The sequence below is a fragment of the Komagataeibacter xylinus NBRC 15237 genome (assembly GCF_001571345.1).
Lineage (GTDB): Bacteria > Pseudomonadota > Alphaproteobacteria > Acetobacterales > Acetobacteraceae > Komagataeibacter > Komagataeibacter xylinus.
Window position 1 is genome coordinate 113,657 of record NZ_BCTP01000002.1, and the last position, 56,602, is coordinate 170,258.

Consider the following 56,602-nt stretch of genomic DNA (forward strand, 5'->3'; position numbering starts at 1 on the left):
GGACATGGCCCGGGCCGATGCGCTGATCCGTTACCCGCTCAACCCCGCCTTCATGTCGCTCAACCTCGCGCAGGCGGTGATGATCATGGCCTATGAGTGGTGGATGGCGAAGGATGACACCCCGCCGCGCACGCTCATGACCAACGAGACGCATGTGGCCACCCGGGGCGAACTCGACAACTTCATGCGCCACCTGATTGGCGACCTTGATGAATGCGGCTTCCTGCGCAACGAGCAGAAGCGGGCAGGCATGGTGCGTAACCTGCGGCACTTCTTCCTGCGTGGCGAAGTCACGGAGCAGGAACTGCGCACGCTGCATGGCGTGGTGACCGAGCTTTCACGCGGGCGCAAGGCGCGGCAGGACAAGAAATAACAAAAGCTTTCGGGTGCCGCCTTTTTTCAAAAAAGCGGTGTTCTTTGAAGCTTTTTGAAAAAAGCTTCACCAAAAACTTTCATTCACAAAAAAGCCCGGTTTTCATACCGGGCCTTTTTCGTATCAGCGTGCGGCGATCTGGAGCCGGTCAGCCACGCGGGCGCGGCCCATCAGCGGCAGCAGGTCGCGCATTTCCGGCCCGCTGTCGTCACCCGTCAGCGCCAGGCGCAGGGGGTGGAACAGGCCCCGCCCCGTGCGGCCCGTGCTCTCTTTCACTGCGGCGGTCCATGTTTTCCACGTGGTTTCATCCCACGGCTCCACAGGCAGCGACTCGAGTGCATGCAGCAGGAAGGGGCGGTCCGCCTCCTCGATCACGGGCGGCACGATGTCGCCTGCCACCACATCCCACCAGTGGCGCAGTTCGCCTGCCATATCCACATTGCCGCGCACGGCCAGCCAGAAGGCTTCGGTCGCCCCTTCGGGCAGGCGGCTGCGGATTTCCTCAAACGGCATGGCGTGCATGATGCGCCGGTTCAGCCCCAGCAACTGCCGCATGTCGAACCGCGCCGCTGAACGGGAAACACGTCCGAGGTCATAGGTCTTGGCCAGTTCATCAAATGACAGCGGGGCCGGGTCATCCGCGCTGCCCAGGCGGGCAAGGTAGGAGACGATGGCCGAAGGCTCGACCCCATCCTGCCGCAATGCGCGAATCGACAGCCCGTCGAACCGCTTGGACAGCTTGCCCCCGCCCTCATCGAGCAGAAGCGGCAGATGCGCGAAGGTGAAGCGGTTGCGCTTGGCCCCCAGCGCCTCGGCAATGTCGATCTGCACGCCGGTATTGGTCACATGGTCCTCACCACGGATGATGTGGGTAATGCCCAGTTCCAGGTCATCCACCACCGAGGCCAGCGTATACAGCACCGTGCCATCGGCCCGCACCAGAACAGGGTCGGAAATGGCGGGCAGCTTGACCCGGCATGACCCCATGACAAGGTCATTCCATTCCACCGTGCGGTGATCGGACAGTTTGAAGCGCCAGTATGGCACCTTGCCATTGGCCTCGGCCTGGGCGCGCTGCGCGGGGGTCATGCGCAGCATGGCGCGGTCATAGACTGGCGGCTTGCGCATGCGGATGCGCGCCTCGCGCTTTGAGGCCAGTTCCTGCTCGCTCTCGAAGCACGGGTAGAGCCGCCCGCTGGCCTTGAGCGCCTCGATGGCCAGCGCGTAGCGGTCCAGCCGGTCGGACTGGCGCACGAATTCATCCCACTCCATGCCCAGCCAGCGCAGGTCGTCCTGCAGGGCCTGCACGTATTCCTCCTTGGAGCGGGCACGATCGGTATCGTCAATCCGCAGCAGGAAGCGGGCCTTGTGGCGGCGGGCGAACAGGGCATTGGCAATGGCCTGACGCGCATTGCCAACATGGATCAGCCCGGTCGGGCTAGGCGCAAAACGGAGTTTCATGCCCCTTATATGCGGCGATTACGCCCCGAACGCCAGAGAACACATGCATGAAACAGGTGCTGTCTTTTTTCAAAAAGGCGGCGTTCCCCGAAGCTTTTTGAAAAAAGCTTCGCCAGAAATTTTTCTCTGCCCCGCAGGGCTTTTACGCTTCGTCCCCATCATCGCCCCGGCGGGGGTCGAAGGCACGCCAGTCACGCTCCATGGGCGTTGCGGCATGGGCTGCGAAATCATCGAGTTCATTGGCCGAGCGCCAGCCCTGATCGCCCGCTTCAAGCACCTCCGCGTCCTCGCCAAACGCGAACCAGGCCTTGAGGATGTCGGCTGCCGAAAGCCCCGCCATGCGGCAACGCTCGATGCTGTCGCGCACATAGGCGCGCGCAAAGGCATTGGCCTGGATCAGGTCGGGAAAGCCGCCCACCTCCTCGACGATATTGTCCTCGGCGCCGCCTGACAGGTCGATGATGCGCACGCGCCAGCCGCCCTCGGGGGCAAAGATGTTTTCTGACAAAGATGAAGCCTTTCGTTATTCCGGGTCGTGTGGCGTGCGGCGCAGCAGGAACTCGCGCCCCGCCTTGACCCGTGGCACGTCGTCATACGCCACGATATCCGCCGTGGCATAAGTCTCGGACCAGCGGTCAGGGATGAACGAGCCCGTGCCGATCACATCCACCGGGGCATGGGCATCGGCCATGCTCAGGCATTTTTCCACGCTGAAGCCCGATGAGGCGATAATACGCACATGCGGGAATCCCGCCTCGTCCAGCACCTCGCGCATGCGCCAGATGGCCGCGGCCGAAACCCCGGTGCCCACAAGGTGGCTGAGTTCCTTGTCCGAGCGGTAGCGCCGGATGGTGCCCGGCGTGTGCCGCTCCAGCACGTCATAGGAGGCCTGAGGGTCCAGCCCTTCAAGGAAGCGGCCGCCATGCGTGTCGAGCCGCACGGCCAGCCGCCCCTGCGCGGCAAGTTCGGGAAAGTGCCGGCACACTTCCAGCGCGTCCGTCACCTCGCGGCCAAAATAGTCAACCAGCACCACGAGGTCCATTGCAGGATAGACCTCATGGAACATCTCGGCTGCCCGCAGGGTGGAGCCCGCATAGCCTACCAGTGCGTGCGGCATGGTGCCCAGCCCATGCGTGGTGCCAAAATAATGGGCCGTGGCGTCATTCGCGCCGCCAATGAAGCCATGCGCCCCTTCCTTCTGGGCGGCATGGCTGCCAACGGAGGCGGCATAGGCCATCTGCTCCTGCATGCCAAAGCCCGCGCAATGGCGGGCCTCCATGGCCAGAAAGCGCACATGGGGCAGCGCCATGGCCATCTGGTAGGCATTATGGGCCGCGACGCAGGCCGGGCCGAGGCGCTGGAGCACCAGTGTCTCGAGCGGGGCAAGGGCTTCAAACGAGCCGGATATGTAAGCCAGCGGCTCGCCCGCCCCCACCCATGTGCCCTCGGGGTAAAGGAGCGTCGTGTCAATGGCGATGCCACGCGCGCTGCCGACCGCGCGCAGCCACTCGGTCATGAGCCGGGGGGCGGAAATGACGGGGCGGCGCAGGAAGATGGCATAGGTCACCTTCCTGTCGCCAAAATGCGCCACGATGGCGCGGGTGCGGTTGAAATACGCATCCGTGCGGGCTGCGATCATGTCATCCGCCGCACTGGCAAGCCTGTCACGGCATGCCGGTTCACCCTGGGTCATGTGCGCTCCCTTTCCGCTTTCCGGCGGCGGGGTCAGCGTGCCCCGCCAGCCATCCGGTGCATTCGCGTCTTCAGTTCCTCGGCCAGACGGAATGCCATCTCCAGCGACTGTTCCGCATTCAGGCGCGGATCGCAAAAGGTTTCATACCGCTCGCCCAGATCATCCTCCGTCAGCCGGTGGGCGCCACCGATGCATTCGGTCACGTTCTGACCCGTCATTTCAAAATGTACGCCACCGGGGCTGGCGCCCGCGGCCTCGAACACATCAAAGAAACCATGGATCTCGGACAGGATGGCATCGAACGAGCGGGTCTTCACACCCGTCGAGGTCGAACTCGTATTGCCATGCATGGGGTCGCACAGCCATGTGACCGTGCGGCCCGTGGCCATCACTTTTTCGAGCAGCGGCGGCAGGTGGTCGCGCACCTTGCCCGCCCCCATGCGCGAGATAAGCGAAATGCGCCCGGCTTCATCGGTGGGGTTGAGAATGTCGAGCAGTTGCTCGAGGTCCTCGATGGTGGTGGAGGGGCCGACCTTGATGCCGATGGGGTTGCGCACCCCGCGCAGGAACTCGACATGCGCGCCATCGGGCTGGCGGGTACGATCGCCGATCCACACGAAATGGGCCGAGCAGTCATACCATTCGCCCGATGTCGAATCGATGCGGGTCAGCGCCTGCTCGTAGGGCAGCAGCAGGGCCTCGTGCGAGGTGTAGAACTCGGTCTCGTCAATCTGGGGCGTGGTGGTGGCGTTCAGGCCGCATGCCGCCATGAAGTCCAGCGTCTCGCCAATGCGCCCGGCGAGTTCGCCATAACGCTGTGCCAGCGGCGAGCGCTCGACAAAGCCCAGGTTCCAGCGATGCACCTCATGCAGGTTGGCATAACCGCCGCTGGCGAAGGCGCGCAGCAGGTTCATGGTGCCAACCGACTGGAAGTAGCCGGTTTCCATGCGCCTGGGGTCGGGAATGCGCGCGGCCTCGGTGAAGTCGGAGCCGTTGATGATGTCGCCGCGATAGGACGGCAGGGTCACGCCGTCCTTGGTCTCGGTGTCTGATGAGCGCGGCTTGGCGTACTGGCCCGCCATGCGCCCGATCTTGATGACCGGCACCTTGGCGCCAAAGGTCAGCACCACCGCCATCTGCAACAGCACGCGGAAGGTGTCGCGCACGATGTCGGCGGTGAATTCACTGAAGCTCTCGGCACATGCGCCGCCCTGCAGCACGAAGGCCTGCCCCGTGGCGGCCTTGGCCAGGTGGGCGCGCAGGCGGCGGGCCTCACCGGCAAAGACCAGCGGCGGGTAGCGGCGCAGGCGGGCTTCGACGCCGCTCAGGGCTGTCTCGTCGGGGTATCGCGGCATCTGCCGCGCGGGAAACGACCGCCAGCTCTCCGGCGTCCAGGCCTGCCGGGAAGAACTGTTGTGGCTGTGCGTCGCACTCATGGGTCGGATCCTAATTCCTCTTGATACAAGACAGTCCTTTCCGCCCACGGGCGGAAGGGTCGCCTTTATGTCGAAAAAACCGGCATATGGCAAAGCCTGTTCGCGGCGCGCTGTGATATGGGTGGCAGGATGGGGCGCATAAATGTTGCATGGCGGCCACAACACAGGCTGCCCGCCGCCCCTTGGGGTCGTATTGCGCCACGGGGCCGCCCATATGTAAAAGAGGTATGGTTGGCCTGCCAGGGCACCGCTTCCCTTAGCCAAAAAGCCTTGGCATGCTGCTCTCTCAGGTAAAAGGATTACGGATCATGGCCACGTCACGTGGGAAACTCATAACCGCCCTCTCGGCCGGGCTGTGCCTGTTGAGCGTGACGGCCATGGCCGCCCCGGCCAGCCAGGACGACACCAGCAGCTCCGATCAGGACCGGATGACCGTTCATGGCCAGCGCGGCCATCTGCCGCCCGGCTATGAGGAAGCGCCGTCGATGGAACTCAACCACGGCCCCGACCCCGACCATCTGGAGCATGTGCACCGTGACTCGGTCACGGGCACGGACCTGTCGCGCTTCGGCTCGGCCTACCAGAGCAGCGGCATCAACGGTGATGGCCAGTTGGGCGATTCCACCGGCAATGGCTGGGTGGCCCCGCGCTAACCGGAATACAGATAAAAGGTTTTGGTGAAGCTTTTTTCAAAAAGCTTCAGTAGACGCCGCCTTTTTGAAAAAAGGCGGCACCTAAAAACTTTTACTATTTTTTGACTTTACCCTTCAGCCCGCGCTGCGCGGCGTTACCCGCGTACGGGTGCGCATGGTCACGAATTCCTCCGCTGCCGTGGGGTGAATGCCGATCGTGCGGTCCCAGTCGGTTTTTTTCAGCTTGGCCGTCACGGCCACGGCCAGCCCCTGCATGATCTCGGGCGCGTCATCGCCCAGCATGTGGGCACCGACCACCACCTGGCTGGCCTGATCGACCACCAGCTTCATCAACGTGCGCTGCGCGCGCCCGCTCAGCGTGTTGCGCATGGGGCGGAAGCGGCTGACATACACATCCACATCCCCTTCCTTCGCGGCCTCCGCCTCGGTCAAGCCAACGCTGGACAGCGTGGGGGTGAAGAACACCGCCTTGGGCGTGGTGGCGTAGCACCACTGCCGCGGCGGTGCCTTGCCAAACAGGCGGTCGGCCAGGTTATGGCCCTCGGCAATGGCCACGGGGGTCAGGTTGAGGCGGTTGGTCACGTCGCCTATGGCGTAAATGCCGGGCACCGTCGTCTCGCTGCCGTCATCAACGATGATGCGCCCGTTCTCCTCCATCGCCACGCCAAGCTGCGTCAGCCCCAACCCGGTGATCTTGGGGTGGCGGCCGGTAGCGAAGAACACGCAGTCGGTCTCGATCCGGGTGCCGTTATCAAGATTGACGACAAAGCTGCCATCCGCCTGTTTTTCAATGGCGGTGGGCGAGGCGGCCACGTGCTGGCGGATGCCACGCAGGTCGATCGCATCATGCAGGGCGTGGCGCAGGTCGGCATCAAAACCGCGCAGCGGCAGGTTCTGGCGGTAGACCAGGTCCACCGATGAGCCAAGCCCACGGAAGATACCGGCGAACTCCACGCCAATATAACCACCCCCCACCAGGCACACGCGGGCGGGGCGCGCTTCAAGGTGAAACGCCTGGTCGGACGAGATGGCATATTCCACGCCTGGCAGCTTCGGCAGGGTGGGGGTGGAGCCGACCGCAATGACGATGCGCGCGGCGGTCACGCGGCGCGGGGCTTCATGCGGGGCGAGTGGGGAGGGGTCGATGCGCAGGGTGTGCGCGTCCTCGATGGTGGCATGGCCGGTAAACAGGGCCACGTCGGCCTTTTCCAGCATCGAGACATAGATGCCGTTCAGCCGGGCGATCTCGCGGTCCTTGGCAGCGATCAGGGCGCCCCAGTCATTGTGGCCGCGCTGCGTGTTCCAGCCAAAGCCGTGGCTGTCATCCACCCAGTCGCCATAGTCGCTGGCCTGCACCATCAGTTTCTTGGGCACGCAGCCCAGATTGACGCAGGTACCACCCCAGTGGCGGCTTTCGGCTACGGCAACCCGTGCCCCGTGGCTGGCGGCAACGCGCGCGCAACGCACCCCGCCCGAACCCGCGCCAATGACGAACAGATCAAAATCATAACTCATGCCGGTTGTGCATCCTGTCTCGGCCGGACGGGACACAGCACGCCGCCTTCCGGCAATAACCCGCCCTGCTGGCGGCGGGGGCTATAAAAAAACCCCGGCCATGACGAAATGGCCGGGGGTGTGGGCGGGATCAGCGCTCGGCGAACGCCTTTTCCACCACGTAGGCGCCGGGGTGGGAGTTGTTGCCCTCGTCGAAGCCACGCTCCTGGAGCATCTTCTCGGTATCGGCCAGCATCTCGGGCGAACCGCAGATCATCACGCGGTCATGCTCGGGGTCGAGTGCGGGGATGTTGAGATCGGTGAAGATCCTGCCCGTCTCGATCAGCTTGGTGATGCGGTCGGTTACGGCAAATTCCTCACGGGTCACGGCCGGGTAGTACAGCAGCTTGCCCTTCACGTCCTCGCCGAGGAATTCATGCTCGGGCAGTTCGTGGCGGATGTGGTTGGAATAGGCCAGCTCACCCGAGATGCGCACCGTGTGGCTCAGGATCACGTGCTCGTAACGCTCGTAGCATTCCGGGTCCTTGATCAGGCTCATGAAGGGCGCAAGCCCCGTGCCGGTGGACAGGAAATACAGGTTGCGGCCCGGGCGCAGGTTATCAAGCAGCAGCGTGCCCACGGGCTTGCGGCCGATCAGCACCTTGTCGCCCACCTTGACGTGGCGCAGGCGCGAGGTCAGCGGGCCATCAGGCACGGCAATGGACAGGAATTCGAGGTTGTCCTCGTAATTCGCGCTGGCAATGCTGTAGGCGCGCAGCAGCGGCTTGCCCTCGACCTCGATGCCGATCATCGTGAACTGGCCGTTCTCGAAACGCAGCGCGGGGTCGCGCGTGGTGGTGAAGGTGAACAGCCGGTCGGTCCAGTGATGCACGGACAGCACGGTCTCGGCATTCAGGTGGCCGTATTCCTTGGTGGGTTCGGCAAGGTGGAACACGCCGGGCTGCCCCTCGACCGGGGCGAGGCCGGTGAGCATGGTCTCACTGGTTGGCATAATCAACGTATCGGACATCTGGTTATCACTCTCCCGGCTGGATATGACGCAGACACAGGATTTCCTGAAACATGCGCCACCCACAACAATATGGCTAAGGCGGGCATGTTTAGGCCATCCACAACGTGGATTTCCAGCACAAAACAAACATATCACGCACCATGGGCGGTCAAACCTGCCGCATAAGGCCCGTTCCGGGGCGCGTCTGGCACGTCAGACACGTACGATGGGGGCCTCTATTCAATGATTTCCCACGTCGATGCAAGCCGGAGTCCATTGTCCCCGCCGCATGGATGACGCACATAGGAAGCATGAGTTCAGAATTCTCCGATCGCGACGCGCCCACCGCCGCCCCTGCCGCGCTGGCGCTTGATGCGGCCATCGCCGCCACCGGCCTGCATGTTGAAACCCGCGAGCGCCCCAAGCTCGAGCGCGTGATCGCCCGCAAGCTGGCCCCCGGCGCGGAGCGGGTGGATGACGCCACCTTCCGCGCAGCATTGTGCACCGTGCGCCGCAAGCCGTGGGGCTCGCGCCTGATGGACCTGACCCGCCGGGCAGGCCAGGTCTGGGTCACCCGCGCGGATACGGAGGCCGCCGCCAGAACGGTCGAGACCCCCGAACCCGATGACGCCACCCTGCTCGCAGCCCTCACCCCCGTGCTGCACGAAAAACTGCGCGCCCAGGGCGACACGCCCCCCACAGCGGTGGAGAACATCCGCTCCGACCTGTTCGATGGCACGGGGCGCATGCTCTCGCCCGGCGAGTTGCACACCCTGGCGCTGGCCGTGGCCGATGCGTTCGCCCTGCCCGACCCAGCCGCCTTTGCCGCGGGCCTTGATGCGGCGGAAAGCAGCCGCAAGGACCGCGATGCCCGCATAGAGGACACCGCGCGCGCACGCCGGCGCGAGGAAGTGCAGCGCCTGCGGGAGTGGGAAAAGAGCCTCGTGCCCTTCAGCGACGTGCCCGGCCTGCTGCGCTGCTCGCAGCGCGAGGCCCTGCGCTGGATTGCCGAGAACCGCCTGCCCGTCGCCCGCCGCGTGCCGCAGGCGGGCGGGCAGGAACGCTGGGAGTTCGACCCCACCGAACTCATGGCCCTGCGCCAGAACCTGCCTGACTGGCGGCGCGAGGGACCGGAAAGCGATAAACGTGCCCCCCTCGCCCCCGACCTTGGCAACAGGCGCGTGGGCAATGCCGTGATTGCGCAGGTGGCGGCCCTCGACCGCTACGCCGCCCACTTCCGCACCGCGCGCGCTCAACCGGCGCATCACGCTGGTTACGGGGCCGACCAATAGCGGCAAGTCGCACACGGCGCTTGATGCGCTGGCCCGCGCCGAGAGCGGGCTGGCACTCGCACCGCTACGGCTGCTGGCCCATGAGTTTCGCGAGTCGCTGACCGCGCGCGGCGTGCCGACCTCGCTCGCCACGGGCGAGGAACGCATCGACGTGCCCGGCAGCCGCCATCTTGCCGCCACCGTGGAGATGTGCCCGCTGAACAACCCGGTCGATGTCGCCATCATCGACGAAGCCCAGATGCTGACTGACCCCGACCGGGGCGCTGCATGGACGGCGGCCATCATGGGCGCCCCCGCGCGGCACCTGTTCATTCTCGGCGCGCCAGACTGCATTCCCATGGTCCGGCGCATTGCGGAGCTGTGCGGCGACCCGGTGGATGAAATCCGCCTTGAGCGCAAAAGCCCGCTGGTCGCTGCCGAGCGCGCAGTCAGCCTGCCTGAATTGCAGAAGCATGATGCGCTGATCGCCTTCTCACGCCGCGAGGTGCTCGACCTGCGCGCCCTGCTGCTGGCCCACGGCAAGCGGGTGGCGGTGGTGTATGGCGCACTCAGCCCCGAGGTGCGCCGGGCGGAGGCGCAGCGCTTCAATAATGGCGATGCGGACATCCTGATCGCGACTGACGCCATCGGCATGGGGCTCAACCTGACCATCCGCCGCGTGGTGTTTGCAGCCCTGCGCAAATATGACGGCAGCCAGACCCGCGACCTCAACCCGCAGGAGGTCAAGCAGATTGGCGGCCGCGCCGGGCGCTTTGGCAAGCATGAGCAGGGAATCGTGGCCGTGCTGGAGGGCGTGGGCAGCCCGTCCTTCATCCACGCCATGCTGGCAGCCCCCCCCCAGCCGATCGAGGACATGCGCCCGCAGGTGCAGCCCGATGCCGATATCGTGCAGGCCGTTGCCGCCGAGATCGGGTCGGACAGCCTGTTCGGCGTGCTGGTGCGCATCCGCCGCGCGGTGCTGCGGCGTGATGACCCCAATTACCGCCTGGCCAACATGGAGCAGGCCTTTGCCATCGCCACCGCCCTTGAAGGCGTGCCTGACCTGACGCTGGCCCAGCGCTGGGTCTACGCCATGTGCCCGGTTGATGACCGTGACAACGGCATCCAGCGCCTCGTGCACTGGGCGGCGGACCATGCGGCGGGCAACAGCGTGCCACCACCGGGCACGGGCCACCTGCCCCCTGCCGAACGCGCCGAGCGCACGGAGCTTGAACGCGCCGAAAAGCGCCACAAGCGGCTGGTGGCATGGCGGTGGCTCGCACTTCGCTTCCCCGAAGCCTACGTCAACCGCGAGGATGCGGAGGAAACCACATCACGCCTCAATGACTGGATCGAGGACGTGCTGCGCCAGCAGAGCGTGCGCGCGCGGGCCACGTCCGCCTCCCCCTTCCGCCCTGACAGCCGCGCCAACCCGCCGGGGCGGCGGGGTGGCAACCGCGATGGCGCTCCCCCCAAGGGCAAACGCCCCCACCGCAAAAGGCACTGAACAGATAAAAGTTTTTGGTGAAGCTTTTTTCAAAAAGCTTCAAAAGAACGCCGCCTTTTTGAAAAAAGGCGGCACCCAAAAACTTCTGATTTTCTTCAGCGAATGATGTCGGCCCCACCCATATAAGGCCGTAGCACCTCCGGCACGATGATGCTGCCATCCTCGTTCTGGTAGTTTTCCATCACCGCGATCAGCGTGCGGCCCACGGCGAGGCCGGAGCCGTTGAGCGTGTGCACGAAGGCAGGCTTGCCATCGGCCGCGCGATAGCGGGCATTCATGCGCCGGGCCTGGAAGTCGCGCGTGGTGGAGCATGACGAGATCTCGCGCCATGCCTTCTGCCCGGGCAGCCACGCTTCGAGGTCGAAAGTTTTTGCCGCGCCAAAGCCTGTATCACCCGCGCACAGCAGCAGGCGGCGATAGGGAATGCCCAGCTTTTCCAGCACCATCTCGGCACAGCGGGTCATGCGCTCGTGCTCGGCGTCACTCTCCTCGGGCGTGGTGATGCTGACCATCTCCACCTTCTGGAACTGGTGCTGGCGCAGCATGCCGCGCGTATCGCGCCCTGCAGCCCCCGCCTCGCTACGGAAGCAAGAGGAAAGTGCCACCAGCCGGCGCGGCAGCAGGTTGGCAGGCAGGATCTGGCCCGAGACGCTGGCCGTCAGCGGCACCTCGGCGGTGGGAATGAGCCAGCGGCCATCTTCGGTGCGGAAGGACTGGTCCGCGAATTTGGGCAGCTTGTCGGTGCCGTACATGGCCTCGTTATTGACCAGCACCGGCACGGCGGTTTCCTCGTAGCCGTTATCGGTGGTGTGCAAGTCGAGCATGAACTGACCAAGGGCGCGCTCCATGCGGGCCAGTGCGCCGCGCAGCACCACGAAGCGCGCGCCCGACAGGCGCGAGGCGGTCTCGAAATCCATCAGGCCCAGCGCCTCGCCAAGCTCGAAATGCTCGCGCGGGGTGAAGCTGAATTCGCGCACCACGCCGTTGCGGTGCACTTCCACGTTGGCACTTTCATCCGCCCCATCGGGCACGGAGGCATCAAGCTGGTTGGGCAGGCGCTCGAGCGTGCCGCGGATCTGGCCATCGAGCTCGGCAACCCGGGTCTGGAGTTCCTCCATCCGCGCCTTGCCGTGGGCTACGCGCTCTTCCAGTGCCGAGGTATCCGCGCCGGATTTGCGCAGGCCCCCGATCTCTTTGGAGATCTTCTTGCGGCTTGCCTGCAGCTCCTGCAGTTCGGTCTCGGCGGCGCGGCGTTCGGTATCGAGCAGCAGCACGCCATCGGCCACGGCGGGCGCCCCGCGCCGTTTCAGGGCGGCGTCAAAGCCTGCGGGGTCGGCGCGTAGGGCACGCAGGTCGTGCATCAGGGGGTCTCCTCGGTTTCTTCAGGCGGCCTGCGCGGCTCGACAAGGCGGGCGCAGAGAATGGAAATTTCGTACAGCCCGATCAGCGGCACGGCCAGGCCGGTCTGGGTAATGACATCGGGCGGGGTCAGGATGGCGGCGGCCACGAACGCGCCCACATAGGCGTAGCGCCGCACCTTCGCCAGTCCCTTTGACGTGACCAGCCCCACGCGGGCCATCAGCGTCAGCACCACCGGCAGCTCGAACGCCATGCCAAATGCCAGGATCAGCTTCATGACCAGCGACAGGTATTCCGACACCTTGGCCTGGAGTTCGATCTGCAGCCCGTCCTGGCCATCCGCCGTCTGGAACGACAGGAAGAACTTCCACGCGGCGGGGAAGATGAAGTAGTAGGCCAGCGCCGCACCCATGGCGAACATGATGGGCGTTGCGACAAGGAAGGGCGCGAAAGCCCGCTTCTCGCTCTTGTACAGGCCGGGTGCGATGAAGATCCACGCCTGCACCGCCACCATGGGAAACGACAGGCAGGCCGCGCCAAAGAAGGCGACCTTCATGTAGGTGAAGAAGGCCTCGTACAGCGCGGTATAGATCAGGTGCGGCTGCTCGCCCTTCTGGCGCATGATGTCGCCAAGCGGCTTGGCGAGGAAGAAGTAGATCTGCTCGGAATAATAGTAGCAAACCGCAAAGCACGCCACGAACGACACCATCGACCACAGCAGCCTGCGCCGCAGTTCGACAAGGTGTTCGAGCAGCGGCATGGGCTGGTCATCAATGGCGTCCGGGTTGGGGTTTTCGTCTTGGGCGTCCATCGTGTTCCTATTCCTGCCCTGCATGGGTCACGCCAACGCGCTGGCCACGGTGAATGACCCGCACCGGCGGCAGGAAGGCTGGCGGGGTGAGGCGCGGCAGTTCGGCGGCGATGCGCCGGGCGGTGCGTGGCGGCAGGAAATCGGGCGCATCGGGTGCGTCCACTTCCGCTGGGCTGTCATCAACAAGGGGGGGGATGTAATGGCGTGAGGGAATGGCCTTCTCGGGCAGGGATGAGGCAGGCGCTGTCACGGGCGCCGACATGGCGGACCGCGCCGCCTCATGCGTATCATCAAGCGAGCGGCGCAGGGCGCCATCCCCATCAATCGCGCTCATGATCTTGTCGCGCACGTTCATGCGCTTGAGCTTGCCAAGCTGGTCGCGGGCCTCGGTCAGGTCGGCCTCGCGCACCATTTCATCCACATGCGACTGGAACTCGGTGGCGAGCCCGCGGGCCTTCTTGATCAGCCCGGTAACGGTGCGGATGGCGACAGGCATGTCCTTCGGCCCGATCAGCAGCAGGCCCACCACCCCGATCAGGGCAAATTCAGACCATGCGAAATCGAACATCTGCCGTTCCTTCCCTACCGCGCCCGCCTTTTGCGGCCCGCGCAAGACCGTACATCATCATCCTGCCCCGCACACCTATCACGCCCCGGGCGCGTCAGGAACCTCATCCGGCGCATCATCACGCCCCTCCGCCGCGCGCGGGCCTTCGGGCGGTTCGGGTGCGGCATCGGGCACGTCCACCAGCAGTTCCTCGCGCCGGGGCAGGTCGCCGAGGTCCTTGAGGCCAAAATGGCGCAGGAAGCCGTTTGACGTGCCCCACAGGATCGGCCGCCCCGGCACCTCCTTGCGGCCCAGCGGCATGATCAGTTCCGCCTCGAGCAGCGTGTCGAGCACCTGCTGGCTCAGGCTCACGCCGCGAATATCCTCGATCTCGGCACGCGTGCAGGGCTGGTGGTAGGCGATGATGGCCAGCGTTTCCATGGTCGAGCGCGCCAGCCTGCGCGGGCGCGGCATGACGCGGGTCAGGCGCGGGGCAAGGTCAGGGGCGGTGCGGAACTGCCAGCCCCCCGCCACCTCGACAAGTTCCACCCCGCGCCCGGCATAGTGCGCGCCGAGGGTGGCCAGCGTTGCCGCCACGTAGGCATCGCGGTCGGCGGTATCATGCGGGATGCCGCCCTGCGCGCCGAGCACCTCGGCAATGGCGCGGGTGCTGAGCGGGTCGGCGCGGGCGAAGATCAGGGCCTCGACAAGGCGCAGCGAAAAATCCCGCACCGGGATATCGTCCACCACGGCCTCCACGGGCGCGATGAGGTCAGGCTGCTCGGGGTCGTTCATCAGGGCCTCTCCCCTTCAGGTTGCATTGGGGCGGCGGGGTCTTCCGCCATCCGCTCACGCAGCAGGATACGGCCAAACTGTTCCGCCTGCCGCAGTTCGATCGTGCCATTGCGCGCCATCTCCAGGCTGGCCAGCAGCGTGCCCGCCACGGCGGCCCTCCGGCCGGTCTCGGCCAGGGGGCCTGCTCTGTCCACCGCCGTTGCGGGCGGCAGAAAGGCCTCGAGCCCGCACCAGCCCACGGGCATGAGCGTGCCCAGCATGCGCCGCAGCCGCTCCAGCGCGTCCTGCACGGTCCAGAACCGTGGCGGGCGCGGCTGGTAGGTGGCCTTGCGCGCGCGCCGCCGCATGGCCGCCATATAACCGCGCATGAGTTGCGGCACATCCACCGCAAGCCCGGAACGGTCGATGGCCACAAGGCTTTCGGACTGCCCGCGTTCAAACACTTCATGGCCAAGCTGGTCACGCGCACCAAGCCAGCGCCCAAGCTGCATCATGCGCTCAAGCTCGAGCAGGCGCTCGTGCAGGAGGGCTGCGGCATCCTCGGCATCGGTGCCCTCGCCATCATCCTCGGGCAGCAGCAGGCGCGACTTGAGCCATGCCAGCCATGCCGCCATGACCAGCCAGTCCGCCGCCTGCTCCAGCCGCACGGCGGGAATGGCGCGGACCACCGCCAGAAACTGCTCGACAAGCTGCAGGATGGAAATGCGCCACAGATCCACCTTCTGCGCCCGGGCCAGTTCAAGCAGCAGGTCCATCGGCCCGTCAAACCCGTCAAGATGCACGATGGGCGAGGTTGGCTGCCCCTCAGCCATGGGGGCGGGCGTGGCCGCCCCCTGCCCCGCCGCCTCTGGCTGGGTCATGGAATACGCTCAGGGATGGACCGGTTCACACGGCAGGCTTTTGGCCTTGACCTTCTCGCACACCGATGTGGCCTGTGCCTTGCTCAGCCCCTTGATGCGGAGGCGGTAGAAAGTCTTGCCGCCCCGCTCCGCCTTGACGACGGCAGGCTGGTAAGGGCCGAACACGCTGGGGTAGCGGCTGAGCAGGCGGCACCAGTTCTTGAGCGCCGCCTCCTGCGAATCAAGGGCGGCAAGCTGCACGCCATAGGCGCCATTGCCCTCATTGAGCGCGCGCGGCACCGGTGGCGGCAGGCTCGCGGGGGCTTCCTCCTCGGCCGGCCTTGCCGGTTCCGCGGGCTTGCGGGCGGCCTCCTGGGGGGCGGGCTCGGCGGGGGCTGGCGCCTCGGCAGGGGCGGACGACGCAGGCGGCGGGGGCGCATTGCCGCCATCGGCGCTGTCGCCACCCGGTGGCGGGGCATACTGCCGGGCCATGGCATCGGGCTGGGGCTGCTCGGGCGGGGGCGAGAGGCGCATCACGCCACCATCAGCCGCCATGCCATCGCCCGCGCCCAGAATCTGCATGCCACCCGGATCAGCGGGCTTGACGCGCACCGGCCCCGGCGGCGGACCGAGCACCGCGATGCCGCCTTCATGGTGGCCAAACAAGGACCACCCGCCAATCGCCAGGACCAGAATGCCGCCAAGACCTGCCGCGCCATAGACCAGCTTGCGCGTGAGCGGGTCATCGCCAAGCAGGTTGCTGCCCGCAAAGCGTGCCAGCAGGGCCTTTAAATCGGTGCCGCCCCGGCCGCCACGGGCAGGCTGGCGCGGGCCGATGTCATCAACCGGCTCCATGGGCGAGCGTGCGTTCAGGTCGGGGTTGGAATCAGTCCCCATGCGCTCGCGCGTGGCCGGGCGCTCGGCATAGGGATCGGGTGCTGCGGGGCTGTCCCGGAAATCATCGGAACCACCATTGCGCGGCGGGGTATCGTCAGGACTCATCGCATCTCCTCGACCGGCTGCACGCCGAGCACGTTCAGGCCTGAACGCAGCACGGTTGCCGTCGCCTCGACAAGGGCGAGTTTCGTGCGGGTTGCGGCCACGTCATCTTCCTGCACGAAGCGCAGGGTCGTGTCATCCTTGCCCCGGTTCCACAATGCATGGAAATCGGAGGCCAGTTCATTGAGATAGAACGCAATACGGTGCGGCTCATGCGCGCCCGCTGCCGATTCGACCATGCGCGGCCACTGCGCCATGCGCTGCAGGAGCGCCAGTTCCGCATCGGCCGTAAGCCCCGACAGGTCGGCTGTTGCGAGTTCGGCAGGCGTGAGGCCGCCGGGCAGCCTGCCCGCATTGGCAAGAGCTGCCGCCGCCCGCAGCACCGAGCAGCAGCGCGCATGGGCGTACTGCACGTAAAAGACCGGGTTGTCGCGGCTCTGGGCCACGACCTGATCAAGGTCGAACTCCATCTGCGCATCGGCCTTGCGGGTGAGCATGGTAAAGCGCACCGCGTCACGCCCCACCTCGTCAATCAGGTCGCGCAGGGTCACGAACGTGCCCGCACGCTTGGACATGCGCACCGGCTGCCCATCGCGCACGATGCGCACGATCTGGCACAAAAGCACGTCAAGCACCGGGCGGCCATCGGTGGCCAGTGCCGCAACGGCAGCCTTCATGCGCGTGACGTAGCCGCCATGATCCGCACCCCATACATCGACCAGCACATCCGCGCCCCGGCGGATCTTGTCGGCATGGTAGCCGATGTCATTGGCGAAATAGGTGTTCGAGCCATCGGACTTGCGCAGCGGGCGATCGACATCATCGCCAAATTCGGTGGAGCGGAACAGGGTCTGGGGGCGCGCTTCCCAGTCATCGGGCAGCTTGCCCTTGGGGGGCTCGAGCACGCCTTCGTAGATCAGGCCCTTTTCCTCGAGCTTTTTGATGGCGCGGTCGGTCTCGCCATCTGCCAGAATCTTCGCCTCACTGGTGAACACGTCATGATGCACGCCAAGGGCGGCGAGATCCTCGCGGATCATGCCCATCATGGTATCGACCGCCTCTTTCTTCACGGTCTCGAGCCACAGGGCGGGGTCGGCGGGCCTGAGGCCGGAGGCCGCGAGGCTTTCGCCATGTTTGCGGGCCAGCGCCTCGCCCACGGGCACGAGGTAGTCACCGCCGTACTGGATCACGCCACCGGGCACGACGGCTGCGAATTCCTCCTGTGTCACGGTGGTGTGCAGCGCCTGCAGGTAGCGCCAGTAGGTGGCCCAGGCCAGCGCGATCACCTGCGCACCGGCATCGTTGATGTAATATTCCTTCGTGACCGCGTAACCCGCCTTGGCCAGCAGGTTGGCCAGCACGTCACCCACCACGGCGCCACGGCAATGGCCCACATGCATCGGCCCCGTGGGGTTGGCCGAGACATATTCCACATTCACCTTAACGCCACTTCCCGCAGTGCTCGTGCCATAGGCCTCGCCCGTGCGCAGCACGTCACGCGCCACGGCCTGCCACACGGCGGGGGCAAGCCGCATGTTGACAAAGCCCGGCCCCGCCACCTCGGCCTGCGCAATGCCGGGCACGGAGGCCAGCGCCGTGACCAGTTCACCCGCGATCTCGGCGGGGCGGCGGCGGGCCGCCTTGGAGATGACCAGCGCCGCATTGGTGGCAAGGTCGCCATGGGCAGGATCGCGGGTGGGCGTGACCTCGACGCGCTCAAGGGCTGCTGGGGGCAGGTCGGGCATGATCGTGCGCAACGCATCGCGCACATGCGTGAGGTAAAGGGCGAACAGACTGTCTGACATGCGGCTTGGTTTCCCAACAGATAACGGTAACAGGCCCCGTGGCCCGGCATGGTATGGCCCGCCGGCATCGCGCAAGGGCGGTGGCAGGCGGAAGATCGTGCTGCGCGTGTTTCACCCCGGCGGGGACAGGTCCGTCAACCGTCGATATGCCTCAATGGTGCAGCGACCGGTCATGGCGGCACTATAATCGGCCACCACCCGGCACGCACCTGCCATATTGCCCGCCGCGCGGGCGCCATCGGGCCGCAGGGCCATGTCAGGCACAAGAATGGTCAGGGCGCGATTCGACCCCAGGCCGGGCCTTGCGCGCCATGCGCCTGGCGGGACGCGAAACACGCGATGGGACCGCATCGGCCCGATCAGGCCCATGCCCGCGCGTTGAGGACGCGGCGGATGGCGCAATGGCACTGGCGCGGGATGGTGGCCCGGCCCGGTATGGAGCCTGCCACGGGCCGTAGCGGTCTGGACAGCGTAGGGTGCAGTGCTCATATAGGATCAGGACCAAGCCATGGATGAAGCGGTAAAGGCCATACTGCCGCACATCCATAACCCGCCCGTAGCCCGCAGCCAATATGAACTGGCCCCGGCCTGCGTGCACAGATCATGGTGAAACCCGATGTCCACGCCCCCTTCCCCCCAGGCCGAGATGTTTTGCGTATCGGATTCGGCAGCCCATCGCCTGCGCGAGATCCTTGATGAACAGCCTGCCACCCCCACGGGCGAGCCTGCCCTGCGGGTTGCGGTCGAGGCGGGTGGCTGCAACGGCTTTCAGTATAAATTCGCGCTTGAGCCTGAAACCCGGCCCGATGACATCGTCATTGCCGCAGGCACGGCCCGTGTGCTCGTTGACCCCGCCAGCATGGACCTGCTGAGCGGTGCCGTGCTCGATTTTGATGACAGCCTGATGGGCGCGCATTTCACGGTGCGCAACCCGCAGGCGGCCTCCTCGTGCGGGTGTGGCACCAGCTTCTCGGTGGAATGATGAAATTCGTTACCTGGAACGTCAATTCCATCCGCCAGCGCCTTGACCATGTGCTTGACTACCTTGCCCGCGAGCAGCCCGACGTGCTGGCATTGCAGGAAATCAAGTGCGCCACCGAAATCTTCCCCGCCGATGCGTTCAGGGAAGTGGGCTATGACAGCATCGTGGTGGGGCAGAAGAGCTATAACGGCGTGGCCATCCTCACGCGCCTGCCGCATGAGGTCACCCACACCGCCCTGCCCGGCTGGGAAACCGACCCGCCGCAGGCCCGCTATGTGGAAATTCGCGCAGGCGGGGTGATCTTTGGCAATCTGTACCTGCCCAACGGCAATTCCGGCGGCAGCGCGGGCTACGAGTCCAAGCTGGCTTTCATGGAGGCGCTCGCACTCCACGCCCACGCCATGCTTGCGGCCGGGCAGGACTTCGTGCTGCTGGGCGACTACAATGTTTGCCCCACCGACGAGGACTGTGCGCCCGGCGCGCTCGCGCCCGATGATGCGCTGCTGCGCCCGGCCACCCGCGCGGCCTTCCGCCGCCTGCTCTGGCTGGGCCTGACCGATGCGCTGCGCGCGCTGCACCCGGCGGGGCGGTTCTATACCTTCTGGGATTACCAGGCTGCCGCCTGGCAGCGTGACAGCGGGCTGCGCATCGACCATGCCCTGCTCTCGCCCCGCGTGGCCGAACGGCTGCTGACCGCCCTGCCCGCGCGTGATGAGCGCGGCAAGGCCCAGCCATCGGACCACGTGCCGCTGGCCGTTACAGTGGCTTGTGCTGCGGACTGAGCGGGGCTGCTGACGGGCAGTGGTCGGGCACCGGCAGCAGCCGGAATTCGCGCAACGTGCCCGCGAGCCTGAACTGCCCGAAATCGAGGTCGAGCCGGTCAGCCACGCCGTTGGGAAAATAGCGCATGCCCTGCTCAAATATCGGCCCCATGTCGCGCGTGGTGGGGTTGTAATAGGCAACATGCACCCGCTGCGCCCCAAGGGGGGCAAGGGCTGTAAACGGCGTTGCCACCGGCGGCCTCTCGCGCGCGAGCAGCAGCACATAGGTGTTCAGCGCCCCGGTCTCGACCGTGCCATCGAACAGGGGCGGCGCGATCTCGGTCTGGCCCGCCTGGCCTGCCGCGATCACGCTGGCGGTATGCGCCACGGGGAAAAGCGTGCCTGCGGGCAGCGCCACGTCATGCACGCCGGGCGCGGTATAATGCACCCTGCCGCCCGTGGGGCGCATATGGGCCTCGCCTGCTATGCGCGGGCTGGGCTGGCCGTTTTCGCTCTGGTCGGCGCGGAAGACGAGGGATGAGCCATCCTTGTCCTCCAGCACCGCATAATCGGAATCGCTGTCGTGCTCATCCCCCTCCCGGCCCACGCTGCGCACATGCAGCTGCTGCTGGGTGGACCAGGCCGTGCACATGTCAGACAGCACGAAGGTCAGCCTGCCCTCCGCCGTCACCACATCGCCATTGCCCACGGCGGAAAGGACAAGGTCATACACCGCCCGATGCGCCGCCATTGCCACCGGCGGGGCGGCATGCGCCGGGCCATGCCACAACCCCATGGCCACCATGCCCGCCAGCATGCCGCGATGACATGCCCGCCGCACCCTCATGCGGCGCGCCGTGAGGGAGGGGCCCATCACGGCGTGCATGGCGCTCAATCCTTCTTCTGACCGGGCTTGGGGCGCGGCAGGTCTAGCGCGAGCGAGAGCTCCTTGAGCCGCTGCGGCTCGACGGGCGCAGGCGCGCCCATCATCAGGTCCTCGCCCTGCTGGTTGAGCGGGAACAGGATCACCTCACGGATGTTCGGCTCATCGGCCAGCAGCATCACGATGCGGTCCACGCCCGGCGCCGAGCCACCATGCGGCGGCGCGCCATAGCGGAAGGCGTTGAGCATGCCACCAAAGCGGGCCTCGACTTCGCTGGCCGGGTAGCCCGCGATCTCGAAGGCGCGGATCATCACATCGGGCTGGTGGTTACGGATGGCACCCGAGGAGAGTTCGATGCCGTTGCACACGATATCGTACTGATAGGCCTTGATGGTCAGCGGGTCCTGGTTCTGGAGCGCGTCCATGCCTCCCTGCGGCATGGAGAACGGGTTGTGCGAGAAGTCGATCTCGCCCGTTTCCTCATTGCGCTCGTACATCGGGAAGTCCGTGATCCAGCAGAAGCGGAAGGCGTTCTGTTCGATCAGGTCGAGTTCGGTCGCAACCCGCGTGCGTACCGCACCCGAGAACTTGACCATCTCATCGCCCTTACCCGCCACGAAGAACACGGCATCGCCTGCCTTGAGCCCGGTCGCGGCGCGGATGGCCTCGATGCGCTCGGCCTCGAGGTTCTTGGCGATCGGCCCCTTGCCACCTTCTTCCGCGAAGATGATGTAACCCAGCCCGCCAGCACCGGACTCACGCGCCCAGTTATTGAGCTTGTCAAAGAACGCACGCGGGCGGTCACCCGAACCGGGGGCCGGAATGGCGCGGATCTGGCCGCCATCAGCGGCGATGCGGGCAAACAGGCCGAAGCCGGAACCGGCAAACGCCTCGGTCACGTCAGAGAGTTTAAGCGGGTTGCGCAGGTCGGGCTTGTCGCTGCCATAGACTTCCATGGCCGTGGCGTAGGGAATGCGCTCGAACGGCCCTTCGCTCACGATGCGGCCACCGCCGAACTCACGGAACACGCCTTCCATCACCGGCTCGAGGGTAGCGAACACATCTTCCTGTGTTGCGAACGCCATCTCGAAATCAAGCTGGTAGAACTCGCCGGGCGAGCGGTCGGCGCGCGCCGCTTCATCACGGAAGCACGGCGCGATCTGGAAATAGCGGTCGAACCCCGCCACCATGGCCAGTTGCTTGAACTGCTGCGGGGCCTGCGGCAGGGCGTAGAACTTGCCCGGATGCATGCGCGCGGGCACGAGGAAGTCACGCGCGCCCTCGGGCGATGAGGCGGTCAGGATCGGGGTCTGGAACTCGACAAAGCCAAGGTCCGTCATGCGCTTGCGCAGGCTCGCGATCACCTGCGCGCGCAGCATGATGTTGCGGTGCACTTTCTCGCGCCGCAGGTCGATGTAGCGGTAGGTCAGGCGCAGGTCTTCGGGGTAGTGCTCGCTGCCCGCCACCTGCAGCGGCAGCACGTCGGCGCTGGACTGCACCTCGATTTCGCGCGCGCGCAGTTCGATCTCGCCGGTGGGCAGGTTGGGGTTCTTGGTGGCACCATCGCGCAGCACCACTTCACCCGTCACGGTCAGCACGCTTTCCACGCGCACGCGCTCGGCTGTTTCCAGCACGGGGGAGCCTGCGGGGATCACGATCTGCGTCATGCCGAAATGGTCGCGCAGGTCGATGAACAGCAGGCCGCCATGATCGCGCTTGGAGTGTACCCATCCGGAAAGGCGGGCCGTCTGCCCGGCATCGGCAGCCCGCAGGGCCGCGCAGCTATGGGTACGATAGGGATGCATGCTCTTGTCCTGATTCTACCAGATTGGGGGGCACGCCCACAAAGGGCCGCACCCGGTTGCAGGCGCGACAAAGCCAATCCCGCCCGCGCCTGTCAAGGTCATAGCTGCGTGGCCCCGGCATGCGGGGCCATGCTCACACGTATTCGGGGAAGAGGTCGCACAGCCCGTCCGCCGTGGCGGGGCAGCGCCCACGCTCGGTAATCAGGCCGGTGACGAGGCGCGCGGGGGTCACGTCAAAGGCCGGGTTGGCGGCCTTGCTGCCATCGGGCACAAGCTGCACGCCTGTCACGCGGCCTTCCGCGTCACGGCCCTGAATATGGGTGACTTCGCGGCCATTACGCTCCTCGATGGGGATTTCGTTGACCCCATCACTGATGGTCCAGTCGATGGTGGTCGATGGCAGCGCCACCCAGAAGGGCACGTTATTGTCACGCGCCGCCAGCGCCTTGAGGTAGGTGCCGATCTTGTTGGCCACATCACCCGTGCGGGTCACGCGGTCGGTGCCCACGATCACGAGGTCCACCTGGCCATGCTGCATCAGGTGGCCGCCGGCGTTATCGGCAATGACCGTGTGCTTCACGCCATGGCGGCCAAGCTCCCACGCGGTGAGCGAGGCGCCCTGGTTGCGCGGGCGGGTTTCATCCACCCACACATGCACGTCAATGCCGCGGTCGTGCGCCATGTAGATGGGCGCAAGGGCGGTGCCCCAGTCCACGGTTGCAATCCAGCCCGCGTTGCAGTGGGTGAGGATATTGACCGGGCCGGGGCGACGGGCGGCGATCTCCTCGATCAGTTCCAGCCCCTGCCGGCCGATGGCCTCGTTCTGGATCACGTCTTCATCACAGATGCGCCCGGCCTCGTCATAGGCGGCGGCCACGCGGTCGGCCTGGGGCGTGGTGCGCAGGCGGGTGAGCATGCGCCTGATGGCCCAGGCCAGGTTGACCGCCGTGGGGCGCGTAGCGGCAAGCAATGCCGCGTCACGCTCCATGGCTTCATCGCCGCTGTCATGGCGCAGCGCCAGCGCCAGCCCGTAGGCGGCCACGGCGCCAATCAGCGGCGCGCCACGCACCTGCATGGTGCGGATGGCATGGGCCACCTGATCGCGCTCGGTCAGGCGCAGGATATCAAGCGACCAGGGCAGACGGGTCTGGTCAAAGATATGAACCGACCAGCCATCATCCACATCCACCCAGACACTGCGATACGGGACGTTATCAATTTTCATATAAGATTTGCCGCCATCCAAAAACCGGAACACATAAAAGGGCGTGTAGGGAAGCATCCGACCGGACCGTGTTCAAGGCCCTACTGCATGAATACTTTGAATAAAGCTGCAGTTGCGGTTTTTCCGCCATAAGGCAGCGTAACCCATTCCTGCATGGGCACGATCATACAGGCAGTCAGCCCGCAGGGCTAGCCGCCGGGCCAAAGCCTGCAAAAAAGAACATCCCGCCATGCAGGCCGCATGGCGGGATGATTGTAGCACGGTATTCAGCGCAAGGCCGGTTCAGCCCTGCGGGCCGTCCGTCAGCGGCAGGCGCGTGAGGATCGTGGTCAGGCGCTGGGCGAAGCCTGTGGGGTCCTTCGGGCTTTCGCCGTCCTGAATCCGGGCCATGTCCATCAGCGTCAGCGCAATGTCCTGCACCGGGTCGCCATTCTTCACGCGGGTGGCAAGGTCGGCGATCAGCGGATGGGCCGGGTTGACCTGCAGCACCGGCGCCGTGTCGGGCACCTGCTGGCCGCTGCGCTTCATCAGCCGGATCATCTGCAGGTCCGGCCCGGATTCGGGGGCGGCCAGCACCACGGCGCTGTTGACGAGGCGGTTGGTGCCCTTCACGTCGGACACCGCATCGCCCAGCGCTTCCTTCAGCGCGGGGATCACGACTTCCAGCGCGTCCTTTTCAGCCTGCGTTTCCTCCGGTGCGCCGAACTTTTCAAGATCGGTGTGGAACTGGCTGATATTGCGGATGGGCACGTCCTTGTACACGCCCAGGCGCTCGGGCCAGAACGAGTCCACCGGGTCGGACAGCAGCAGTACCTCGATGCCGCGCGCGCGGAAGCCCTCGAGCTGCGGCGAGGAGGGCAGCATTTCCGTGCGGTCGCCGGTCAGGTAGTAAATGGCCTCCTGCTCGGGCTTCTTGCGCTCAAGGTAGGCATCGAGCGTGGTCCAGCCTTCCTGCGTGCTGGAGCGGAAACGGGCGATGGCCGCGAGTTCCGTGCGGTGGGTCGCGTCGTCCCAGATGCCTTCCTTGAAGGTGGGGCCAAAATTGTCCCAGAACGTCTCGAAATCCGCCTCGTCCTTGCTGCGGGTCTTGAGTTCCGAGATCACGCGGTTGGTCACCGCCTTGCGGATGCGGGCGAGCACCGGCGTGGCCTGCAGCATCTCGCGCGAGACATTGAGCGGCAGGTCCTCGGTATCGACCACGCCGGTCACGAACCGCAGCCACGGCGGCAGCAGCCCGGCATCATCGGTAATGAACATGCGGCGCACATGCAGGCGGATCTGGCTCTCGCGCACCGGCTCGGCGAACTCGAAGGGCTTGCTGCCGGGAATGAACAGCAGGGCCGAGAACTCCATCGTGCCTTCGGCATGCCAGTGCAGCGTGGCCCAGGGCGTGTCGAAGTTGTGGCTCACATGACGATAGAACTCGTTGAGCTGCTCTTCATCAATCTCGCCACGCGGCTTGCGCCACAGGGCGGTGCCCTTGTTGGCCGAGGTTTCCTCGCCATCATCCTTGACGATGGTGATCGGCCACGAAATGTGGTCGGCCCATTTGCGCACGATGGTTTCAAGCTGCCACGAATCGAGGAAGTCGTTCGCGTCTTCCTTGATGTGCAGGATGATGTCGGTGCCCGCCTTCTCCCGCGTGGCGGGGCTGATGGTGTAGTTGCCCTTGCCGGTGGAGGACCAGCACCAGGCCTCGTCACTGCCTGCGCGGCGCGAGATCACGTCCACTTTGTCCGCCACCATGAAGGCGGCATAGAAGCCCACGCCGAACTGGCCGATCAGGCTTGGCTTGTCCTCGGGTTTGGCGTTTGCCAGTTCCTCGCCAAAGGCACGGGTGCCGGAGCGGGCGATGGTGCCGAGGTTGCGGGCGAGGTCTTCCTTGCTCATGCCCGCGCCATCATCGCTGATGGTCAGCAGGCGGGCGTCCTTGTCGGGGTTGATGCGGATCCTGGCATCTTCGGGCAGGGCGCGCGCGCCATCGGTCAGGGCTTCGAAACGGCGCTTGTCGGTGGCATCCGCCGCGTTGGCGACGAGTTCGCGCAGGAAGATTTCACGCTCGGAATAGAGCGCATGCACCACAAGGTCGAGCAGGCGGCCGACCTCGGCGCTGAATTCATGCTGTTCGCCCGTGGCTTCGGGCGGGGTCGTAGTGGTCTGTTCCGTCATGGCTTATCCAGTCTGTCTGTTGCTCTGCATCAGGTTACAATTTGTATTGGATATGGAAATCCCGGTCGGTTTTTCAATGCCCTGCCTGCGGGTTGCGTGAACACTGCCCGGGCGGGGATCTGGTGTTCACTGGCCCTGCCAGACGCTGCCTTTTTGAAAAAAGCGGCACCCAAAACCTTTTACTAATTTATCAAGTCATTGTTTTTTATGGTTTTAGTCAAAATCCGTGGGTAGGTCGAAGTTGGCGGCGTGTTCGAACATGCGGGTCAGTTGATGGGGCAGCACGCGGCCAAGCGAGAGGTCGGTGGGCAGGTGGTCTGCAGCAAACCAGCCAATCTCCGATGTTTCGATACTGGTCTCGGCACTGCCCCCGGTCAGTTCGCAGATGAAATAGAGCGTGCAGCATGAAAACGGTCCCGGCGGGTGGCCCTGCCGGTCGCGGTCCCACACGGCGGCAAGCTTGGTCACACGCACCATAAACCCGCTTTCCTCGCGCACTTCCTTCACCGTGTTTTCCACCGGGGTCAGGTTCACATCCGCCCAGCCGCCCGGCAGGGTCCAGCGGTCATGGTCCAGCACTTCGCGCACCAGCAGCATGCGGCCCTGCGCGTCGAACACGGCGGCGCGCACCACCAGCTTGGGCGTGGCATAGCCGTCCTGATCGCTGAACAGGTCCAGCACGCGCTGCATGTCGGCCTGACTGCCCGCGGCCATCATGTCGGCTGCGATCTGCCTTATGCTTTCATAGCGTTCGCGGTCGAACGGGCTTTCGGCATAGGCCAGGCCACTCTGGGCCAACGCCTGCAGGTCACGGGCCCAGATGAGCCATTGCGGGGTTGTCATGCGCTTTCTCCTTGTGGCGACCAACCGGGCGGGGCCAGTTCAAACTGGCTGAAAACAAAGGCAGGCGCCACCTGGCAGCCCATCAGGCTCCAGGCCCCCTCGCTTTTGGCCGCCTGCCATGCTCCCGGGGGCACCACCGCCTGCAGCACCTGCCCCCGCGTGGGCAGCGGGCCAAGCACGATCTGCACGATCGGCGCGCCCTGCCCTGCCGCAATCTCAAGCACAAGCGGGCTGCCACCCTGCCAGCACCAGATCTCGGCCGCATCAACACGGTGCCAGTGCGAACGCTCGCCTGCCGCCAGCAGAAAGTTGATGGTCGAGACCGCGCCACGCGGGCCATCGGCCGGGGTGTCGCGCCATATCTCGCGGTAGCTGCCGCCTTCGGGGTGTGGGTGCAGGCCCAGTGCTTGCCGCACGGTCTCGGCAGGCGTGTTAGGGTCTCGCAAATCTGTCATGGGGTGTGGCTCCGGTCAGGGTCGCATGCTCCGACGTAGCCCTCCTGCCGCCGGGCTGCAAACGGCAGGGAAATAAAGAATGAAAGTTCTCGGGTACCGCCTTTTTTCAAAAAGGCAGTGTTCTTCGAAGCTTTTTGAAAAAAGCTTCACCAAAACCTTCCTTGTGATTCCTGGATGTTTGCCGAGCTGGCTTTTCAATCAGTCTCTTAAGGGCGGGCTGGCCCTCTTTCCTGCCCTTCTGGCGCAAAAACGAGAGTCTGGTCGGTATAGGTTTCCACCACCTCGCTAAAGGGGCGCCCCTGTCCGTCGCGCAGCACCGCGCGCTGGCGCACGATCTCGGCCGGGGCCACGATCATTGCCCCCACGGCCCCTCCCGGCCACGGCGACCATAGCCGCGCAAACTCCAGCCGCTCGCGGGTAAAATGCAGGGGGGCGACCACATGGCCGAAGGATGTGTCCGTCCCCTCCAGCGTGGCGTTCATCTGCGGGGTCAGCAGGGCGGGCACGTACCAGTTATCCGCAACCGAAAGCACATACGGGCCGCAGGCCAGCCGCACCTGCCGGTGCTGCACGGGTTGCGTGGCACTCACGCCCAGATCGGCCCGGACCCGCGCGGGCACCGGGTCCGGTTGCGGCAGGGCAGCCTTCTGCGCCACCACCACGGGGCGCACTGCCATATGGTGGGTTGCACACCAGTCCTCCAGCGCCAGCGTGGCGCTGGGGTGGGTGAGCAGGGTTATTTCCAGTTCCTGCACGCTCATCATCAGGCGTGCGCGGTGATCTGGTGTATCGGACCATGAGAGACTGGCCGCCAGCACCGGGCTGGCAAAAAGCAGGCCAGCCCCCATGATCGCCCCTCCAGTCAGCCCCCTGCCCCTCATGTGGCGGCTCAGGGCGCCATGGTCCGGCCATGCAGGTGCATGGTGGCCTGCTGGCTGTCATCAGTGGCGCATGACGCAAGCCACACGCGGAAGGTGCCTGACGGCACGCTCCACCGGTCGTGTTTGCCATCGAAATGCGCCAGCAGGCGCGGATCAAGCTGCACCGAAACCTCGCGGCTCTCGCCCGGCGCCAGGCTGATGCGCTGCCAGCCTGCCAGGCGGCGCGCGCCACCATCGGGCAGGCCGACATAGACCTGCGGCACATCCACGCCCGGGCGCGTGCCGGTATTGTGCACGTTGAACGTGGCGGTCACCTGCCCGTGGCGTTCGGCCACCTTCAGCCCGTCGGTGCTGAACGTGGTGTAGGTCAGGCCGTAACCGAACGGGTAAAGCGGCTTGAGATGGTTGCGGTCGAACCAGCGGTAACCGACATCGCTGCCTTCGTCATAAACCAGTTCCTGATCGGTGTGGAACTGCATCTCGAACACGTTATCCGCCGTAACGCCTGCAATATCGGGGTGGGCCAGTTGCGATTCCGCCTGCGGGAAGGTCATGGTCAGGTGGCCCGAGGGCGCAACCTTGCCAAACAGCAGCCGCGCAATGGCCGGACCACCGCCAGAACCGGGGAACCATGCCTCAAGCACGCCCGCAACACTGTTGTTCCACGGCATCAGCACCGGATCGCCGGTTTCCATCACCACCACCGTGCGCGGGTTGGCGGCGGCCACCGCCGTAATCAGCGCATCGGCATTGTCATCAAGGTGCATGCTCGGTGCGTCCATCCCCTCGAAGGTGAACTGCGTGGCATACACCACCACCACGTCGGCCGCCCGCGCCGCCCGCACCGCAGAGGCGATATTGGTGCCGGAATCATACGTGATCCGGGCATTCGGTGCCTCGGCCTTCATGGCCCTGAGCGGCGAGGACGGGAAATAGACCGGATCGCCTGGCCATTCCTTCTTGCCCGGCCCCTTCACGGCCTCGCCACCGATGGGCTCGACCTGGCTCGAGCCACCGCCCGAAATCACGCCCGCATCGGCATGGCCACCAATGACGGCAATGCGCGCGGTGGGCGAAAGCGGCAGGATGTTGCCCTGGTTGCGCAGCAGGACCGCGCCTTCCTCCTCGTCCTTCTGGGCCACGAGGGTATCGGTCACCACATCAAGCGGCTTTTGCTGCGGCGGCTGGTCCACCAGCCCAACGGCAAACAGCGAACGGACAATGCGCTGCGCCATGTCGTTGATGCGTGCTTCCGGCACGCGGCCCGCCTTCACATCGGCTGCAAGCAGGGCGCGGAAATAGGGTCGGGCATCGGTATGATCGCCCGCCGATTCCTGATCCAGCCCCGCCAGCGCCGCACGCGCTGAGGAATGCGTGCCCCCCCAGTCGGACATGACAAAGCCGGGATAATGCCAGTCCTGCTTCAGCGTGCTGGTCAGCAGGTAGGGGTTTTCACATGCATACAGGTCATTGACGCGGTTATACGAACACATGACCGCACCGGGATGGCCGGTTTCAAGCGCGATCTCGAAGCCGAGCAGGTCGCTCTCGCGCATGGCCGCGGGGTCGATATCGGCACTCATGGTCATGCGCGAGGTTTCGAGGTCGTTCATCGCATAATGCTTGAGCGTGGAGATCACATGCTGCGACTGCACGCCCGCAATGGTGCTGCCCACCATGCGCCCGGTCTGCAGCGGATCCTCGCCCGCATATTCAAAGTTGCGACCGCCGCGCGGGTCGCGCGTCAGGTCAGCGCCCCCGCCGAGCAGGACGTTGAAGCCGCTCTGCCACGCTTCGCGCCCGATCATGACACCGGCCTGCCGCGCCATGTCCATATCCCACGTGCTGGCCGTGGACTGACCGGACGGCAGCGAGACCGCCGCGCCATTCTTGCGGATATGCGCCGGGTTGCGCACGCCAAGCCCCGCATCCGAAATCTGCAGGTCAGGCAGGCCCGAACCCTTGGGCGCGCGCAGGTAAGCCGCCGAACCCAGGCCCCCCGGAGGCGCCACGCTGCCATTGAAGCCACCGCCATCAACGCTGAACAGCAGGGACATCTTGTCCTCAAGGCTCATGGTGGCGAGCAGTTGCCGCGCCCGGCTATCGGCCGGGTCGCCCCCACCATCATGCGCATGCCGCGCAAAAGCGGGCATCTGGGCCAGCGCCACGCCACACGTCACGGCGGATAACAGGAATATCTTGCGGGACAGTCTCATGTGGCTGGCTCCTCCTTCAGGGGCAGACAGGAACGGCACGACAGCCTGCCCCCGCCATTTTCTCAACCCGTTTGTGAAGCACCCTGCCCCCACGCCGCATGATCTAGCGCAAAAACAGGGCAAAGAGTGGAACCCAATATGCAAAAACCCTGCCTACAGGGCATGAACACGCCTGTAGGCAGGGTTTTGACGCAAATGGCGCGACTGACAGGAGAATCAGGTCGCGGCGCTGCGGGTGCGCATGTAAAGGATGACCGTCTGGGCCGGAACCGAGTTCAGGTCTTCCGCATCGATATCGCGCGTCACGACGTAATCACCAAATGCACCGGGCTGCGACGTGATCCAGCGGCCATAAAGCCCTTCCAGAACCGGGGCAAGCCACGTGCCGGCGGGCTCACCCGCGCTGCCCACCTGCGGCAGGTCTTCATGCACGATGCGCATGGCCTGTTCTTCCGCCAGCAGGTCCAGCTTCACGTAGCCCCAGTTGATCATGGCCAGCAGGGCGTTCAGCTCGATCTGGAGCTGGTGGATCGTGTTGCACAGCGGCGGCTGGAAACGACCAGCCATACCACGGCCGACCTCGCGCAACAGGTCATTGCGGACCTCGATCCCGGCCTGATCATCGATCTCCCAGGACAGGGCCTGCAGGAAAAGCGAAAAGTCCGGTTTTGCGTTCAAAGTTGTCATTACTGGTCCATAATAAGATAGTGTGCGGAAATCATGGCGCCGCTTTCAGTCCAGTTACCGGCCTTCTGATAGCGCCCCGACAGATCAAGACGAACATTGCGTGTAAAGCGATAGCCCACCCTAGCATTAAAGCCACCGGTAAGACCAGCAATACTATCCCCGGGATAATAGGAGCTGTTCACCGTTTCCTCCGACAGATATTCCGCCGGCGTGGCACTCGCCGAGTAATTCGAGGCTATGGTATTGGCGCCGGACTGCAGCAGGGATGACGTGGGGAAGAAGGGCGCCGAGTGTTCATGGAACACCTGGTAGCCCACGCTGCCCGTTACATCCCAGTCCAGCCGCTTGTGCTGGCCCGCATAGCGCACCGGCACGGTCGCCGCATAATAGGATTGCGGCGAGAAGTAGCCGCCCTGCCCGTAGGTGTAGAAATCCTCGTTCTTGGCATAACCGAAATAGGTCAGGCTCACGCCAATGCGCACCAGCATGTTGGCGTTGTGCCACACCAGCGTATTGGCGCCGATGCCGGCTTCACGCTCGCTGTTGCTCTGCACGTTCTTGCCGGTCTGGATCGCGTAGCCACCGCCACCATACAGGATGGTGTTGCCCAGCGTCGCCTCGACCTGGCCATGGAAGTGGTTGGTCACGACGCCACCCCATTCGCTGCCCCACTGCTTGGACAGTTCCTTGCCATAAAGCTGGCGGGCATAGCGGCCAAGCGCGCTGTTGTAATTCGTGTCACGCAGGCCGCCATAAGACAGCACGCTGTTGGTGATCGACCGGCGCTCGGCGCTGACACGGAACGTGACTGGCCCCACGCGTGGCGAGAACTCGACACCGCCCAGCACGTTGGTGATGGGGAAGCCAATGGGCGACGCGCCCACATCGGCCCGCACCCAGCTATTGCCAAACTGCACATCCGGCGCGAACCCGGCCTCGGCCGTGCCGGCGGCGATACGCTGCTGGTTCTTACCCGCGTTGGCATAGCTGTCGTACTGGTTATACCCCTGCACGAACATCATCGTGCCATAACGCGGCACATCATAGACGGACCCCGTGTTGAGGTTGCCCGACCAGATCATGGTTGGCGTGATCGAGAAGGTCAGGGCGGACGCACCGGCCTGCAGCGGCAGGCGGCCCACGATGGGAATGTTCGCTTCCGTCAGGCGGCCCATGCCATGCTCGCCCGAACGCGAACGGAACCCGAGCCCACCATCAATGGAGGGAGCAAGGTTTTCACGCAGCGTACGGATCTGGCCTGCAATGGATGAGAGCATCTGGTCCGACGTATCGGGCGATGCCGCCTCGGCGCTGTAGGAGCCACCGGTCACAGGCGCGCCGAGCTCCGTCTGGTGGCCGTAGCCACGCGAGCGGAACGGGTTGGTCGAGGGCGGGGCAAGCGCGTCTTCCTGCGCCGCACCCGCGCCAGACGCGGCCCGCGTGCCCTCAACCTGCTGCAGGCGCAGGTCATAGGCCCGGCGCAGATCCTCGATGGTGCGCTGCCCGTGGCCATCGGCCTGGTCGGCCACGGCCATGGCCAGCCAGGCTCGGGCATCCATCGGGCTTTCCTGCACGCCATCCATGGCGAGGCGGGTGGCAAGGCTGTTGTGGTCGCTGTTGACCGCCGCCTGCACCGCAGCCTGCCGCGCATCAAGATCCTGCGGGTTGTGACGCAGCACCGCAAGGTCGATCTCGAGCGCCTTGCCCGGCTTGCCGTGGCCATTATACAGCCGCGCGAGCGCCAGCTTGGGCGATGTCGCCTCGGGGTCGGCCTGCAGCGCGGGTGCCAGATGATCATAGGCCTGCGCCTGGTCGCCACGCTGGTTGAGCAGATCGGACTGCGCCACCGAGATACCCATGCGCAGTTGCTGCAGCGTCTGCACCTGCTCGGGCAGCAGCGCATTGCCCGCACCCGAACCCGTGCCATCCCCAAGCGGGGCCAGCAGCCGCGCGGCAGCCACCGGGTTGCTGATCTTCATGTATTCGGTGGCGTAGGACAGGCGCTGGTCGGGCGAGAGATCGATGGTGCGCGTCGAGGCGATGCGCAGCGCCATGCGGGCATGCACCATGTCGCCACGCTGGCGGAACAGGTCAGCCACCGCCACGCCACGCGCGCCGGTCGGATCAGGCTGGGAAAGGGCCTCGCGGATCAGCGGTACCGGGTTGGACACCATGGACAGGCGGCTGGCCAGATCCTGCTTGATTTCCATTTCCTCGGCGATGGACCGGATGGCAGGAGAATAATCCGCAGGCGACAGGCCGGTCAGAAGCTGGCGGGTCATCGCGTCATTGCCACTGCCGTAGGTATAAAGAATACCGGCCTGACGGTCCTGCGCGGTGACGGGATTGGCGAGGATGGGCTGCATCACGCGCCCGGCTTCGGCCACGTCGCCCTGCTGCTGCAGCGCATTGGCAAGGTTGATGCGAACCCACGGGTCACGCGGGGCCTGGGCCATCGCCTCGCGCAGGATGGAAACCTTGCGCGCCGAATCCGACGTCTGGGAGGCAGCCGCCATCAGGCCCGAAACCTCGATTTCGCCCACCTGGCTGGCATATTGCGGGCTGACACGCGACAGGAGCTGGCGTGCTTCCGCCGTGTTGCCCTGCGCCATGTCCACCCGGGCCAGCCCCATGAGGGCCAGCTGGTTGTTGGGCTCACGCGACAGGATACCACGATATTCCTGCTCCGCGGCGGCAATCTGGCCGGTCGAGCGCTGCAGGTCGGCCAGCATGAGGGTCGCGCCGGTATACTGGCCGGGCTGGCGGGCCAGCGTGGCAAGCTGCTGCTTGGCCTCGGTATACTGATGGGCGGCAATCAACTGGCGAACGGAAGCATACTCGCCGCTGACGGCCATGCCCGCAAGCGCCGGGCGCCAGCGATCGGCGGTCTTGGGGTCGGCGGCCATCGCTTCTTCAAAATAGCGGTGCGCCTCGGCGGTATCGCCCTGCCGCATGCTCACGAGCCCCATGCCACCAAGCGAATCAGCATCATGGGAATTGATCTGCAACGCCGACTGGAAAGACTGCTCGGCCGCGGCAAGACGGCCCGCATTAAGCTGCTGGTAACCGGCCTGGCGCGCAAGCCCGGCCTTGTCCGGCGGACCGCCGGGGGGGTGCAGCATATGCTCGCGCAGCGCGGTATCATTGGGGTGGGCGGAAAGCCACTGCTCCATGAGGGGCTGCGTGTCAGGATTGACCGGCAGCCAGCTCAGGGTCTGGCGGTAGGACTGGGTCGCCGCAGCGGCCTCGACCGGAGCCTGACTGCGGAAGGACTGCAGATCCTTGAGCCGGGTCAGGCCTTCCATGCGGGTCGAGGTATTATAGGTCAGGGTCTGGGCAAAGGCGAGCTGGGCGCGGTAATCCTGCGGGTTGGACGCAACGATTCCGGCAAGTCCGGCGCGGGCCTGGTCCCACTGGGCCGGCACGCCCGCCATGGTCTGGTAGTATTCCACCGCGAGCGAATGCGGCGGCTTGCCACCGTGGAACAGCTTCTGGTACCCCGCCACCGCCTGCGCGTTCTGGCCCGAACCCGCCAGCGAGCGGATCTGCGACAGGTCGCCTTGGGAAATGGCCCGCTCGCTGAGCAGGTCATTCAGGTTACCCGCCGCGGCACTGCCCGGCGCCACCTGCTGCAGGTGGCGCAGCGTATCGGCGGCGGCTTCGCGGTTGCCAACGGCCGTCTGGTATTCGCCCTGCACTTCCAGCACGTCAGGGGAATTGGGGGCGATGCGCTCCGCGTTCTGCAAGGCCTGGCGGGCATTGTCATACTGCTGCTGCTGAAGCCAGAAACGTGCCTGCTGCAACAGGATCTGCCGTGGTGCCGCAGCCGTGTTCGTGGCGGCGGTGGTCATGGCGGTGGAAGCCTGCTGCGCCCGCGCAACAGGAACCGCCACCAGCACCGTCATGCAACTGCTGGCCAGCAGGGCACCAGAAAGCGAAAGGACGTATCGCCTGTTCATGATCACGTTCCCTGCCTTTCTTCCTGCAACTCACGACGGCGGCGCAGAGCATGCTTGGCCAGGGCGCGCACCATGACAGCCACAATCAGAATGCACCCGAACAGGCCCACCACGATCACGCGGCTGGGGTGGTTGTGCATATACCAGTCAGGCTGGAGCCACAGCGGCACGGTGCCAACCGTATATAGCGGCGAACTCCGGTAGGATGTCAGATCATCGCCATGCGCCAGCACAAGGTCGCCCTGAATCTTGGCCTGGTTTTTGCGCTGCGCCAGGATCTGCACAAGATTGTTGAGCCCCTGCCCGTCACCCGAAAGCAGCGCGAGCACGGTCCGCCCGGATGCCAGGGGCGATTCCGCCTCGACCATCGCGGCCACACCACCGGTCAGCGTGCTCTCGACATCGGTCGGGGCCGTATTGCTGATGGCCGACATGGGATCCTGGAACAGGTTCCACACACCGCTCAGCGTCGTGCGCAGCCCCATGTGCAGCCGCCCGTCCGAAATCTGATAGGACGACTTGCTCAGCAGTTGCGAAACATCGCCGCTATTGGCCAGCGTGGACAGGACAATCAGGTTCCGGTCCGCCACATCATTTACATGGTCGCTCGAGACCACATCGACGCCGGACACCGGATACCATGTCGTCGCCCCCATGAAGCCCATGAGATCGAGATAGGCGCTGACGATCATGCCATTGGGGTGATCGGGCAGCACCACGGCCGAGCGCGACAGGTCGGCATAGGTCGTGAACGGATAGCCCGCACTGGCCATGAAGGCGAGATTGGGCATGCGCGTGATATGATAGGAGTTGGACAGGTCGATCGTCGAATCCGGATCAACACCCATATGGAACGTGCTCGGGCCAGGTTTGCAGCCCGGCTCGGCCATCGCCGCCATCTCGAAATAGAACAGAAGCTGGTTCTGGCCAAAGACCCGGTAGGTCGGGATGGGCATGGTGTGCTTCTGCACGCTGTCATTGCCACGGCCAAAGCCCACGCGCCGCAGGAGCTGGTCCAGCGTTGAATCCGGCTCACGCAGCGGATAGGCCTCAAGATAGGTATCGTTGATACCGACATTGAGCGACGAGCGCGACACATCGACAATCGGTCCCGGCGGCGCGCGGAAACGGACATTCAGCTTGTACGGCCGATCACGCCAGGTATACAGATCGGGCGAGACACGGAACGGCACCGAGAGCGCGCCGGGCGCGTATCCCTGAGCCTGCAGGGCGCTGTCTGGCACCAGTTCGCCAAGGCGGACCGGGCGATTGGTGGGAATGAAGGAAGGCGCGTCATTCGCCACGCGCGCCCCGACATCAATCGGCGCCACGTCCATGCGGTTGGCTGTCGGCAGGGCGCTCGAGCCAAAGCCGATGCCCTTGCTCGCGGTGATGACTTCATCACGGTCACGCCCCGTTACAAGCAGCACCGTGCCGTTGGGGTCGGATGGATTGGCCACTTCCATGAGCGTGGGGCCATTGACCGCCTGGCGCCCGAGGGCGGAAGGCAGTTCGTCAGCCACGCCAACGACAACGGCGTTGCCCGTTTGCGGAATGGTGGAGAAGACCGGGAAGGTGACGCCACGGAAATCGGTCTGCTGGCCGAACCACGATGCCAGGATGCCGGTCGCCTTCAGCACTTCGGGATCAAATGTCTGTGCGAGAACGAACGGAATGACGATCTTCTGCTTTACGTTCTTGTCGAAGAACGGCTGGGGCAGGCGCGACAGTTGACGACGCGGGGGAAGCGGTATGGTGGTGATCTGCAGCTCGGAATGTTCGGACACGCTGGCCCAGAGCAATCCGTTGCTGGGGTCCGTGCAGCCCTTCGAGCTTGAAGCGAAGCTGAAGTTCAGCCGGTTGCCCGTGATGAAGAAGATGGGGTTGATATCAAACGAGAGCGGCCCAAATGTAGGATGGGTAGGGTCCGGGCGTAGCGTGCCGATGAACTGCTCGTTCAGCGTGATCGTGACCGCGCTGGTATCAGGCTGGAGGCTGGGCGACATCGCGCCAGACACGACAAGCCGTGCCGACGTGACAAGCTGGTCGGCCGGAATGCCGAACTGCAGGCCCTGCAGCGTGGCGGCGCCCTGCATTTTCAGGGCACTCTGCGCGCCGAGTTCCTTGAGGGAGTATGTATGCACCGTTGCAACGTCAGACGCGGCAATGGCGTTCTCGGCGTTATCCACGACCGCATCAGCCGCACTGGCTGATGTGGCATCCGCCGCCGGGGCGGTTGTGGCGGGCTGGCCCGCGCCCGCCGCAGCGGGCGTGGCTGCCTGCGATGCCGCGGCGGGGAGAGGTGGCAGGTCCGATCCTGCTGGCTGCGGGGCTGGTGCCTTGGAGGCAACAGGCGCAGCCTGTGCCCCCGTTGCAAAGACCAGTAGCGCGATCAGGGACACCATTTTCATATCACGAGGCCGCACGGCTGATCTTTCCTTCCTGTGTCTGTCCACTCTGGATGGTTGTGGGCTCCCTGCGCTCAACCGGTGGTGCACGTGGTTTTTTTGTTGGACGACTATTGGCCATCATTTTGCCTTTTTTGCGGAACAGCGCCTTAATGCTGAGCAGCAGGCTCCACAGGCTGCGTAGCGGTCTGTCATCCTCATAATTATTCCATTGCAGCCAGGCATCGGCCCGCCCGAACACGAAGCGGACAATATCGCGTTCCGTATCAAGGTCATTATTGTCCCATGTGAACACGGCCTTGCCATTCTTGCAGCGCAGCATGGTGGCGGGAATATCGATCTCCTCGCCATCGAGCACGGCATGAATACGTGTCTTGACCGGCCCCGAGCCGATATCGGGCCAGGGCATATGCACGGCAACACCACCCATGGAAACATCCTGGGTCATGCCTGGTGTCGCATTATGGTAGGTATTGGGCTGCCCCGCGACCGGCGCTTCATAAACCGTTACCGGGATATGCGCATCGATACGATGGCTGTAACGGACCTGTTTGGTTTCACGCCCCACCGCAATGGCGGCCAGAAGGATGATGAGACTGATCGCGGCCCAGATGCAGTTCAGCGCGTAGGCGCGCATGGCGATGCCATCGAGCTGGCTGAAGTGGAAGATCAGTTCGAACAGGCCGATCAGCAGGCCAAGCGCCATGATGACGGCAAAGATGATGTTGGGGTAGGTCGCGCCAAGATCGAACTCTTCCTCCTCCAGCACGCCACCCTTTTCCGTCACGTTGAACTTGCCCTTGGAGGGGAACATCATGGTGATGATGGTCACGCGCACCAGGAACAGCGCCATGGTGGTTTCGTACACTTCACTCCAGAACGAGTAGCGCCAGCCCTTGTTTACCTTGGCGGCGGTCGCGATGGAGTGGAACATATGCGGAATGGCGTAGGCCAGAACGGCCAGCGGCGAGGCGGCGATGATGTTCTGGCCCGCGAACAGGAACGCCAGCGGCGAGGCGAGGAAGATGACGCGCGGAATGGCGAAGAAGAACGACGTCATAGCCGAGAGGTAGCACAGCCGCTGGCCAAGCTTCAGCCCCGACCCGAGCATCGGATTATCCACGCGGAAGATCTGGATCATGCCGCGCGCCCAGCGCATGCGCTGGCCGATATGGGTTGTCAGGCGCTCGGTAGCCAGGCCACTGGCCACAGGAATGCGCAAGTAGGCAGTGGACCAGCCACGGCGCTGCATGCGCAGGGCGGTATGGGCATCTTCCGTCACGGTTTCAACCGCGAAGCCGCCGATCGATTCAATCGCCTCACGGCGCAGGATGGCGCACGAGCCGCAGAAGAAGGTGGCATCCCAGAAGTCGTTACCATCCTGAATGACGCCGTAGAACAGGTTGCCTTCCGGCGGGGTGCGATACCCCACGGCGAGGTTACGCTGGAACGGATCGGGGGAGTAGAAGTGATGCGGCGTCTGCATCAGGGCAATCTTGCGGTCGGCGACCATCCAGCCCATCGCGATCTGCAGGAACGCGCGTGTCGGAATATGGTCACAATCCAGGATGAGGATGTAATCGCCGCTTGTCTGCTTAATGGCGTGGTTTAGGTTACCCGCCTTGGCGTGCGAACTGTCCACGCGCCCGATGTAAAGGGAACCACATTCCCTGGCAAACTGTTCGAATTCCGGGCGCACGCCATCATCAAGGATATAGACATTCACTTTATCGGGTGGCCAGTCGATACCCAGCGCGCCCAGCACGGTCAGGCGCACGATGCTCAGCTGTTCATCATAGGTCGGGATGAAGATATCGACGGTGGGCCAGTCATCAACATTGTCCGGCAGGGGGAGCGGCGTGCGATGAAGCGGCTGGATTGTCTGGAAATAGCTGAGAAACAGCATGTACAGGGCATACAGCTCGGCGATGAGCAGGGTCACACCCAGCCCGCCCTGAATCCATGTGTCGAAGTCCAGCGTTTCGGTCAGGCGCCATGTCAGGTAACGCAGGGAAACCAGCGCCGAGAGCACCTCGAGAAAGATCTGGGTACGCCGGCTCTTGCCCCGCCCGACAATGAAAAAGACGAGCACACACACAAGTGCCACAATCAGCTGCTCATTAATGGACAGCGTAACCGTGGTTGCGGCGATAAGTGCACAAAGCCCCAGCGCTCCAACTATATAGTTGGCCCCACGCAGTGACAGTATCTTGTTGGAAAAGCGGTCTAGCCTACTCTCCGCGGGTACTGGCGACTGAACCTCTGACATCAATAGCTCGTCCGATAATAAATACTGGTAAAACAGGTCGTTATATATTCAAAAGAAAACCGTCAGACGCATTCGGTCCGTCATGTCGTCTTTCGGCCCGCAGCGGATGCGGGGCGGGGAAAACCTTTCCCCTTCCTTCCTCTGGCATGCCGGGAGCAGGTCACCCCCGGCACGGTTTCAGGAGTCGCCGTTCGCGTCTTCACGCTTGCGCAACAGGGCATCGCGCAGGCTGGGCTTGGGCACCAACCGGTCCGTGGCCCGACCGCCAAGGGTCATGAACACTTCGGTCAGGGTCGGGGAATTGTCGGTCGGCACGGGACGCCCAGCCTGACTGTCATTCGGGGAAATCTTGTCAACTTTGGTCATTGTGGTCACCTTGGAAACAGGTTTTGAAACAGGCCGGGACACCGGTGTTGACTGAAACAGCCTTGCTGCGGGCGCCCGTTCGCTTCCGGCGCCGAAAAAGAAGCCTGGTCCTGTCAAACGCTGCCCACGCTGCTGCTGGGCCTTGGGCACGGGCGCCCAGTCCTCCACCGCAACAGGGGGCGTGGCTGACGCTGTCGTGCCAAAAGCCGGAGCCGCAGGACGCGGCGCCATGAAGGAAGACACCGCAGGCCTGGGCGGCACTGGCGGCACTACCGGCCGCTCCTGCCTTACGGGCTGGGGCGGCACTTCAGGGGCCGATGGCGTCACGGCTGCTGCCGACTGCGACGGCGCGGCCTGCACAACAGGGGCCGGAGCTGGCTGCGGCGCGGGCTCATATGCCGGAGTCGTTACGGCCTCGGCGTGAGCAGCCACATAGGTCTCGGGTGCCGCAGCAGGCGCGACATAGGGTTCTGGTGCGGCCTGTTCGGGCTCTGGCTGCGCGGCATAGGTATCATGCGCGGCAGGCGTGTACGTCGTTTCCGCGTAGTCATGCGTATGCGCTGCATCCTCGACGGGCGCAGCGGGCGCTGAATGGGTGGAATAGGTATCATCGTAAGACGAGGCCGAATGCGGCGCCATCTCTTCAGCGGCATGCTCGGTCGCTGCGGCCTGAACCGCGGTGGACTCGTCGTGCTGGCGCACCGGCTTGGGCGGACGCTTCTGCTTGAAAGCGCGATAGTGAAAACCTGCGCTGCTGACACCATAGCCATCTGTCAGCATGCGATCGACATCCTGCTGGTTGTCGATATTCACCGGCGCTTCCGCTTCCTTTTCAGGTGTGCTCACATTCCATCTCCCTGGTTCCGGGCGATATAGGCCAACATCGTCAACGCAGCCGAATAGTAATCGGGCGCATGGTCAAGCGTGGGCAGTTCGCCCGCCGATGCAAGGCCCGTGCATGATGCCACGGCCAGATAGCCCGGCGGCGCATTATAGGGCGAACGCGTGCCGTTGGTCAGGTCAATCCAGCCTGGCAGGGCGGACGCGCCATAATGGTTCCAGAACCGGCTGAAATCCGCCTGCATCTCCGGGGTCAGCATATGCGCCCAATACAGGTAGAGCGGCACGCGAATCGCATCATACGAGAAGCGCGGCGGCCAGCCCTTGGCAATGGAGAAGGCATTGGTGTGCAGGTTGATCGACAGCCAGTCCGGCGGGAGCTTCCACTCACCGAATCGCCCCTTGGCGATGATGAGCAGCCCGTCGCCCATCACCTTTGTCCACTTGGCGTCACCCGTCAGCGCGAAGGCCTGCATGAGCGAGGGCATGACGTAATAGGAGAGGTTGAGGGTGACCGCATCCTTGCTCATGAACCCGACCGCGCCGGGCAGCAGCACCGTGTAGGGGCCGACGGTCTTGGTCATCAGCTTCAGCACGTCGCCGTATATGGCCATAGCGTCCTGTATATAGTCAGCACGCTTCCAACGCTTGCCAGCCCAGGCAAGACCGAGGGCGATGAGCAGGTCGCCATCCGTTGCGTTATTCTTGTCGGCTACAGGCGGGTTATGCCCATCAAGGTAACGCCAGGAGAACAGGGCGTCATCCTTATGCTGCAGGTTGGTGCGCGCCCAGGCCCAGATCGCCTCGAACGCCGCCCGGTCGCCTGCCGCGGCGGAGAAGAGCATGCCGTAGCCCTGCCCCTCGCTGTGGGATTCGCCGCTATTGCCTGTATCGACAACGCGCCCGTCAGGATGAAAATACTTGTTGCGGAAAATGGTCCATTGCTGGGCGATCTGGGGGTTCATGCCAATGGCGTCATCGGCCCGGGCGCCAGAAATCATGGGAAAGCTGCCTGCCACTGCCATGGCGGACAGAAAGGAGCGGCGCCCCATTCCGGATACATGTTCTTGCAGCTTCATAAAATCCAACAGCATCTACCACCACACCTTCAAGAAGTCTGAACCCATGTCATTGCCTGGCTGAGCGCATGCCGCACCCTTGATATCCTGCCGTGCCATGACGCCTTAATCGGAAACTCCCCCATCCTGCAAGTCGAAGGCGACCATTCCGGGACAGACTTTATTACTGAAAAGGACCATAACGTCTCTTCCCCCAACGGCGAAACCGCCACCAGCGCCACAACCGGCTACAGGAGGGAAGAAGTTGCATTTTTGTCACGCAGGAGCAGACGCCCCGCCTGCAAAAACCGTTTGATAATTCCTAGAGAAATTAAAGATAAAGAAATATGGCAAATGATCGCCGTTCACTATGGTGCCATCTTTTGCAAAATGGAAAGACGGAAAATATTTTTAAATTTCAGACTCACTTGATCTGAATCAATGCTTTTTAACGCACGGGCGGCGGCAGTATATAAGATGCCTTTATTATATATTAATATAAAAAAAGTTGCCTTGCCATAGCACACTCGCACTCCCCGCAAAGATATTTGCCAAAATGCAGTACATACGAAAAACCCGCCTTGCGGCGGGTTTTCATGCATCGGTCTTTTATTCAGCCAGAGCGAACTGGCGTCCCGTAGGGGATTCGAACCCCTGTTGCCGCCGTGAGAGGGCAGTGTCCTAGGCCTCTAGACGAACGGGACAAAAGGCCGGTAGCCGCCTTCTAGGCGATGTTGCGGCGGCATGCAAGCAAAGAATCATGCCCCCGCGCATTTCTGTTCATGGCTGCCCCAGCACAAGCCGCGCCGCGATGCGCCGCGCCAGCGGATCCCATATGATGATACGGTCCGCCACGCCGCCGCCTGTCAGCGCCACGGCCAGCAGCCCGTCCGCCCGCGCGGTGACCGCACGCACGGTCGTGCCGGGCGGCTCGTCAACCACCAGCGCTGCCTGCGCCGCCATGTCGGGCCCGGCCACCACGGGGCCTGCCACAGTCTTTACTGCCGCCGCCGGGGGGGCAGGATGCATCATGCGATGCACCAGCACGCCCACCAGCGCCAGCGACCCGAGGAACAGCAGAACCCCCATGCCGATCACTGCGGCGAGCAGCGCGCGCGATCCCTGTTTTTCCATTCCGTGCTTTCCGTTCCCGAATACCGTTTTTTCCGATAGACACATGCCATGAATGACACTGCCCCCCCTGCCCCGATCATCGCCACCGCCGATGATGCAGGCCAGCGCACCGACCGCTTCGTGGCCAACGCGGTCGAAAGCCTTTCGCGCTCGCGCGTCAAGTCCCTTATGGAAAGCGGGCACCTGCTGCGCAATGGCGATCCGCTGCGCGACCCGGCCGAACCCGTGCGGGCAGGCATGTGTTATGAAATTCACCTCCCCCCCGCAATCCCCGCAACACCGCAGGGCCAGGACATCGCACTCACCATATTATACGAGGACCGCGACCTGATCGTGCTCGACAAGCCCGCCGGCATGGTGGTGCACCCGGCACCGGGCAATGAGGATGGCACGCTCGTCAACGCCCTGCTTGCCCATTGCGGCGAGAGCCTGACCGGCATTGGCGGCGAAAAACGCCCCGGAATCGTGCATCGGCTGGACAAGGACACATCGGGCATCATGGTCGCCGCCAAGACCGAGATGGCGCACCAGGCCCTGTCCCTCGCCTTTGCCGAGCGGCGGATCGACCGCGCATACGAGGCCCTGTGCTGGGGCATCCCCACACCGGGCAGCGGGTCGTTCGATGGCGCAATCGGGCGCGACAAACGCGACCGCAAGCGCATGGCGGTCGTCACCGGCACCAGCGGCAAGCACGCGCTCACCCATTACCGGGTGCTGAACACCTTCCACGGCGGGCTTGCGCATGCGCAGTGCAGGCTGGCCACCGGGCGCACGCACCAGATCCGGGTGCATTTTGCCCATGCCGGGCATGCGCTGGTGGGCGACCCGGTCTATCTGCGCCGCGTTCCCGCCGCCGCCCGTGCCCTGCCGCCCACGGCAAAAACCGCAGCGCTGGATTTTGGCCGCCAGGCGCTGCATGCGCGCAGGCTGGGCTTCATCCACCCGCGCAGCGGCGAGGAGATGCTGTTTGAAAGCGCGCCGCCAGAAGACTTCCGCCAGCTTCTGGCCGATATTGCCTGATTAACAGGCATATTCATTGACAGGAGCAGGAACAATGCTTATGTTCGATGATTGTTCGCCGGGGCCGACGCCCCCAGGCTAACTGGACGTCCTGCATGAAACTGCCCAGGATGGGGGTTGCATGCGGGGACGTGAGAAGTCCAGTCGTGCGTCTAGCAGAGTGATGATGCAACCCGCCCGGTCACAATGACGTTGAGCCGGATTACAGCTGCCCCCATCCCTCTGGTACAGGAGTCCGTTGCAATGGCCTCTTCTGCTCTTATTTCCGGTCCCGAAAACAACCTGTCCAAATACCTTCGGGATATCCGCAAATTCCCCATGCTCTCCCCCGAGGAGGAGCTTCGCCTTTCCCATCGCTGGAAGGACAAGGGCGACACCGAAGCCGCGCATAAGCTTGTCACCTCCCACCTGCGCCTCGTGGCCAAGATCGCCATGGGCTATCGCGGCTACGGCCTGCCGGTGGGCGAGCTGATCAGCGAAGGCAATATCGGGATGATGCAGGCCGTGCGCCGCTTCGACCCCGATCGGGGCTTCCGCCTGGCCACATATGCCATGTGGTGGATCCGTGCCGCGATACAGGAATACATCCTGCATAGCTGGTCACTGGTGAAGATCGGCACAACCGCCGCCCAGAAAAAACTTTTCTTCAACCTGCGTCGCCTCAAAGGCCAGATGCAGGCCATCGACGATGGCGACCTCCAGCCCGAGCAGGTCAACAAGATTGCCCAGTCCCTCGGCGTGCCCGAGCAGGACGTGGTGAACATGAACCGCCGCCTCGCCGCCCCCGACCACAGCCTGAACGCGCCGCTGCGCATGGATGGCGAGGGCGAATGGCAGGACTGGCTGGTCGATGACAACGACAACCAGGAACAGACCCTGGCCGAGAGCGAGGAATATTCCGGCCGCCAGGCGCTTCTGGCCAATGCCATGAAGTCGCTCAACGACCGCGAGCGCCACATCCTGACCGAGCGCAGGCTCAAGGATGAACCGGCTACGCTGGAGGAACTCTCGCATGTCTACAACATCTCGCGCGAGCGGGTGCGCCAGATCGAGGTCCGTGCCTTTGAAAAGGTGCAGACCGCGATGAAGGCCGAAGTCGCCTCCCGCCGCGCGCTGCATACCGAAGGGACCGAAGCCTGAAATAAAGGCGGCGTTCCTTAAAGCTTTTAAAATTAAAGCCCCGCATGCCAATGGCCTGCGGGGCTTTTGCTTTGAAAACAATAAGAAGTTTCTGGTGAAGCTTTTTTCAAAAAGCTTCAAAAAAAATGCCGCCCTCCAGTAAAAGGGCGGCACCCAAAAACATCCGGTCGGCTCCGATCAGTCCTCGAACGGGTCGCGCATCAGGATGGTGTCATCACGCTCGGGGCTGGTGGAAAGCAGGGTCACCGGCGCTTCAACCAGTTCCTCGATGCGGCGGACATACTTGATGGCCTGCGCGGGCAGTTCAGCCCAGGAGCGCGCGCCCTTCGTGCTGTCCTTCCAGCCTTCCATCGTCTCGAACACGGGGCGGATGCGCTGCTGCGCGCCGGGAGCCGAGGGGAAGTGCTTCGTGGTCTTGCCGTCAAGCTCGTAGCCCACGCAGATGCTGATCTCGTCCAGCCCGTCCAGCACGTCCAGCTTGGTCAGGGCCAGGCCGTTCACGCCGCCCACGCGCACCGCGCGGCGCACCAGCACGGCATCAAACCAGCCACAGCGGCGGGGGCGGCCTGTCACGGTACCGAATTCATGCCCGCGTTCGCCAATGATGCGGCCCATCTCATCATGCAGTTCGCTGGGGAACGGCCCTTCGCCCACGCGGGTGGTGTAGGCCTTGGCAATGCCCAGCACGAAGCCGATGCTCGTCGGCCCCACGCCCGCGCCCGTGCCCGCATTGGCGGCCACGGTGTTGGAGGACGTCACGTACGGGTAGGTGCCGTGGTCCACATCCAGCATCACTGCCTGCGCGCCCTCGAACAGGATGCGCGAGCCGCCACGGCGGCTGTCATCAAGCAGATCCCACACGGGCGCCATGAAGGGCAGCACCCGGGGGGCCACGGTGTTGAGGAAGTCGAGGAGTTCCTGCTTGGTAAAGGTCGCGGCACCCAGCCCCTTGAGTAGGGTGTTGTGGTGCAGCAGCAGTTCGTCGAGCTTCCAGTCCAGCGTTTCCGGCTCGGCCAGGTCACACAGGCGGATGGCGCGGCGGGCGACCTTGTCCTCATAGGCGGGGCCGATGCCGCGCCCGGTGGTGCCAATCTTGCGCTCGCCGCGGGCAGCCTCGCGCGCGCGGTCAAGCGCACCATGCACGGGCAGGATCAGGGGGGCGTTTTCCGCGATTTTCAGCGTATCGGGCGTGACCTTCAGGCCCTGGGCGGTCACGCGGTCGATTTCCTTGAGCAGCGCTTCGGGGTCAACCACCACGCCATTGCCGATCACGCCCATCTTGCCGCGCACGAGGCCCGAGGGCAGCAGGGAGAGCTTGTAGGTCTGCTCGCCCACAACCAGCGTGTGGCCCGCATTGTGGCCACCCTGAAAGCGCACGACCACATCGGCGCGGCTGGCCAGCCAGTCCACAATCTTTCCCTTGCCCTCGTCACCCCACTGGGTGCCGATCACGGTGACGTTGGACATTTCATGCTCCTTGATATGCTGCCCGGCAGCCACTGCGCGGCCTGCCGGAAAAAACGGGGTCGGTTCAGAAAAAAAATCGGTTGAAACTTCAGGCGCCATCAACCGGCACGAGCTGGCCATCCGCCACCACCAGCGTGCAGGCCAGCAGGGCCGCCTGGGCCAGCGGGTCTTCATCGGGGCCAAGGGCGCTGACCGTGGCATAACCCGCCGCCCGCAGGGTGGCCGCCTTTTCCGCTGGGGTGCCCCAGGGCAGGAAGACGCGCGTACGGCTTGGCAGGGGCGGTGCCGCGCGCAGGATGATGTCGGGCCGCAGGGTGATGCCACAGGCCGGTTCATCATCATTGGACAGGTAGCGCCCGCCCCGGCCCAGCTCCTCGCGCTGGCCTGCGGCGTAAACGCTCACGCACACGCCGGTATGATACTGCCAGCCCCGGAACTCCACCGGGTCCACCGTCAGGCGGATGCCGGGCACGCGGGCCTCGATGGCGGCAACGGTGGCGGCCAGCCGCTCGCTCAGAACCCGCACGGCGGGCGGCAACTCAACCGCTGCCAGTTCGGCCAGCGCGCCCTGCGCCGGGCCTGCCGCGTGCAGGAGGCGGATCAGCACATCGGCCAGTGCGCCGCCATGCCGCGCTACGGCGGCGGCATCCTTGCGGTCAAGCGCGCGCATGAGCATGCCGCGCACGGTGCTCTCGAACCCGCCCGCATCAAGCAGGGCCGTGGTGAGTGCCGGCATGGTCAGGTCAAACGAGACGCCACGCACCTGCAGGGTTGCCAGACACTCGGCGGCCAAGGCCACGATTTCCGCATCCGCATGCGGGCCGTCGGGGCCGATCAGTTCCACGCCAGCCTGCGAGATCTGCCGATCCCCCTCGCCCCGGTTGCTGGCCATGAGAATGCACGGCCCGGCATAGGACAGGCGCAGCGGGCGCGGCACATCCGGCAGGCGGGTTGCGGCAATGCGGGCGATCTGGGGGGTCATGTCGGGCCGCAGGGCCATCATGCGCCGCGTATCGGGGTCCATCAGGCGGAAGGTCTGCGCCGCCACCGCCGCCCCCGCGCCCGAGAGCAGGGTGGTCTCGAATTCCAGCAGCGGCGGGGTCACGCGCTCATAACCATGGGCTGCGAACACGCGCATCAGGGTTTCGACACCCGCCGCCTCGGCCTCGGCCTCGGGGGGGAGCCGGTCCACGAACCCGGCAGGCAGAAGGGCGGGGTTGAACGGCGGGTCATCAGTCATGGCAGGGCCTATCGTGCTGCATCATGCCCCCCGTGCACGCGGCTCAGGGCATGATGGATCGGACATGGATAAGGGAGAAAGGAAGAGATCAGGCGTGTTCGCGCCGCACCTGCTCATAAGCCCAGTCAAGCCACGGCAGCACGGCCGCAAGATCGGCTGCCTCGACCGTGGCCCCACCCCACAGCCGCAGGCCCGGCGGTGCATCGCGGTAGCTGCCCACATCCATGGCAACACCTTCCTTGCCCAGCAGGGAAACAATCTTCTTCGCCGCCGCCGTCTGGGTGGCATGGTCAAGTGCCGTAAACCACGGGGCCACAATGCGCAGGCAGATGGCCGTGCTCGAGCGGTGCGCGGGAGTGGTGGCGAGGAACCGCGCCCAGTCGGATTGCGCCTCCCATGCCGCGATCGTGGCAAGATTGGCCTCGCTGCGAGCGATCAGCCCTTTCAGCCCGCCAATGCCCTCGGCCCATTTCAGCCCATCGAGCGCATCTTCCACGCACAGCATCGAGGGCGTGTTGATGGTATCGCCCTTGAAGATGCCTTCTATCAGGCCCTTGGCGTTGGTGAGGCGGAAGATCTTGGGCAGCGCGCGGGGGGGGGGCGTGGAAACCAGCCGCTCGACCGCGCGCGGGGAGAGCGCCAGCATGCCGTGGGCCGCCTCGCCGCCCAGCACCTTCTGCCACGACCATGTCACCACATCGAGCTTCTCCCACGGCAGGTCCATGGCGAAGGCGGCGGATGTGGCGTCACAGATCACCAGCCCGTCGCGCTGCGTGGGGATGGCGGCATCATAGGGCAGGCGCGCGCCCGATGTGGTGCCATTCCAGGTCAGCACCACGTCACGCGACCAGTCCACCTGCGCCAGATCCGGGATCTCGCCGTATTCGGCCTTGAGCACGCGGGCCTCGGGCAGGCTGAGCTGCGCAATGATGTCGTTGGCCCATGTGGCGGAGAAGCTCTCGAACGCCAGCACATCCACCGGGCGCGTGCCGAGGATGGACCATAGCACCATCTCGACCGCGCCCGTGTCGGATGCGGGCACGATGCCGAGCACCCAGCCCTCGGGCATGCCCAGCATGGCCTTGGAGCGGGTAATGACCTCGTTGAGCCGCGCGCGCCCCTCGGTCGAGCGGTGCGAGCGCCCCACCAGCGCACCCGACAGGGCTTGGAGCGACCAGCCCGGGCGCTTGGCGCACGGACCGGAGGAAAAGCGCGGATTGGCAGGCCGCACGGACGGCTTGGCAGTAAGGGCTTCAGGCAAGGGAGATAACGTCCTGTTCGCAACACGGGCATTGGCAGGGCAACACCGCCAACCGGTGCGCCAGACTGGTGCGAGAGGGGGGATTCGAACCCCCATGCCTTGCGGCGGTCGATTTTGAGTCGACTACGTCTACCGTTCCGTCACTCTCGCATACAGGCACCCCGCCCGGAGCGGGACGGATGATACCACGGCAATCAGTCCATGGACGTCTTGCGGACCCGCTATATCACACCGGCGGCGGCGGCTCCAGCCCCAGCATCAACGCCAGATTCTGGATCGCGGCACCCGATGCGCCCTTGCCCAGATTGTCCAGCCGCGCGGTCAGCACGGCCTGGCCCAGTTCTTCATTTCCATGCACGCGCAGCTCCATCCGGTCGGTGCCTGCCAGCGCATCTGCCACCAGCTTGGCGCAGGGTTCGGCCACCGTAATGCGGTCGGAGCCTGCGTAATGCGCGGCCAGCACCCCATGCAGGTCGGCAAGGCTGACAGTGCCGGGCAGCAGGTCGAGATGCAGCGGCACGGACACGATCATGCCCTGCGCGAAATGCCCGACCGAGGGCACGAACAAAGGCAGTTGCGCAAGACCCGCATACAGCTTCATTTCCGGTATGTGCTTGTGGCCAAGCCCCAGCCCGTACAGCTCGAACGCGGGGCCGCCATCGCGCTCATGCGCCTCGATCATGCTGCGGCCGCCGCCGCTGTAGCCGCTTACGGCATTGACCGTGATGGGGTAGTCATCAGGCACCAGTCCGGCCTTGACGAGCGGGCGCAGCAGGCCCACCAGCCCCGTGGGGTAGCAGCCGGGGTTGGACACGCGCGCCGCCCTGCGGATGCGCTCCGGCTGGGCCGCATCCATTTCGGGAAAGCCGTAAACCCAGGCCGGATCGGTGCGGAACGCGGTGCTGGCATCAAGGATGCGCGGTGCGTCATCCCCCATGGCATCGGCCATGGCCACGGCTTCCCTGGCCGCCGCGTCAGGCAGGCACAGCACCACCACATCGACGGAGGCCATCATTTCACGCCGGGCGTCAGCGTCCTTGCGGCGGGCGGGGTCGATGGAGCACAGCGTGACCGGCAGGTGCCCCAGCCGCTCGCGGATGCCAAGCCCCGTCGTGCCTGCCTCGCCATCGATAAAGACCGTTGCCTGTCCGTCGCTGCTCATGTGCCATCCATCCTGATAAGAACTTCCCGCCCTGCGGTGCGCGATCTATACAAAACCTGCGCCCGACCGCAACACAAACAGGCAGGACATACCCGATGCAAGACGCTGCAGCCCCCCTCGAACGCCTGCTCGGCATCATGGCCCGCCTGCGCGACCCAAAGACCGGCTGCCCGTGGGACCGCGTGCAGGATTTTGCCTCGATCGCGCCCTACAGCATTGAAGAAGCCTATGAAGTGGCCGACACCATCGCGCGCGAGGACTGGGATGGCCTGCCCGATGAACTCGGCGACCTGCTGCTCCAGGTCGTCTATCACGCGCAGATGGCCGATGAGAAAGGCCTGTTCGACTTCGCCACCGTGGCCACTCTGATTGGCGACAAGATGGTCCGCCGCCACCCCCATGTGTTTGGCGAGGCCGAAGCACAGGCCGGGCAGTGGGAAAACGGCAAGGCGCTCGAACGCCTCGCCCGCAACCGGCGCGGCACGCTCGATGACGTGCCCGTGGGCCTGCCAGCGCTGATCCGCGCGCGCAAGCTCTCCGCCCGTGCCGCCCGCGTGGGGTTTGACTGGGATACGGTGGGCGAGGTCGCCGCCAAGGTGGATGAGGAACTCGATGAACTGAAGGTCGAGCTTGAAAGCGGCGACCGTGACAAGATCTTTGATGAACTCGGCGATGTGCTGTTCACGCTCGCCACACTGGCCCGCAAGCTCGACATGGACCCCGAGGCCTGCCTGCGACAGGCCAGTGCCAAGTTCACCCGCCGCTTTACCGCCGTCGAGCACGACCTGGCCGACCGGGGACTGGCGCTGGCCGATGTGGACGTGAAAACCATGGAAGAGGGCTGGCAGGCGGTTAAACGCCGCGAACGTGCAGCAACAAAAGAGACTTAAAAAACAAAAGTTTCTGGGTGCCGCCTTTTTACAAAAAGGCGGCGTCTTCTGAAGCTTTTGAAAAAAGCTTCACCAAAAACTTTTATCTTTTATGCAGCAGTAAGCAACAGGTCATGCAGCGCCTGCCAGCTTGCCCGGTCCGGCGCGTAAAGCAGCCCGCCGCTGCGATCCGTCACACGATAGGGCGACCCATCAAAATGGGCGCTGTAGCCACCGGCTTCCTGATGGATCAACCAGCCTGCCAGATGGTCCCACGGCAGGGTGCGGTTGAACAGCAGGAAGTGGCAGCGCCCATCCACCAGCATCAGGTATTCATGCGCCGCACACCGGAAATCCCACGACCCCGCCACCTTGGGCAGGTTATGGGTCACGACATCACGCACGGGGGCAGGCAGGTAGCGCCACGAGGCATTGCCCGCCATCTCGTGCGCGGGCACGGCGGGGGCGACCTGCAGGCGGCGCTCGCCCCCCTTGCCATCATCGAGCCACGCACCCTGCCCGCGCGCGGCTAGGGCAGCAACATTGCAGATGGGGTCCACAATCACCCCGCCCACCACTTCGCCACCCGATACGGCAGATACCATCACGCCAAACAGCGGCACGCCTGCCGCGTAATTGGCGGTGCCATCAATCGGGTCGATTACAAAGGCCAGGTCAGCCGTGGCCAGGCCATCAAGCAGGTCGGGGCTGGCCGCCACAGCCTCCTCCCCCACCACGAGGGCTTGGGGCCAGGCCGCCTGCAGGGCCGCGGTCAGGTCGCGCTCGGTGGCTTCATCCGCCACGGTCACGATATCCATCGGCCCGCTCTTGCTGCGGATATCGGCGCGGTCAAGGCAACGGAAGGAGGGCATGACATGGCGCAGGGCTGCTTCACGCATCATCGCCACCACCTTGTGCATATCCGCCAGTGTGATCCGTTGCGTCATTGCTGCCTCCGCCCCTGTCCGTTGTTCAACCCGTCATTCCTGCTCTGCCGGGCGCCATTTTTCCACCCCGCGCGCCATCATGGCCCGACCACTCCCAAGCCTGCATGCGAGGCCCTTTTCGCAGGACTCCTGCAAGCATAAGGAAGTTTCCAGCGAAGCTTTTTGAGGAAAGCTTCTGGAAATGCCGCTTTTTTGAAAATAAGGCGGCACGCAAAAAACTCTTGGAAACTGTCTGAAAACTCAGCCCGGGAAACATCCAGAAATCATAAGACAGTTTTTGGTGAAGCTTTTTTCAAAACGCTTCGAAGAACGCCGCCTTTTTGAAAAAAAGCGGCACCCAAAAACTTTTATTATTTTTCATCAATGCGTTGTTTTCAAACAGTCTCTTGGCCAACGCCCCCATTCCTAATCGACCAGGCAGGTCACCACGCGGCCAAACTGCATCTCGAAACGCGCGCGGTTGGCGGGGGAAAGGCGCACGGTCATTTCGGCCCCTTCCTCCCCATCGCTGCGTTCGGTCACCTCGCCATGCTCATGCAGCCAGGCCATGGCCGCGCCCTCGGTAATGGGCACGCGGTAGCGCACCACTTCCATCGCGCGGGTCATGCGCTCGTCAATCGCCGCGAGCAGGTCGGGCAGGCCATCGCCGGTAATGGCGGAAATGACCACGTTGCCCGGTCGCGCGCCCACGGCATCGCGCCCGCCCACAAGATCGGCCTTGTTCAGCACCTCGATCACACGGCCCTGCCAGTCGGCCTCGATCGTGCCGTTGCGCGCCATGCCCTCAAGCACCTCGATCACGTCATTGCGCTGCGATGCGCTATCGGGGTGCGAGACATCGCGCACATGCAGGATGATGTCGGCCTCGGCCACTTCTTCAAGTGTAGCGCGAAAGGCGGCAATGAGTTCGGTGGGCAGGTCGCTGATGAAGCCCACCGTATCGGACAGGATCACCCGCCGCCCCGATGGGAGCTGGATGCCGCGCATGGTGGGGTCGAGTGTTGCAAAAAGCTGGTCCTGCGCATACACGCTCGCCCCGGTCAGGGCATTGAACAGGGTGGACTTGCCTGCATTGGTGTAGCCGACGAGTGCCACGATGGGGAACGGCACGCGCCTGCGCGCCTGCCGGTGCAGGCCACGCGTGCGCCGCACCTGCTCAAGCTCGCGCTTGAGGCGCACGATCCGGTCGCCGATCATGCGGCGGTCGGCCTCGATCTGCGTCTCGCCGGGGCCGCCGAGGAAGCCGAAGCCACCGCGCTGGCGCTCAAGATGGGTCCAGGTGCGCACCAGGCGGCTGCGCTGGTATTCCAGATGGGCGAGTTCGACCTGCAGCGTGCCTTCACGCGTGGCCGCACGCTCGCCAAAAATATCAAGGATCAGGGCGGTCCGGTCGATCACCTTGCAGCCCAGCGCGCGCTCGAGGTTGCGCTGCTGCACCGGGGTGAGGCGGGAATCGATGATGACAACGGTAATGTTGTCAGCCTTGACCGTCTCTTTAAGCGACTCGACCTGCCCGCCGCCAAGCAGGGTGGCAGGGCGGCGCGCGCGCAGCAGAAGCACCGCCTGGCACACCACCACCAGCCCGATGGAGGCGGCAAGGCCTACCGCTTCCTCCAGCCGGGCTTCGGCCGCGCGGGCATCATCGTGCCGGTCGGGGCGCTCCCATGGCAGGATGACAGCGGCGCGCGTGGCGGATGAAGGCGCCGCCACCGTCACGACGGGCTGCCATCCGTGGCTGCCGGTTCTTCCGTGTCCTCGGCCGGGGAGTCGAACAGGCTGACGGGGGTTGCGGGCATGACGGTGCTGATCGCGTGCTTGTAGACAAGCTGCGTATGCCCGTCGCGCCGCAGCAGGACGGAGAAATTGTCAAACCAGGTGATGATGCCCTGAAGCTTGACGCCATTGACGAGGAAAATGGTGACCGGCGTTTTCGACCGGCGGACGTGGTTGAGAAACACGTCCTGTACATTCTGTGAAGGTTCTTTTGCCACGGCAGGGCCTTAACTTGTTGTTTGTTGGGCGAAAATCAACACGGCACAGTCACGTGTCATGCTACGGCGTTGCCACCATCCGTATCACGGTTCGTTGTCTAGCAGGCATGCGTCAGGTGGGCAAAAGCTCATCCTGCGTTGCGATCCTCCGATGTGACGCCAAGCTGCTTGAGCTTGCGGTGCAGCGCGCTGCGCTCCATGCCCACAAAGCCTGCGGTACGGCTGATGTTCCCGCCAAAACGCAAAAGCTGCGCCTGAAGGTATTGGGTCTCGAACAGGTCACGCGCCTCGCGCAGGGGCAGGCTCATCACATCCTCGTCAGAATCGAACTTGAGCAGTGCGGGCGCCCCGTCTCCCACCGTGGAGGGCAGCATGTCGGCCCGGATGGGGTCGGTGCTGTTGCCCGGCATCATGATCAGCAGGCGCTCCATCAGGTTGCGCAGCTCGCGCACGTTGCCCGGCCACTCGTAGCTCTGCAGCGCCGCAATGGCATCGCCTGAAAGCTCGCGCATCGGCAGACCCGCGTTTTCCGCCGCGCGGTCAAGGAACATCCGGGCAAGCTCGGGTATGTCCTCGCGCCGCTCGCGCAGGCTGGGAATGCGCAGCGGCACGACGGCGAGGCGGTAGTACAGATCCTCACGGAAGCGCCCGAGCCCGATCTCGGCCTGCAGGTCGCGGTTGGTGGTGGCGAGCACGCGCACATCCACCTTCACCCGCCGCGCGCCGCCGAGCCGCTCGAAGGTCTGGTCCTGCAGCGCGCGCACGATCTTGCCCTGCGTCTCCAGCGGCATGTCGGACACTTCATCAAGCAGGAGCGTGCCGCCATGCGCGCGTTCAAGCACGCCGGTGCGCCCGCCCGCGCCATCATCGCTGCCTTCGATGCCGAACAGTTCCTCTTCAAACCGGCCCGGGGCCAGGGTGGCGCAGTTGAGCGCTATGAACGGCCCCTCCGCGCGGCGGGAACTGGCATGGATCATCCTTGCCGCCACTTCCTTGCCGGTGCCCGCCGCCCCCGAGATCAGCACGCGCGAGCCGGTCGGCGCCACGCGGTCGATCTGGTTGCGCACGGCGACAATGGCGGCGCTGCGCCCCTCGAGCACGGTGCCCGAGCCCGCGCGCAGGCGCAGCTCGGCATTCTCGCGCGCAAGGCGCGAAGCCTCGAGCGCGCGGCGCACCACCACGAGCAGCCGGTCGGCCTGGAAGGGTTTTTCAATAAAGTCGTATGCGCCATGCTGCAGGGCGGCCACGGCGGTCTCGATGGTGCCGTGGCCCGAGATCATGATGACCGGGACGGACGGCTCCTCCTTGTGCAGCACATTGAGGATGCCCAGCCCATCAAGCCGTGAACCCTGCAACCAGACATCAAGCACCACCAGCGCGGGCCGACGCTCCCTGAAGGCGGCGATGGCGGAATCGGAATCACCCGCCAGCCGCGTTTCATATCCTTCATCGGCCAGAATGCCTTCGATAAGGAGCCGTATATCCGGCTCATCATCGACGATCAGGATTTCATGCCCCATGGTCGTCCTTTATCGGCAAAATCAACGTCGACACAGCTCCCCTGCCCCTGGCATTGTCCTCAAGCCCGATGCTCCCGCCATGATCTTCAAGAATCTTCTTGACGATCGCAAGGCCCAGGCCGGTTCCCTTGGGCTTGTGCGTCACATAAGGCTCGGTCAGCCGGGCGCGATCCTCGACCGGCAGCCCGATCCCGTCATCCTCAACGCACAGGCGAACATGCGCGCCGTCATTTTCCAATGTAATACGGATGTGGCCAATGACGCCATCCCCGCCCGGTGCCCCGTCCGGCGCGCGCATGGCGATGGCGTCGGCCGCGTTCTGCAACAGGTTGGTCAGCGCCTGGCCCACCAGCCTGCGGTCGCAGCGCACGATCGGCCCCCGGTCGGGCAGGTTGACATCATAGACCAGCTCGGGGTGGGCGTTGCGTTGCAGGATCAGCGCCTCGCGCACGATGCGCGAGAGATCCTCGTTGCGCATGACGGGCTGGGGCATGCGGGCGAAGGCGGAAAATTCATCCACCATGCGCCCGATATCGCCCACATGGCGGATGATGGTGTCCACGCATTGCGCGAACGTATCGGGGTCGGATGAAATCTCGCGCAGGAAGCGGCGCTTGAGCCGCTCGGCTGCAAGCTGGATGGGGGTGAGCGGGTTCTTGATCTCATGGGCGATGCGGCGCGCCACGTCCGCCCAGGCCGCCTTGCGCTGCGCCACCTGCAGGGCTGTTATGTCATCAAACGTAACCACATAGCCCTCGGCCGGGACACCGGCCACGCTGCCCTGCATTTCCGCGCCGATTCGCACCAGCAGGGTGCTGGCGCGGCCGCCTGTGAGCACCTGCACCTCGCCCGTCAGTTCGCGCGCGCCATCATGTGCAATGCGGTCGAGCATGTCGGTGAGTTCGGGCACCACCTCGATCAGCGGATGGCCCACGCATTCGGTCATGTCGCGGTGCAGCAGCACGCTGGCCGCCCGGTTGGGCAGTTCG

45 protein-coding genes, 2 tRNA genes and 1 pseudogene (1 of these 48 only partly in view) are annotated in these 56,602 nt (G+C 64.7%); 8 read left to right on the plus strand and 40 right to left on the minus strand.

Going from position 1 to position 56,602, the window contains the following annotated elements; translation table 11 throughout:
* Window positions 1-373, plus strand: partial view of an RNA methyltransferase gene (locus GXY01S_RS01390; protein ID WP_174520891.1) — the final stretch only. The gene continues 410 nt to the left of window position 1, outside the view; only the last 373 of its 783 coding nucleotides appear in the window; the start codon falls outside the window, past its left edge; the stop codon is at window positions 371-373.
* Window positions 374-496: 123 nt separating this feature from the next.
* Here the strand turns inward: GXY01S_RS01390 and gltX are convergent, their stop codons facing one another.
* The 4 genes from gltX to GXY01S_RS01410 form a co-directional block, all read right to left on the minus strand.
* Window positions 497-1,834: a glutamate--tRNA ligase gene (gene gltX, locus GXY01S_RS01395; RefSeq protein WP_061271597.1), complete on the minus strand. Its 1,338-nt coding sequence runs from the start codon at window positions 1,832-1,834 to the stop codon at window positions 497-499.
* Between the two features lie 142 nt (window positions 1,835-1,976).
* The gene (locus GXY01S_RS01400) at window positions 1,977-2,342 is read right to left on the minus strand and encodes a hypothetical protein (protein ID WP_061271598.1); all 366 of its coding nucleotides are present in this window, start codon (window positions 2,340-2,342) and stop codon (window positions 1,977-1,979) included.
* A gap of 15 nt (window positions 2,343-2,357) precedes the next feature.
* Entirely contained in the window at window positions 2,358-3,527 is a 1,170-nt protein-coding gene (locus tag GXY01S_RS01405) for a beta/alpha barrel domain-containing protein (RefSeq protein ID WP_061271599.1), read from the minus strand.
* A 32-nt stretch (window positions 3,528-3,559) separates the two neighbouring features.
* Window positions 3,560-4,963: a class II 3-deoxy-7-phosphoheptulonate synthase gene (locus GXY01S_RS01410; RefSeq protein ID WP_061271600.1), complete on the minus strand. Its 1,404-nt coding sequence runs from the start codon at window positions 4,961-4,963 to the stop codon at window positions 3,560-3,562.
* 308 nt (window positions 4,964-5,271) lie between these two features.
* On the opposite strand from GXY01S_RS01410, the gene GXY01S_RS01415 reads away from it, so the two are divergent.
* On the plus strand, window positions 5,272-5,616 hold the full coding sequence (locus tag GXY01S_RS01415; RefSeq protein ID WP_061271601.1) for a hypothetical protein: 345 nt from the start codon (window positions 5,272-5,274) through the stop codon (window positions 5,614-5,616).
* A gap of 114 nt (window positions 5,617-5,730) precedes the next feature.
* Here GXY01S_RS01415 and gorA read toward each other — a convergent pair whose 3' ends face one another.
* Window positions 5,731-7,131, minus strand: a complete 1,401-nt coding sequence (gene gorA, locus GXY01S_RS01420; protein ID WP_061271602.1) for a glutathione-disulfide reductase — start codon at window positions 7,129-7,131, stop codon at window positions 5,731-5,733.
* Between the two features lie 130 nt (window positions 7,132-7,261).
* Window positions 7,262-8,140 (minus strand): ferredoxin--NADP reductase, encoded by an 879-nt coding sequence (locus tag GXY01S_RS01425; RefSeq protein WP_061271603.1) that lies wholly within the window; start codon window positions 8,138-8,140, stop codon window positions 7,262-7,264.
* Window positions 8,141-8,433: 293 nt separating this feature from the next.
* Between GXY01S_RS01425 and GXY01S_RS01430 the strand changes: the two are divergent.
* Window positions 8,434-10,900 (plus strand): annotated as a pseudogene (locus tag GXY01S_RS01430) (helicase-related protein).
* 95 nt (window positions 10,901-10,995) lie between these two features.
* Here GXY01S_RS01430 and serS read toward each other — a convergent pair.
* The 8 genes from serS to GXY01S_RS17860 all read right to left on the minus strand — a co-directional run bounded on the left by serS (window position 10,996) and on the right by GXY01S_RS17860 (window position 18,544).
* Complete coding sequence (gene serS / locus GXY01S_RS01435) at window positions 10,996-12,261, minus strand: serine--tRNA ligase (RefSeq protein WP_061271604.1); 1,266 nt, start codon at window positions 12,259-12,261, stop codon at window positions 10,996-10,998.
* Entirely contained in the window at window positions 12,261-13,070 is an 810-nt protein-coding gene (gene tatC / locus GXY01S_RS01440) for a twin-arginine translocase subunit TatC (protein ID WP_082770665.1), read from the minus strand. The genes serS and tatC overlap by 1 nt, the downstream gene beginning before the upstream one ends.
* Window positions 13,071-13,077: 7 nt before the next feature.
* Entirely contained in the window at window positions 13,078-13,638 is a 561-nt protein-coding gene (gene tatB / locus GXY01S_RS01445) for a Sec-independent protein translocase protein TatB (RefSeq protein ID WP_061271605.1), read from the minus strand.
* Window positions 13,639-13,716: 78 nt separating this feature from the next.
* Window positions 13,717-14,412, minus strand: a complete 696-nt coding sequence (gene scpB / locus GXY01S_RS01450; protein WP_061271606.1) for an SMC-Scp complex subunit ScpB — start codon at window positions 14,410-14,412, stop codon at window positions 13,717-13,719.
* Window positions 14,412-15,224 carry a segregation and condensation protein A gene (locus tag GXY01S_RS01455; RefSeq protein ID WP_061271652.1) on the minus strand — a complete coding sequence of 271 codons (813 nt, stop codon included), beginning with the start codon at window positions 15,222-15,224 and terminating at the stop codon, window positions 14,412-14,414. Before GXY01S_RS01455 ends, scpB begins: the two co-directional genes overlap by 1 nt.
* A 57-nt stretch (window positions 15,225-15,281) precedes the next feature.
* The gene (locus tag GXY01S_RS01460; RefSeq protein ID WP_061271607.1) at window positions 15,282-16,253 is read right to left on the minus strand and encodes an SPOR domain-containing protein; all 972 of its coding nucleotides are present in this window, start codon (window positions 16,251-16,253) and stop codon (window positions 15,282-15,284) included.
* Window positions 16,250-18,055: an arginine--tRNA ligase gene (argS, locus tag GXY01S_RS01465; protein WP_061271608.1), complete on the minus strand. Its 1,806-nt coding sequence runs from the start codon at window positions 18,053-18,055 to the stop codon at window positions 16,250-16,252. Before argS ends, GXY01S_RS01460 begins: the two co-directional genes overlap by 4 nt.
* Before the next feature lie 111 nt (window positions 18,056-18,166).
* Window positions 18,167-18,544 carry a hypothetical protein gene (locus GXY01S_RS17860; RefSeq protein ID WP_146222738.1) on the minus strand — a complete coding sequence of 126 codons (378 nt, stop codon included), beginning with the start codon at window positions 18,542-18,544 and terminating at the stop codon, window positions 18,167-18,169.
* Window positions 18,545-18,671: 127 nt separating this feature from the next.
* On the opposite strand from GXY01S_RS17860, the gene GXY01S_RS01475 reads away from it, so the two are divergent.
* Both GXY01S_RS01475 and GXY01S_RS01480 read left to right on the plus strand, forming a co-directional pair.
* Entirely contained in the window at window positions 18,672-19,037 is a 366-nt protein-coding gene (locus tag GXY01S_RS01475; RefSeq protein ID WP_061271610.1) for a HesB/IscA family protein, read from the plus strand.
* Complete coding sequence (locus GXY01S_RS01480; protein WP_061271611.1) at window positions 19,034-19,819, plus strand: exodeoxyribonuclease III; 786 nt, start codon at window positions 19,034-19,036, stop codon at window positions 19,817-19,819. Before GXY01S_RS01475 ends, GXY01S_RS01480 begins: the two co-directional genes overlap by 4 nt.
* Here GXY01S_RS01480 and GXY01S_RS01485 read toward each other — a convergent pair.
* The 16 genes from GXY01S_RS01485 to GXY01S_RS01560 all read right to left on the minus strand — a co-directional run bounded on the left by GXY01S_RS01485 (window position 19,794) and on the right by GXY01S_RS01560 (window position 42,996).
* Entirely contained in the window at window positions 19,794-20,684 is an 891-nt protein-coding gene (locus GXY01S_RS01485; RefSeq protein ID WP_082770667.1) for an EipB family protein, read from the minus strand. The genes GXY01S_RS01480 and GXY01S_RS01485 overlap by 26 nt on opposite strands.
* Window positions 20,685-20,689: 5 nt before the next feature.
* The gene (aspS, locus tag GXY01S_RS01490; protein WP_061271612.1) at window positions 20,690-22,486 is read right to left on the minus strand and encodes an aspartate--tRNA ligase; all 1,797 of its coding nucleotides are present in this window, start codon (window positions 22,484-22,486) and stop codon (window positions 20,690-20,692) included.
* Window positions 22,487-22,619: 133 nt separating this feature from the next.
* A complete protein-coding gene (gene mtnA / locus GXY01S_RS01495) occupies window positions 22,620-23,711 on the minus strand; it encodes an S-methyl-5-thioribose-1-phosphate isomerase (RefSeq protein ID WP_061271654.1) in 1,092 nt (363 codons plus the stop codon).
* Between the two features lie 282 nt (window positions 23,712-23,993).
* Window positions 23,994-25,880: a molecular chaperone HtpG gene (gene htpG, locus GXY01S_RS01500; RefSeq protein ID WP_061271613.1), complete on the minus strand. Its 1,887-nt coding sequence runs from the start codon at window positions 25,878-25,880 to the stop codon at window positions 23,994-23,996.
* Between the two features lie 213 nt (window positions 25,881-26,093).
* Window positions 26,094-26,723 (minus strand): NUDIX hydrolase, encoded by a 630-nt coding sequence (locus GXY01S_RS01505; RefSeq protein ID WP_061271614.1) that lies wholly within the window; start codon window positions 26,721-26,723, stop codon window positions 26,094-26,096.
* Window positions 26,720-27,178, minus strand: a complete 459-nt coding sequence (locus GXY01S_RS01510) for a cupin domain-containing protein (RefSeq protein ID WP_061271615.1) — start codon at window positions 27,176-27,178, stop codon at window positions 26,720-26,722. The genes GXY01S_RS01505 and GXY01S_RS01510 overlap by 4 nt, the downstream gene beginning before the upstream one ends.
* A gap of 206 nt (window positions 27,179-27,384) precedes the next feature.
* Entirely contained in the window at window positions 27,385-28,026 is a 642-nt protein-coding gene (locus GXY01S_RS01515) for a hypothetical protein (RefSeq protein WP_255210336.1), read from the minus strand.
* 41 nt (window positions 28,027-28,067) lie between these two features.
* On the minus strand, window positions 28,068-30,275 hold the full coding sequence (locus GXY01S_RS01520; protein ID WP_061271617.1) for a beta-glucosidase family protein: 2,208 nt from the start codon (window positions 30,273-30,275) through the stop codon (window positions 28,068-28,070).
* Window positions 30,276-30,491: 216 nt separating this feature from the next.
* A complete protein-coding gene (gene bcsD, locus GXY01S_RS01525; RefSeq protein WP_061271618.1) occupies window positions 30,492-30,962 on the minus strand; it encodes a cellulose biosynthesis protein BcsD in 471 nt (156 codons plus the stop codon).
* The gene (locus GXY01S_RS01530) at window positions 30,962-34,921 is read right to left on the minus strand and encodes a cellulose synthase subunit BcsC-related outer membrane protein (protein ID WP_061271619.1); all 3,960 of its coding nucleotides are present in this window, start codon (window positions 34,919-34,921) and stop codon (window positions 30,962-30,964) included. Before GXY01S_RS01530 ends, bcsD begins: the two co-directional genes overlap by 1 nt.
* Before the next feature lie 2 nt (window positions 34,922-34,923).
* Window positions 34,924-37,347 carry a cellulose biosynthesis cyclic di-GMP-binding regulatory protein BcsB gene (locus GXY01S_RS01535; protein ID WP_255210337.1) on the minus strand — a complete coding sequence of 808 codons (2,424 nt, stop codon included), beginning with the start codon at window positions 37,345-37,347 and terminating at the stop codon, window positions 34,924-34,926.
* Window positions 37,334-39,598: a UDP-forming cellulose synthase catalytic subunit gene (gene bcsA, locus GXY01S_RS01540; protein WP_061271621.1), complete on the minus strand. Its 2,265-nt coding sequence runs from the start codon at window positions 39,596-39,598 to the stop codon at window positions 37,334-37,336. Before bcsA ends, GXY01S_RS01535 begins: the two co-directional genes overlap by 14 nt.
* A gap of 177 nt (window positions 39,599-39,775) precedes the next feature.
* Entirely contained in the window at window positions 39,776-40,810 is a 1,035-nt protein-coding gene (locus GXY01S_RS01545; RefSeq protein ID WP_061271622.1) for a hypothetical protein, read from the minus strand.
* The gene (locus GXY01S_RS01550; RefSeq protein ID WP_242501224.1) at window positions 40,807-41,805 is read right to left on the minus strand and encodes a glycosyl hydrolase family 8; all 999 of its coding nucleotides are present in this window, start codon (window positions 41,803-41,805) and stop codon (window positions 40,807-40,809) included. Before GXY01S_RS01550 ends, GXY01S_RS01545 begins: the two co-directional genes overlap by 4 nt.
* A gap of 685 nt (window positions 41,806-42,490) precedes the next feature.
* Window positions 42,491-42,566, minus strand: a tRNA-Glu gene (locus GXY01S_RS01555).
* 76 nt (window positions 42,567-42,642) lie between these two features.
* Window positions 42,643-42,996 (minus strand): hypothetical protein, encoded by a 354-nt coding sequence (locus tag GXY01S_RS01560; RefSeq protein ID WP_061271624.1) that lies wholly within the window; start codon window positions 42,994-42,996, stop codon window positions 42,643-42,645.
* Between the two features lie 48 nt (window positions 42,997-43,044).
* Here GXY01S_RS01560 and GXY01S_RS01565 point away from each other — a divergent pair, with 48 nt between their 5' ends.
* Both GXY01S_RS01565 and rpoH read left to right on the plus strand, forming a co-directional pair.
* Window positions 43,045-44,016, plus strand: coding sequence for an RluA family pseudouridine synthase (locus GXY01S_RS01565; RefSeq protein ID WP_061271625.1), 972 nt, complete (start codon window positions 43,045-43,047; stop codon window positions 44,014-44,016).
* Between the two features lie 243 nt (window positions 44,017-44,259).
* Window positions 44,260-45,156, plus strand: coding sequence for an RNA polymerase sigma factor RpoH (rpoH, locus tag GXY01S_RS01570; RefSeq protein WP_061271626.1), 897 nt, complete (start codon window positions 44,260-44,262; stop codon window positions 45,154-45,156).
* 177 nt (window positions 45,157-45,333) lie between these two features.
* Here rpoH and GXY01S_RS01575 read toward each other — a convergent pair whose 3' ends face one another.
* From GXY01S_RS01575 to argC, 5 genes are all read right to left on the minus strand, one after another.
* Window positions 45,334-46,623: an adenylosuccinate synthase gene (locus tag GXY01S_RS01575; protein WP_061271655.1), complete on the minus strand. Its 1,290-nt coding sequence runs from the start codon at window positions 46,621-46,623 to the stop codon at window positions 45,334-45,336.
* An 88-nt stretch (window positions 46,624-46,711) separates the two neighbouring features.
* Entirely contained in the window at window positions 46,712-47,863 is a 1,152-nt protein-coding gene (locus GXY01S_RS01580) for an ATP phosphoribosyltransferase regulatory subunit (RefSeq protein ID WP_061271627.1), read from the minus strand.
* Window positions 47,864-47,951: 88 nt separating this feature from the next.
* The gene (locus GXY01S_RS01585; protein ID WP_061271628.1) at window positions 47,952-49,124 is read right to left on the minus strand and encodes a phosphoserine transaminase; all 1,173 of its coding nucleotides are present in this window, start codon (window positions 49,122-49,124) and stop codon (window positions 47,952-47,954) included.
* A gap of 66 nt (window positions 49,125-49,190) precedes the next feature.
* Window positions 49,191-49,274, minus strand: a tRNA-Leu gene (locus tag GXY01S_RS01590).
* A gap of 76 nt (window positions 49,275-49,350) precedes the next feature.
* Window positions 49,351-50,286, minus strand: a complete 936-nt coding sequence (argC, locus tag GXY01S_RS01595; RefSeq protein ID WP_061271629.1) for an N-acetyl-gamma-glutamyl-phosphate reductase — start codon at window positions 50,284-50,286, stop codon at window positions 49,351-49,353.
* A 95-nt stretch (window positions 50,287-50,381) separates the two neighbouring features.
* Here argC and mazG point away from each other — a divergent pair, with 95 nt between their 5' ends.
* Window positions 50,382-51,176, plus strand: coding sequence for a nucleoside triphosphate pyrophosphohydrolase (mazG, locus tag GXY01S_RS01600; protein ID WP_061271630.1), 795 nt, complete (start codon window positions 50,382-50,384; stop codon window positions 51,174-51,176).
* 89 nt (window positions 51,177-51,265) lie between these two features.
* Here the strand turns inward: mazG and GXY01S_RS01605 are convergent, their stop codons facing one another.
* The 5 genes from GXY01S_RS01605 to GXY01S_RS01625 form a co-directional block, all read right to left on the minus strand.
* Complete coding sequence (locus GXY01S_RS01605; protein WP_061271631.1) at window positions 51,266-52,102, minus strand: inositol monophosphatase family protein; 837 nt, start codon at window positions 52,100-52,102, stop codon at window positions 51,266-51,268.
* Window positions 52,103-52,507: 405 nt separating this feature from the next.
* Window positions 52,508-53,818, minus strand: a complete 1,311-nt coding sequence (gene hflX, locus GXY01S_RS01610; protein ID WP_061271632.1) for a GTPase HflX — start codon at window positions 53,816-53,818, stop codon at window positions 52,508-52,510.
* On the minus strand, window positions 53,815-54,093 hold the full coding sequence (gene hfq, locus GXY01S_RS01615) for an RNA chaperone Hfq (protein ID WP_061271633.1): 279 nt from the start codon (window positions 54,091-54,093) through the stop codon (window positions 53,815-53,817). The genes hflX and hfq overlap by 4 nt, the downstream gene beginning before the upstream one ends.
* 128 nt (window positions 54,094-54,221) lie before the next feature.
* Complete coding sequence (gene ntrX, locus GXY01S_RS01620; protein WP_061271634.1) at window positions 54,222-55,613, minus strand: nitrogen assimilation response regulator NtrX; 1,392 nt, start codon at window positions 55,611-55,613, stop codon at window positions 54,222-54,224.
* Window positions 55,603-56,602, minus strand: a 1,000-nt coding sequence (locus GXY01S_RS01625; protein WP_255210338.1) for a sensor histidine kinase, incomplete at its 5' end; no start/stop codon positions are given. The genes ntrX and GXY01S_RS01625, both read right to left, overlap by 11 nt.

What these genes read in the sequence shown, in the direction of transcription:
- gltX (WP_061271597.1), bottom strand. Translation starts at nt 1,834, where the DNA reads ATGAAACTCCGTTTTGCGCCTAGCCCGACCGGGCTGATCCATGTTGGC.
- GXY01S_RS01405 (WP_061271599.1), bottom strand. Translation starts at nt 3,527, where the DNA reads ATGACCCAGGGTGAACCGGCATGCCGTGACAGGCTTGCCAGTGCGGCG.
- GXY01S_RS01410 (WP_061271600.1), bottom strand. Translation starts at nt 4,963, where the DNA reads ATGAGTGCGACGCACAGCCACAACAGTTCTTCCCGGCAGGCCTGGACG.
- GXY01S_RS01415 (WP_061271601.1), top strand. Translation starts at nt 5,272, where the DNA reads ATGGCCACGTCACGTGGGAAACTCATAACCGCCCTCTCGGCCGGGCTG.
- gorA (WP_061271602.1), bottom strand. Translation starts at nt 7,131, where the DNA reads ATGAGTTATGATTTTGATCTGTTCGTCATTGGCGCGGGTTCGGGCGGG.
- GXY01S_RS01425 (WP_061271603.1), bottom strand. Translation starts at nt 8,140, where the DNA reads ATGTCCGATACGTTGATTATGCCAACCAGTGAGACCATGCTCACCGGC.
- serS (WP_061271604.1), bottom strand. Translation starts at nt 12,261, where the DNA reads ATGCACGACCTGCGTGCCCTACGCGCCGACCCCGCAGGCTTTGACGCC.
- tatC (WP_082770665.1), bottom strand. Translation starts at nt 13,070, where the DNA reads ATGGACGCCCAAGACGAAAACCCCAACCCGGACGCCATTGATGACCAG.
- tatB (WP_061271605.1), bottom strand. Translation starts at nt 13,638, where the DNA reads ATGTTCGATTTCGCATGGTCTGAATTTGCCCTGATCGGGGTGGTGGGC.
- scpB (WP_061271606.1), bottom strand. Translation starts at nt 14,412, where the DNA reads ATGAACGACCCCGAGCAGCCTGACCTCATCGCGCCCGTGGAGGCCGTG.
- GXY01S_RS01455 (WP_061271652.1), bottom strand. Translation starts at nt 15,224, where the DNA reads ATGGCTGAGGGGCAGCCAACCTCGCCCATCGTGCATCTTGACGGGTTT.
- GXY01S_RS01460 (WP_061271607.1), bottom strand. Translation starts at nt 16,253, where the DNA reads ATGAGTCCTGACGATACCCCGCCGCGCAATGGTGGTTCCGATGATTTC.
- argS (WP_061271608.1), bottom strand. Translation starts at nt 18,055, where the DNA reads ATGTCAGACAGTCTGTTCGCCCTTTACCTCACGCATGTGCGCGATGCG.
- GXY01S_RS17860 (WP_146222738.1), bottom strand. Translation starts at nt 18,544, where the DNA reads ATGAGCACTGCACCCTACGCTGTCCAGACCGCTACGGCCCGTGGCAGG.
- GXY01S_RS01475 (WP_061271610.1), top strand. Translation starts at nt 18,672, where the DNA reads ATGTCCACGCCCCCTTCCCCCCAGGCCGAGATGTTTTGCGTATCGGAT.
- GXY01S_RS01480 (WP_061271611.1), top strand. Translation starts at nt 19,034, where the DNA reads ATGATGAAATTCGTTACCTGGAACGTCAATTCCATCCGCCAGCGCCTT.
- GXY01S_RS01485 (WP_082770667.1), bottom strand. Translation starts at nt 20,684, where the DNA reads ATGCACGCCGTGATGGGCCCCTCCCTCACGGCGCGCCGCATGAGGGTG.
- aspS (WP_061271612.1), bottom strand. Translation starts at nt 22,486, where the DNA reads ATGCATCCCTATCGTACCCATAGCTGCGCGGCCCTGCGGGCTGCCGAT.
- mtnA (WP_061271654.1), bottom strand. Translation starts at nt 23,711, where the DNA reads ATGAAAATTGATAACGTCCCGTATCGCAGTGTCTGGGTGGATGTGGAT.
- htpG (WP_061271613.1), bottom strand. Translation starts at nt 25,880, where the DNA reads ATGACGGAACAGACCACTACGACCCCGCCCGAAGCCACGGGCGAACAG.
- GXY01S_RS01505 (WP_061271614.1), bottom strand. Translation starts at nt 26,723, where the DNA reads ATGACAACCCCGCAATGGCTCATCTGGGCCCGTGACCTGCAGGCGTTG.
- GXY01S_RS01510 (WP_061271615.1), bottom strand. Translation starts at nt 27,178, where the DNA reads ATGACAGATTTGCGAGACCCTAACACGCCTGCCGAGACCGTGCGGCAA.
- GXY01S_RS01515 (WP_255210336.1), bottom strand. Translation starts at nt 28,026, where the DNA reads ATGGGGGCTGGCCTGCTTTTTGCCAGCCCGGTGCTGGCGGCCAGTCTC.
- GXY01S_RS01520 (WP_061271617.1), bottom strand. Translation starts at nt 30,275, where the DNA reads ATGAGACTGTCCCGCAAGATATTCCTGTTATCCGCCGTGACGTGTGGC.
- bcsD (WP_061271618.1), bottom strand. Translation starts at nt 30,962, where the DNA reads ATGACAACTTTGAACGCAAAACCGGACTTTTCGCTTTTCCTGCAGGCC.
- GXY01S_RS01530 (WP_061271619.1), bottom strand. Translation starts at nt 34,921, where the DNA reads ATGAACAGGCGATACGTCCTTTCGCTTTCTGGTGCCCTGCTGGCCAGC.
- bcsA (WP_061271621.1), bottom strand. Translation starts at nt 39,598, where the DNA reads ATGTCAGAGGTTCAGTCGCCAGTACCCGCGGAGAGTAGGCTAGACCGC.
- GXY01S_RS01550 (WP_242501224.1), bottom strand. Translation starts at nt 41,805, where the DNA reads ATGATTTCTGGCGCCCGGGCCGATGACGCCATTGGCATGAACCCCCAG.
- GXY01S_RS01560 (WP_061271624.1), bottom strand. Translation starts at nt 42,996, where the DNA reads ATGGAAAAACAGGGATCGCGCGCGCTGCTCGCCGCAGTGATCGGCATG.
- GXY01S_RS01565 (WP_061271625.1), top strand. Translation starts at nt 43,045, where the DNA reads ATGAATGACACTGCCCCCCCTGCCCCGATCATCGCCACCGCCGATGAT.
- rpoH (WP_061271626.1), top strand. Translation starts at nt 44,260, where the DNA reads ATGGCCTCTTCTGCTCTTATTTCCGGTCCCGAAAACAACCTGTCCAAA.
- GXY01S_RS01575 (WP_061271655.1), bottom strand. Translation starts at nt 46,623, where the DNA reads ATGTCCAACGTCACCGTGATCGGCACCCAGTGGGGTGACGAGGGCAAG.
- GXY01S_RS01580 (WP_061271627.1), bottom strand. Translation starts at nt 47,863, where the DNA reads ATGACTGATGACCCGCCGTTCAACCCCGCCCTTCTGCCTGCCGGGTTC.
- argC (WP_061271629.1), bottom strand. Translation starts at nt 50,286, where the DNA reads ATGAGCAGCGACGGACAGGCAACGGTCTTTATCGATGGCGAGGCAGGC.
- mazG (WP_061271630.1), top strand. Translation starts at nt 50,382, where the DNA reads ATGCAAGACGCTGCAGCCCCCCTCGAACGCCTGCTCGGCATCATGGCC.
- GXY01S_RS01605 (WP_061271631.1), bottom strand. Translation starts at nt 52,102, where the DNA reads ATGACGCAACGGATCACACTGGCGGATATGCACAAGGTGGTGGCGATG.
- ntrX (WP_061271634.1), bottom strand. Translation starts at nt 55,613, where the DNA reads ATGGGGCATGAAATCCTGATCGTCGATGATGAGCCGGATATACGGCTC.